The following is a 45535-nucleotide window of genomic DNA, read 5'->3' as shown; positions in this document are numbered from 1 at the left end:
AGGAATTCCAATCAATCCAGAATTAGACCCTGATGAAACTGAAGAAATAAGAATAGTAACCCTAATCGAACACAAGGTATTGTCTGGAATCCACAATGGAAGTTTAGATAATATTCAAGAAAGCTATAATACTATGGCAGAGTACTCCATTGAAAACAAATATGACATTATAGGTTCTCCTAAAGAAATTTACTTAAAAAACAAGTACGAAGTGGATAATGAAGAGGACTTGGTAACTGAAATTCAATTGCCAGTCATTAAAATGGGATAAATTTCCCATAACTTTAAATCCCAAATTCTATTAAATCTACTGGAGGAAATGATAAAATGGCTAAAGAGAAAACTAAAAAAATGACTAAAAAGGAAGAGGAAAAACTTAATGAAAAAGTAGATAAAATAATAGAAAAAAACTTTGCAGACTTTTCATCTCAAGACGAGCTTGAAAACTTTCTCCAAGATGCCTTTGACACCAAAACCTCTAAATTCAATAAGAACCTAAAGAAAAAGGAAAAGGAAATAAATAAAAAAGTGTCAAAAGTATATAAAACAGACACAAAAAGAATTGATAGAAAAATGAAGGAATTAGATAAGAAAATCAATGCAAGATTTAAAAATTTATAAAAATAAAACGTTCAAAAAAAAAAAGATATTAGAAATATTATCTAATAAAAAATTCATTAAAAAAAAAATATTTTTTGGTGGGATTAGTTACCCACCACTCTTACATCATGTAAAAGCAATTTAGGAACAATGAAAGATCCTCTTTGCTTTGTCTCTTCACCTACAGCTACCGCATCACCTAATAAATCATAGATATTGCCAGAAATCATAGCTTTTTTAATAGGTTTTTTGACACCTTTATCGATTAAAAATGAATTGCTTGCTTCTACTGAAAAGTCACCAGTGATAGGGTTTGCTGTATGTGCACCTAAAACATCTGTGACCAAGAATGCATCATTTATTTCATCTTCCATTACATGATCTTTAAAGTCAAAAATAATATTTGAACCGCTTACAGAAGGAGTTCCAGCATATGAACCTCTAAATCCGTTGGAGGTACTTTTAACTCCATCCTTATTAGCTGTATAAATATCATATAAATATCCTTTAAGTACACCTTCTTCAACTAAAGCAGTTCTTCTTGAAGCAGTTCCTTCATCATCACTTACTCCAGAGTTCAAACCACCATCAACAGTGCCGTCATCATAAATTGAAAGGCCTTCAGTGACTATTTTCTCACCGATTTTGCCAGCGAGTCTTGACCTTCCTCTTTGAATGTTATCTGCGCTGAAACCACTCATGAATGTAGAGAGCAGACCAGTTACTGCATGATAATCCAATATGACATCCTTGTCTGAAGTTTCAATATGCTCCCCATCCAATGATGACTTTGCCAAATCACATAAGTCTTCAGCCAATTTGATTCCATCCAAATCATAAAGACATGAGGAAACAGAGTCATAAGCAGTTGCTAAATCATCATCTTTAATAGCATTTATAGAAACGCCTAATGCAAAGCCAGTTGACTTATCATAAGCTTCAACACCATTGGAATTTACAATCAAGACCTCCCCTTCTGCTGCTGAAAATCCACCAGAAGTGGTTTGACAGCCATTATCTTCAATGCAGTTTAACACAGCCTTGAGGGAACTTGTAAGTTCATCCAAATCAATTTCCTGGAACTTCTTATCAAAAGTGCCATTGATTTTCGGCAATTTTTCCACTTGAGCAAAAGAGAAGTTTTCATCCTTTGAATTAAGTTTAGAGTTCAAATAAGCATTTTCGCAAGTCTTTGCAATTTCACCCATATCTGATGTGAAAGCAAAACCTACAGAACCGTCTTTAATAACTCTTATACCAATGCCTAAACTAATTTCCTCTTTTGCAAAATTCAAATCAGTCTTTTGGGAATCCAATTGAAGCAATTCAGTATTTTCCAAATAGATTTCATAATTGTCTGAATACTTTGAAATTTCCCTTTTTGCCTCTTCAGCCAATTCATATAACATATTATCACACATTTAAAAAGAATATGATTAAATTATTTCTCATTAAAAACAAATTTATCAATAGCTTCTGCCACTCCATCACCATACTTATTCTCACAAACGTAATCAGCTATCTCCTTTAGCTCATCACATGCATTAGCAACTGCAACCTTAAATCCTGCAGCATGTAAAAAGTCAATGTCATTTTCACTATCTCCAATGCACATAATGTTTTCAATATTATAATCCAAGAGCTTAGCCAGTTCGGAGAGTCCAATACCCTTATTAACATTAGGATCTGTTAAGTGAAGTGCAAAACCACTATCATAAACTATCACATCAAAGTCTTGGAGTAACTCTTTAAGTGGCTCTGAATCCATATTCTTATAGAAACAGATTTCAGAGACTCTTGCATCGGAATCCTCTACAATCTTAAATGGGATATCGTCACCAAACTTTTCAAGTAAAAAATCATAAGCATTTTGAGCTTTGGAAATGTCTCCTAAAACAATTACCCTATTGTCGTTATATCCATCTTGGTAAATTACTCCACCATTTTCACAAACCAATCCTCCAGTAGTTCCAACAAGTGTAGCCACTGCATAGGCAAAGTGTGAAATGTTTCCAGTAGCAATGATTACTGGAATTCCTGCATCTTCAGCCTTACGAAGAGCATCCAATGCACTATGACAAACTCTTCTTCTTCCATCTGTAATTGTTCCATCAACATCTACAGCTATCGCTTCTATTTTTACCATGTTTTCAAACCCTTAAAAAGTGATTGTATAAAAAACTATTAAAATAAAATGTTTATTATCTGCTATATCTGTGAGCAATATTACAGGTTCCTTCCTTACTTACCATGCATGCACCGATTGGATGCATTGGATTACATGCCTTTCTAAACAATTTACAGTCAGTTGGCTTTGCCATACCTCTTAAGATAGGTCCGCAAATACATCCTTTAGGAGCTTCAGTAACATCTTTCACTTCAATGTCATATTTCTTTCTTGCATCCCACTCAGCAAACTCATCATTAACTTCCAAGACGGAGTTAGGAATTTTTGGGAAACCTCTCCATTCTCTGCTTTCCACGTGGAAAACCTCATCCATCATTTCTTTTCCAATGACATTTCCTTCAGTTCTTACAGCACGCTTATATTCATTGTCGATTCTTGGAGTTCCATTGTCAATTTGTCTTAAGATCATGTAAACAGACATTAATATATCCAATGGATTAAAACCTGCCACTGCTTGAGGAATGCCATATTCGGTTGAGAACTTTTCAAATGGTTCAGTTCCTAAAATTGTACATACATGTCCAGGTTCGATTAAAGCGTTTAAATTGGTTTCACCTGAATTGATCAAGAAGTCAATCGCTGGTGGAATCAATCTATGACATGAAACGATTGAGAAGTTTTCAGGAGGCTTTTTCAATAATTCAGATGCGGTTGCAGGAGCGGTTGTTTCAAAACCTGCAGACATGAACACAACATCATTGTCTATTTTCTCTGCAATTTCCACAGCATTTGGAATACCATAAACAACCCTTACGTCTGCACCATCCGCTTTTGCCTCAGCAAGAGAACCATTGGAACCTGGCACTCTCAACATGTCTCCAAAAGTGGTTACAGTAACCCCTTTTTCTATCAATTGTAAACATTCATCAATTTCTCTTGAAGGAACAACACATACAGGACATCCTGGCCCTGCAACAATCTCAACTTCAGGAGGAAGCAAAGATCTTATACCATGTTCCATAATGGTATGTTCATGAGAACCACAAACATGCATAATTTTAACAGGAGTAGCTAAATCATTTATTCTTTTAATTAAAGTATCAGCCATCTCTTTCATACTTGCCATTATAACACCTTAAATTTTTTTAAATATTTTTTATAATAAATTATCAGATTAAATCTTTAAATTTCTATTAAATCTATTTTAAAATTGTTTATATAACTATTTTATATAAACTATTTATAATTAACAAAATTTAATATTAATTAATAATATACTATTATTAGTTTGTCTTAATTAATAATATTTTTTAAAATTCAAACAAAATTTGAAATTTTTTAATTTTCAAATTATGAATGAAAATATATGAAAATATATGAAAATACATGAGAATATAACTGAAAAATCAAATAGCTAAAGGTTTTAAGATGTATAAAGATAATAAGATTTTAGTTGTGATCCCTGCCAGAGGAGGTTCCAAAGGCATTCCAAGAAAAAACATTAGATTGCTTGGAGGAAAACCACTTATCGCACATACAATAGAAATGGGAAAGGCATCAGAATATGTTGATGATGTTCTTGTAACAACCGATGATAATGAAATAAAATTCATTGCAGAGAAATTCGGTGCAGAAACTGTCAAAAGAGATGGAAAACTTGCAGAAGACTCAATTCCGCTTGACCCTGTAATCCATGATGCTACAATTCAAAAAGAGAAAAAAGAAAACAAAAAATATGATGTTGTAATAACAGTGCAGCCTACTTCCCCACTTCTTAAAACAAAAACCTTAGATTTAGCTATTGAAACATTATTAAATCCAAATGATGATAAGGAATTATATGATACAATAATCAGTGTTGTCGATGATAGACACTTAAGTTGGGGATACGATGAGGAAAACAAGAAGTATTTCCCATTATACAAGGAAAGGGTGAATAGGCAATACTTGCCAAAAGCATATAAAGAGACCGGAAGCATATTTGCAACAAAACGGGAATTTGTAAAGGAAAACAGCCGTCTTGGAAATAATATAGGGCTTGTTGAAATATCCAAGCAAGAAAGCATTGACATTGACAATTATGAAGACTGGTGGGTGGCGGAAAGAATCCTAAAGAAAAAGAAAATATTGATTAAAGCAGACGCTTCCCATGAAATCGGGACTGGACATATCTACAGAGCTTTATCAATAGCTTCAAAATTAGTGAATCATGAAGTTGTGTTCTTGCTTGATGAGGCACAGCCATTAGGAATTGAAATCGTCAACAATAACAACTATCCTTACATTACTCATAACAGCAATAAAGGCAAAGGAAAAGAAGCAGATGATGAAGCAAAAGAGGAATTGATTGAAAAGATAGTTGAATATGACCCTGATATCATAATAAACGACATCCTAAATACAAATTCAAAGTATACAAAATCCCTTAGGGACAAAGGATTCTTCGTAGTTAATTTTGAAGATGTCGGTGGGGGAGTGAAATATGCACATATGGTATTTGATGCATTATATGAGCATAAAATACCTCTTAAGAACCTTTATTCAGGACATAAATATTACATACTAAAAGATGAGTTTTATTATCAATCATTTAAGGAAATCAAAGAGGATGTCGATAAGGTTCTTCTTACCTTTGGAGGGACAGACCCAAATAACTTAACTGAAAAAGTCCTTGAAACAATTTTGGAAAGCGATTACAAAAACAAGATTGAAATTATTTTAGGACTTGGTTATGGAAACAAGAAGGAAATACAAGACAAATACAAGGATAATGAAAGAATAGAAATCTATGAAAACGTTAAAAACATGAGCGAACACATGCATGATGCTGACTTGATATTTACCTCAGCAGGCAGAACCATGTATGAAATAGCTTCACTTGGAGTTCCTTGCATATGCCTTTGCCAAAATGAAAGGGAATTAAGCCACATCTTTGGAAATGTTGAGAATGGATTCATTAATTTAGGTTTAGGTAGTGAAGTCTCTAAGGAAGAAATAAAGGAAACATTTGAAAGCACAATAAATGACTATCAATTAAGACAGGAAATGAACAAAAGAATGAGTGAAGTTGATTTAAAGCATGGATTTGATAACATCAAAAGGCTAATCAAGCAATCGTACAAAGAATGGAAAGAAGAAATGAAAAAAATGGAAAAATAGATGAAGATAAAAATAAGGTGAAAATATGAGCATATTTAATGAAGAACCATTTTTAATAGCTGAAATTGGTGTAAATTACTATGACATTGCAAAAAAGGAAAATATAAGCAATATGGATGCAGCTAAATTGATGGTGAAAGAGGCAAAGGATGCTGGCTGCAATGCAGTCAAATTCCAATCATATAAAGCAAATACAATAGCTTCCAAGAACTCTCCAGCATATTGGGATACAAATGAGGAACCTACAACTTCCCAATACGAATTGTTTAAGAAATTTGATTCCTTTGGAGAGGCAGAGTACAGGGAAATCGCAGATTACTGCAATGAAATTGGAATAATGTTCTTATCAACACCTTTTGATTTTGATTCTATTGATTACTTGGATGAATTCATGGATGTCTATAAGATATCCTCATCAGACCTTACAAACATTCCGTTCATTAGAAAAATAGCTGAAAAGGGAAAAGACATAATCATTTCCACTGGGGCTTCCAACCTTGATGAGATAAAATTGGCAATAGACACAATAGAAAATGCAAATGAAAAATACACAAATGGGGAAGCAGGAATAGGAATTATGCATTGTGTTCTTTCATACCCTACAGACAACAGCGATGCAAACCTTTTGATGATTAAAAACCTTAAGGATTTGTACCCTAACTATGAAATCGGTTACTCAGACCATACAAAGCCTGATGAAAACATGCTTATTTTAACAACCGCTTATCTATATGGAGCAACAATCCTTGAAAAGCATTATACATTAGATAAAACATTGCAAGGTAATGACCATTATCATGGAATGGACCCTAAGGACATTAGAAAATTCAATGAAAACATAAAACTTATCAAAACAATCAATGGACAATATGATAAGGTCCCTCTCCCTTGTGAAAGCGAATCAAGAAAGCAAGCAAGGCGTTCCATCATTGCAAAAGAGGAAATTAAAGAGGGAACAGTGATTTCAGAGGATATGCTTACATACAAAAGGCCAGGAACTGGAATTTCACCAAGCGAAATAGAGAAAGTTATTGGCCAAAAGGCAAAGATTGACATTGCTGAAGATGAATTGATTAAATATGAATATTTAGAATAAATGAATCAATATTGAAATTATTATTTAGAAATTTTATTGAAGAATTTTATTGAAAATAAAACTTTAAAGGAAAAAATATGACTTTTACTGTAAAAGAGATCTGTCAAAAGATTTGGAATCTTGAAGAGAAGTATGAATTGAATCATAAGGAAATTCAAGATTGCTATCCTTGGCAATTGATTAGAATGTATTTATATTATGAAATAACAAGAAAGACAAATGTTTTTGAATCTGCTCAACAGTCTAGTCTTTCATTATTTGATAAAATAAACTCATTCTTGCCTTTTATCAAAAACAGCATCACATCAAATCCTTTAAGTGGAAGTGAGCATGTTGATGTTTTGATATTCGATCATCCAAGAAAAGTCGTATTTGAAGATGAATATCAGGATATCTACAGCTATTTTTTAAAAGACACACTTAATCAATGCGGAAAAAGTTTTGAAACCATAGAATCCCCTTATTTAAATCAGCATTTTAGAAACAAAAGCAACATTAAGGAAAATAATGTCAAATTCAATGACCGAATCCTTTTAGGTTCATTTATTCATAAAACAAGAAATAGAGGTAAATTGCCTTTTACAGAAAATGAAAAGCAATTTATCAATGCCGTGAAAGAAGAGCTTGAAACCGCTTTTAAAATTGACATTGACTTGTTTAGCATCATGGAAGATCATATCCTGAATTTTCAATACGATTATAAAAAGTATATTGAACTTCTTCAAAGGAAAAAACCTAAAGTGGTATTTCTTGTAGTGGCTTATGAAAATAAGGCATTGATTGCAGCATGCAAAAAAATGAACATAGACATTATCGAATTGCAGCATGGGACCATTAGCCCATACCATTTAGGATACAGCTATCCTGAAAATACAATGAAATTTAACGGAGCAATCAAGGAAATCGAATACTTCCCAGACAAGATCCTAAGTTTTGGAGACTATTGGAAAAATGCTTGTCCATTCCCTATAGATAGTGAAAACATCATTTCAATGGGATTCCCATACTTTGAGGAAAACTCAAAAACATATATGAAAATAGCTGAAGATAAAAATTCTGAAGATGGAAATAATCAAAAAAATGAAGATAAGCAAATATTATTTATTTCACAAGGGGTAATTGGAAAATACTTATCTAAATTAGCCTATGAAACCGCTTCAAAGATTAATGATAATAAGGATAATAATGAGAACAATAATACTCAAGACTATAATTTTATCTATAAATTACATCCTGGAGAATATGGAACCTGGAAAGAAAACTATGATTATTTAACAAAAGCAAGCAGTGAATTTGATAATTTCACTGTAATCGATCAAAGTGAACCCCCATTATATGAACTCTTTGCTGAAAGCCACTACCAAATAGGTGCCTTTTCAACTGCAATCTATGAAGGGCTTGCATTCAATTGCAAAACTTTCATAATAGATGTTCCAGGAGTGGAATATTTAGATGACCTAATCGAAAAGGATATTGTAAAAAAAGTTAAAAGCAGTGAAGAACTAATTAATTACATAAACAATGAAAATATATCCATTCAAGAATATGATAAGGATTATTTCTTTAAGAACTTTGATGAAACTATTTTTAAAAATATTTTAAAATGATCATACTCATTTTATAATTGAAAAAAATAGAAAAATGAAAAATAAAAAAATAAAAGTGTGATTAAATGAGTGAATATGTGCGATTTATACAAAGAATAGGTTTGGTGGGACTCACAAACATCCTAATCTCTCTCAGTAGCCTAATCTTTATCCCAATCATTACAAAGTCATTTACCACCGCAGAATATGGTATGTGGGCACAGGTAAACACTACAATCGCACTTGTTCCGAATATTGCAAATCTTGGTCTTCCATACACAATGGTAAGGTTCCTGTCTGCTGAAAAGGATAAGGAAAAGATTAAGGATTCATTCTATCCTATGATTAGTCTAACATTCATTTCAACAATTATAATATGTTTATTGTTCCTGACCTTTGGAAACACAATTGCAAATGCATTATTCAATGGAAGCATGCAAGTATTGTACATTACAACTGCAATCTCATTCTTTGCATGCATGAATCTTATGCTCATAAGCTTCTTTAGAACATTCCAGCAAATGAAAAGATACTCATTATTCTTAGTTCTTCAAAGTTACATTGGTGTGTTTGTAAGCATTTATCTCACTTATGCAGGATACAATATTGAAACTGTGGTGCTTGGTCTTTTGACAGGTTATGTTGCAGTATTCATCATGATGGCATTCCTAATTGTAAAATATCTTGGAATTGGAATTGGAAAATGGTCTAATCTAAAGGAACAGCTTGCATTTGCTTTACCTACCATTCCAAGCAATGTGTCCAGTTGGGTTGTTGATTCAAGTGACAAGTATGTCATTGGAATCCTTATTGGATCAGTTGCAGTTGGATGCTACTCACCAGGATATGCATTGGGAAGCATACTATTGATGTTCCTTTCCCCATTTGCAGTTCTCTTACCTGCAGTTTTACCTGAACATTATGAAAAGGGAGACATAAGGGAAGTGGACAAGTATCTTAGCTATTCAATGAAATACTATCTCTTGCTAACAGTTCCTGCAGCAGTTGGAATGAGTGTGCTCTCAAAGCCATTATTATACATAATCACAACCCCTGAAATTGCACTTGGAGGTTATATGGTAACTCCTTTCGTTTGCCTTGGAGCAATATTCATGGGAATGTATGGAATTACAAATAACATTCTAATCCTGGAAAAAAACACAATGATTCTCGGAAAGTTATGGATTGTTGTTGCTATCTCAAATATAGTCTTGAACTTATTGCTCGTTCCTTACCTAAACATTTTAGGGGCAGCAATTGCAACACTTATCTGCTACATATTGGCATTTGCTGTAACAGCAATCGCAAGCAAGAAAACAATGAGATTGCCATTCAACATGAAAGAGCTTTTAAAAATAGTCGTTGCGGCATCCATTATGGGAATTGCCGTATATTTAATGCACCCAATTGGAATTATTAATGTCTTGATATCCATTATCGCGGGAGTAATCATATACTTTGCAATCATCTTCATTTTAAAGGCAGTGACAATTAAAGAAATTGCAATCTTTAAAGATTTGCTTCATTAAATTGAAGCTAGAATTAATTAAAATGAATGAAATTTTTTTGTGAAAAATAGTTATTGTGCAAAAATGAAAAAATATGTAAAAATAGCAATATACAAAAATAAATCATGAAAAAAATTAAAGATGATAATTTATTTAATGGAACTTTCCTTCTTTTTTTAACTTTTCATAATGATCATTATCTCTTGAAGAAAAGACTTTTGCAGGATGACCACCAGCAATTGCATATTTAGGAATATCCTTAACTACAACACTTCCTGCTTGAATGATGGCACCTTCACCAATAGTTACTCCAGGAAGAACAATGACACGATTTCCTAACCATACATTGTCTTCGATAACAACATCCTTAGAGATCACAGTGTCATCATAAGGAATGGCATCCCCTTCATAATTATGACTATCAGTGATTATCATGCATTCTATTCCAGAGTGAAAATTATCTCCAATAACAATATTGGCCGTTCCTTGAATCTTCATGCCATTGAAATTCACATTGTTTCCAAGACTTGTTTTAGGAGTGACATAGGAATAAGCATTAACGGTTAAATCATTTCCACATGATTCAGATACCCTTTTCACTCTAAATGTATAATATTTTCTTTTAATGGCCTTAAGAACATTTAAAACTTTAGAAATCATCTTCATCACAGCTTGAATCTATAGAAAAAATGTGAAAATAAATAAAAAAAGAAAAAATTAGCATTATACTACAGAACAATCTGCAGAATAATATGATAATAATCTTGCTATTTTAGCAACAGTTAACTCATCAATTCTTCTTTGACCACGAATCATTCTATTGAACAATTCATCTATAAAGAGATCCTCATTGGTAAGGATTACATTTAAAATAGCCAAGTCATCGTTTACAAAACCGATTAAAGGTTCAATGTAAATTCCGCTAAATCCTTTATTATCCAAGAAAATAGCTAAGTCTTCATTTAACTCTAAAGCTTTACGCTTGATTTGACTATTGTTTACAAAATGAATCTCTTCATTTCCAAATTCAAATCTGGTTTGATTATCCTTATAATCAGTTTGAAGCTCTAATGTATTCTTCTTATCCATGTAATTTTGGATAGAAGCAGAATCATTCACCATAGTGTCAGTTTCATTGTCAGATTTGACCTTATTCTTGTAGTCTTTAGAGTCATATCTTTTGGATAAAATGGTATATACACCAGTAGGTCCAACAACCACGTGGTTAATTATATCTCTTGATTGTGGAGGTTGAACTGCATAAAAGACATAAAAATCATTTGGAAGTGCAAGCAATCTTTCACGAATGATTCTTCCACGAGCAATGTAATTATTGAAAGCGTATCTTTTATAAATACCGTAACTTAGAATAAGAACACCTATTGCAACAGCAATCAACACATACCATATTTGGTTAATGAAGTAATAATATGCAGCTGAAACAACTAAAATGAATGCTCCGATTAACATATATAAATCAGCATTGGTTTTCTTAGGTTCATAAGCCCTATTTTGAGATTTCATTAGTTCAACTGTTTCTGGAGTGACCAATGCATCCTCTTCACTTGCGGTTATGTTTCCACGTTTAACACTTTCTTCACCTTTTTTGATTAAGCGTTTGACTGAACTTCCCTTGTAGAATTCCTTATCCATGCTTCTTATATATTCATCTTTAAGAATATCAGACAATGCAGTGTAATACTTATAACGAGCAAGCTTGAATGCTTCATACTCTTCAGGACTATCAAAGACCATTTCATTTTGAACTCTGGCAAAAAGCTTTTGGTCCTCTTCAGACAATTCCTGTCTGGCTAAAGACACTGGAGATTCAGGCATTTCATCTTCTGGAATATCAGTGACTTCAACAAGCCCATATTCTTGGCTTTCATGGGCTTCTTCATATTCATCCTTATAAGCAAAACCAGAAGCTATGTCTCTTGAAGTTTCCATATATCTCTTTTCTGCATGAATAGGAATAATCTCATCAACATCTCCAAGTGTAGAGTCATAAATTGAACCATAAGAAATAACTTCTTCATCCCCATATGACTCTAATGTATCAGGCAAAATCTCTTCAGTTTCATAATAATAATCTTCATCAGAGTATCCTTCATTTTGAGCATTTAACTCTGCATGAATAGGAATAATCTCATCAACATCAGAATCAGCATAGAGAAAATCATCTACAAAATTAGCCTCTGCATGAATAGGAATAATCTCATCGATTTCATCATCAGCGAGTGGGGTTTCTGTGAGTGGGTTTTGTGTAAAATTAGTTGAGTCAGTGGTTTCAGTTGATGCAGAGGCCATATTGGAAACGTAATCTAAGGAGCCTCCACAGCTATTACATTCAAATTCGTTTATATTGTCACTTTCATTTAATTGATATTTTAATCCGCAACTTGTACAATAAACAAGTACTAAACCAGAATTATTCTGCGAATCATAATCAGAGGAAACTTTCTCTTCATCATTAGAGAAACCATCCAATTCCTCCAGATTTCCAGAACAAACAGAACATTCAAATGCATTAATATCATCTTCATCATCAAGCTGATATTTTTCACCACAGTTCTGACAAACTACCACTTTCATCTTATCCCTACTCAATTTGATTATAATCAAAAATTTTATCAAAATATTATCTAAAAAGTGATTAAATTTATTAGAAATCTAATTAAATTTATTAAAAATCTATAAAACACTCAAATAGATTAATATTAATATAATATATATAATTTATTAGATTTAAACATTATGTATTATTTAATTAAAAATAGGAGAAATTCAAAAAAATAGTTATTTGATTAAAAAAATCAGTGTTTTTTAATTATTATTTAATCAAAAAAGAAATTTAAAAAAAATTTAAAAAAATTAGAGATATCTATTGTAAATTTCTAAAATTTGATCATTGATTATGTCCCAATTATATTTTTCTTTGATAAGTTTCTGACCATTTCGAGCGAAAATGAGAGACAAATCTTCATCGAATAATACCTTTTCAATTGCTTCCCTTAAGGAGTCCTTATTGTCATCACAAGCAAGGCCAACATTTCCATCCACCCAATCATGAATATGATTGTTTTTAGTTAACACCAATGGCTTGGAACATGCCATTGCCTCGAGACCGCTTGTTGTAAATGATTCATATTTAGAAGGCATGACAAATAAGTCACAATCCACTAAAGCTTCCTGCTTTTCCTCTTTATATAATGGGCCAGTGATAATGACATTATCTTCAAGAGAATATTCCTTAATCTTATCTTCCAATTTTACTAAATAACCATCATCTGGACCTACAATAGCTAATTTAATGCTTGAACTACTGATATCCTCTAAACTATGATTTTCATTATGCTGATTGATCAAATCATTAAATGAATCAATCAATAAGCCAAGCCCTTTTATTTCATGGATTCTTCCAACGAAAAGAATCAGTTTATCATTTTCACCAATGTTAAATTTAGAGCGGAATTTGCCATAATCTGGAAGGTTCTCATACTCATCTAAATTAATCCCAAGAGGAACAATTTCAATTTTATCCTCATCAACACCCATCTTCAAATATTGTTCCTTTTCCACTTCAGTAAGTGCAAATACACATGATGCATTGTGAAGGATCTTGAATCCAAACACCTTATCAAAAATATTCTTTAGCCCCTCCTTTTGGAAGAAAGGAAGAACTGAACCATGAGCCTGCACGACGTATGGAATATTGTTTTTCCTTGCAAAATAGCTTGCAAAAATAGCTAAGGTTTGTCTATGCTCATGAATATGGATGATATCATAGCCTTTAATATCATTTCTAATCTTGAATGGAGCTGCTAATGGTGTGTCTAACATGGTTTTAAGCTTAAATCCATTAGAGAGATTTCTGAAATAATCCACTTTAATTCCATCAACATCAACATCATAGCGACCATTTGGGAATCTTAATCTTTCCTTACATGAATCTGAACTAATGACTTTTACATCATTATCCTCGCTTTGTTTGGAAGCTATTTGATAACTTGCATTTACCACCCCTCCTGCTGACAAGCAAGGATAAAAGAAATGTGCAACATGTAAAATTTTCATAAAATTCACCATCTTAAAACTAATAGGTAATTCATTGATTGTTTAATTAATCCTTTCGTATAGATATAATCCTTCTTTTTGATAAATCATTGTATAATTTGATAAGTTAAAAGTGCCATCCGAGATGTAATAAGTGATATTGCTTGACTCTAAATAATCCAATTGATCATCAGTGACCGGGATTGTATACATCCTTAAGAACCAATTGTAAGGCCTTTGTTTAAATACAGCAACATCCTTTGACATATAATCAGAATCATATTCTGTTAAGTAATCTGCAATTACCTTATTCTTATTGAAATCCTCATTATAATGAACTGTAGATGTGAATGTGAATGCAGAAAATATGCAAAATACAATAAGGAGTATTGGAATAATCTTTAAAAGATTCTGCTTTTTAAACTCAAAGAACTCAAATTTCCCAGACAAATCCAAAATCTCGTTTAGAGCATATATCACAAAATAAATGAAAGCTGGGAAAACAGTTATTATGTATCTATTCACCTTAATATTCAAGAATGTGAAGAAAATAAAGTAAACTAATAACCATGCCAACATGAAAATATCTGTTGAATATATCTCCCTATCAATACCGATTTTCCTGAAATATGAAAACAGAATAACCAAATCAATCAGTATAAGTGTTATTGTGATAAGGGAATTGATTTTAAAGCTTAAGATTGAAATGACCAACAGCACAACAAATAAGATCCATACAAGATACTTGTATTTAGACTCCCCTTTTCTCTCAGCATTGATCAACTTATATCCAGATAACAAAATTCCGGCAGCAAATAGTCCAATTAAGAAAAATGACATTGGATTTGAGCCGTTTAATACTGGAATAACATTATCAAAACTCACATAGTCAGAGTATAGGAAATTTGGGAAATCATGAAGATAAAAGAATGTGTCAGTTGTATATGCATTATCAATCACTTCTCCTTTAGAACCTGAAGCAAATGTAGAGCTTTGTGTTAAAAATGATAAATTAGATCCATATGCTAAAATTGTAGCTGAAAAGAGCACGACTAACATAAAAGCTATTGCAAATGATTTTAGAATATTCCTAAATTCCTCGCTTTTTATGTAAGATTTGAGTTTTCTTGAAAACTCTTGCCTATCCACAATCAATAAATCCAGGTTTGTGAAAAAATCATGCTTGGAAAGATAATACAAGAGTATCAAAGGGAGCAAGAATAATGCAGTATAACGTGTGAAAACAGCTAAAACAAATAAAGGAATAGCTATCATATAATATTTTGAATCATTATCAACTGCAAGAAGAATGAAAATGACAGTCCATATGGATAAAGCGACTGCAGGCACATCCAAAGTCCCATTTGCCCACCAAAGCAAAGTAAGGGAAAAGCTACCAAAAAGAAATGCCCCACAAAGGCTTAATAGGGAACTGAACTTATTCTTTAGAAGCACATAAATGCCAATATTTGCTAATATGCAAAAGATTCCAGTAACCAAGTAAAGAGAAGCTTCAGATAAAAATCCTAATTTGAAAAGAATAGCTGTTAAAATGCAAATAACAGGTGACAAGTACAGATAAAGGATACTTGATTCATAACCTGCAAAAACAAGGGAATTTGATAAATAAATAAAGACATCAGAACAGTAAATTCCTAATGCCTGATTAAAATTTATGAGAGTATAAGTAATGAGAATGCTAAAGACTGTTAAAATAAGCAAATAGAAAAAATCATTCTTAGAGATATTCAAATCATCTAAAATATTTTTAAACATCATAATTTTCACTAATCCCAATAATTTCATTAATTTTAACAATCAATTTCTACAATTAAATCCACATTATATTCAACAATTAATTTAACAATTTTTCAATTGAATTCACAATAATTTTTAAAACTATACAAAGCTAAAAACATTAAAAGATCCTACTACAAATGCTACAAAACTGATTAACATCGCTATTTTTAGATTTTTAGAAACCTTAGCGCATGTCTCTTCAGGTGGATTCAATTTTAAACTATAAGCGCTATACAAGAATATGATTATAGGTATAATCATTATCACCATATACCCAATATTAAATATTTTGAAGATGTAAAGAATAGGACACATTAAAGTTGTTACAACAATCAGGATTATTGAAATTATTGAAGGGATCTTCTTGCCATATAAAATAGGAAAAGTTCTTGCACCTTCCTGTTTATCACCCTCAATATCTTCCATATCCTTTACTATTTCACGTGCCAATGTCATGAACATCGCAAATAATCCTAAATAAATTGAGATAAATAAAATCTTTAATGAACTTGTAGCACAAGCTATCACAACACCGGCAATTACAAAACAGAAACCTGTTAAAGTAGCTACAGTAAGATTTCCAACCAGTGGCATTGCCTTTAAGTTTCTAGCATAAAGATACATTATGAATGCAGCAGGAATGACAATTATAGATGGCCAAATTGAATTTACTAAATAGCTGTCAACAAGACTTAAAAGAATTCCTATTCCAAAGAGGACATAAGAATAATTTCTTGCATTTTCAAGACTGATTCTTCCTGACGGAATAGGTCGATTAGGCTTGTTTATTTCATCTATCTTTACATCAAAAACGTCGTTGATAGTATTTCCTGCACCAGTGCAGACAAAAACAATTATTGCACAGATGATTATAGGCAAATCATAATAATGTCCCACAAACATCATCAATATTACAGCAATAGCTGCCATAAGTGCATTTCCTGGACGGATAATTTCTAAATAAGCATTCATTTTATTTCCTCAATTTTAATTCTAAATATTTATCTCCTAAATAAATTTATAATTTTATAAGTATAAATCTTTTATTTTTTAATATTAAAGTTGCAAATTTATTAAAATTGCAAATTTATAATTCATTCAGTAAATCAGCGAATTTTTTAGCCATGTTTTCCATGGAATAATCTTCAATATTGATGTCTGAATTCAATTCAACAGTTCCATTTTCAATGAATTCATTATAAATGTCCAATAAGGCGTCTTTAGTTGATTCCAAGCTTGAAACATGATATCCGACTTTAGTTTCCTCAATCAGATCCTTTAGGGAACCTTCCTTGTATCCAATTGATAAAACAGGTTTCTTCAATGCGAAATATTCATAAATCTTTCCTGGAATAAACATCTTTTCCTTTTCATTATCCCAAGATATAAGAAGAAGAACATCACTATTCAATTGCTTTTTCAACACTTCCTCATGAGCTATTTTACCGCCAATATGAACGATATCCAAAAGACCATAACGCTTAGCTATTTCTTCCAAACTAGTGCTGTCACCGTAAAATTCGATTGAAATTTTAGATGAATCCAATTTATTCTCATCCTCCAATTGGCGAATAGCTTCAAATAAATAACTTGGGTCTCTTTTACCGCCATACAAAGATCCTGCATAAATAAATTTCAATTTTTCTGAAGAGTCACTGGAAAAATCATCCTTCTTAGAAACTAATTCCCCTAAAAACTTAAAGTCATCCTTGTCATAACCTGATAAAATCGGGACTATCTTATTCTTCGGATGTAAAGTGGCTAATGTCTTAGCAGCCAAATCTGTAGTAGTTGTTAAAGCATCTACATTTTCAAATGTCTTCAATTCCAATCTTTTTTCAAAATAATTTCTTATGAAAGTATGTGAAACATATGGGTTCAAATTCCAAAGATCCCTTAAGTCTGCTATCCAAGGGAGATTATACTTTTCATTTAAATCCTTTGCAATTGTATGACATGTTATAGGCCATGAAGAGCTTATGATAGCATCAATTTCTTCCTCTTCAATTACTTTAGAAGCTTCCTCAAATGCAGATTCATGCCAGTATTTCATTCCATCAGGAAATGCAAATACTTCACCCGCCATTGAAATGGCCTTTGAAGCAATTGGATTGGAATAAGAAGTGGAATCCTTTAACTTTTCATCATTAAATTCTATAGAATCTTTAGAATCATTGTAATCAGTGAAATCAGTTGATTTAGATTTCTTGAATTTATTGGTAAAATGACTGAACATATCCTCATATTCAGTGAAAATGATTCTGCAATTCAAATCATCGTTTTCCTTTGGAATGAAACCTAAATCCGGGACAATCACTATAGGCTCCCATCCAAATTGAGGCAAATATTTTGCGAGTGCCCTTAAACGCTTTGAAGCAATTTCATTCACTTGATTAAAGTAAAATGCTATTAAAATCACTTTTTTCATTTAACCACCAAATTAAAACCTAAAATCCAATCAAACAATAAAAATATAATATTAATTTTATAAGATTAATGTGTGAAAATTCACCATAATTTAAAAAGATTTATATAAACAAATGTAAATATATTAAAGTAATATGATTTATGTTTATTTTTATTCAATAATATTTATATAAATTTTTAAAAATATCAAAAAATATTTAATTTACCATTAACGAAATTAAAAAAAAATCAAAAATTAGAATTATTATATTACTGGTGAAAATATGAGCAAGATTAAAATAGCTGTAGTAGGAATTGGAAACTGCGCAAGTTCTCTTATACAAGGAATCTATTACTATAAAGATAAGAATCCTGAAGATGCAATTGGTCTCATGCACTGGAAAATTGGTGACTGGGACCCAACTGACATTGAAGTAGTGGCTGCTTTTGATATTGATGCAAGAAAAGTTGGAAAAACTGTTGATGAAGCAATCTTTGCAAAACCAAATTGTACCACTGTTTTCCAAGCAGAAATACCAAAAAGTGATGTAGTTGTCCAAATGGGACCTGTACTTGATGGTGTCAGTGAACATATGGCAGAATTTGAAGATGATTATACCTTTGTAGTAGCTGATGAAGAACCAGTAGACGTTGTTGAAGTCTTAAAAGAAAGTGGAGCAGAAATATTACTCAGTTATTTACCAGTAGGTTCTGAAGAAGCTGCAAGATTCTATGCACAATGTGCATTAGATGCAGAAATTGCTTATATTAATTGTATGCCAGTGTTTATTGTAAGTGACCCGGAATGGGATGCAAAATTCAGAGAAAAAGGCCTCCCTGCTGTTGGTGACGACATTAAAGCACAAATTGGTGCAACCATTACACACAGAACTTTAAGTAACTTGTTTAAAGAAAGAGGTGTCAAATTGATTCACACCTACCAAATCAACACTGGTGGAAACACTGACTTCTTAAACATGCTAAACAGAAAACGTTTAGACTCTAAAAAAGAATCTAAAACTGAAGCTGTTCAATCAGTACTTGCAGAAAGAATGGACCCTCATGACATTCACATTGGTCCAAGTGATTATGTACCATGGCAAAAAGACAACAAGATCTGTTTCTTAAGAATGGAAGGTAAAACCTTTGGTGACGTGCCAATGGACATAGAACTTAGATTAAGTGTAGAAGATTCTCCAAACTCTGCAGGATGTGTAATTGACGCTATTCGTTGCTGTAAATTAGGACTTGAAAGAGGAATTGGTGGACAATTAACTTCAATTTCATCTTATGTTATGAAACACCCTCCAATCCAATTTACTGATGATGAAGCAGCAGCTAATGTTGAAGCATTCATTAATGGAGAAATTGAACGTTAAGAATTTATTCTTAACTTTTACTTTTTTTATTTTTTTAATAACTTTCTTTTTTTTTTACGAATTGTCCTTATTTTACTTTTTTATAAACTTTTTTGATCCAATACTTTAATAAATTTACTCTATTTTTAAATCACAATTAAATTTAACTAAAAATAGATAACTTTTATTAGTAGTTATAACAATAAATAATAATATAATGTAATATAATCGTATGTGATTTAGAAATAATAAATAGAAATTTATTTAAAATCAAAAACGTGATTTTGAATTAAATTTATCATGATATGTAAAAATTTTAGTGAGGTGTAAAGATGAAAGTGAAAATAACAGAAACCGCATTCAGAGATGCTCACCAATCCCTTTTAGCAACCAGAATGAGAACAAGAGACATGGTTCCTATTATTGAAGAAATGGATAAAGTGGGATATCATGCAATAGAAGCATGGGGTGGAGCTACCTTTGATACTTGTATAAGATTTTTAAACGAAGACCCATGGGAAAGATTAAGAATATTGAAGGAAAACTTTACTGAAACTCCATTGCAAATGCTCCTTAGAGGTCAAAACTTACTCGGATACAAACATTATGCTGATGACATTGTAACTAAATTTGTAGAAAAATCCTATGAAAACGGTATTGACATCTTTAGGATTTTCGATGCAATGAACGATATAAGGAATATGCAACAATCCATTAAAGTAGCTAAAGAACAAGGGGCTCATGTTCAAGGAACTATCAGCTACACCATTAGCCCAGTTCATACCATTGACAAATTCGTAGAGTTTGCAAAAGAACTTGAAGCATTAGAGTGTGATTCAATAGCTATTAAGGATATGGCTGGTTTAATCACCCCATCCGTTGTATTCGAATTGGTTACAAGATTAAAAGAAGAAACTGATCTATTAGTTAATTTACACTCACATTGTACCAGTGGTATGACTCCTATCAGTTACTATGCTGCATGTCAAGCAGGTGTTGACATTTTAGACACCGCTATTTCACCTATCGCTTGGGGTACTTCACAACCTCCAACAGAAAGTATTGTAGCATCCTTACAAGGTACTGAATTCGACACTGGTCTTGATTTAAAAGCATTAAACCAAATTAAAAAGTATTTCGAAACCCTTAGGGAAAAATACGAAGGATACATAGATCCTATTAGTGAAAGAATCGACACTGATGTATTGATGTACCAAATCCCTGGTGGAATGCTTTCAAACTTAATTTCACAATTAAAACAGCAAAATGCATTAGATAGATACCAAGATGTATTGGAAGAAATGCCTCGTGTAAGAAAGGATATGGGATACCCTCCACTTGTAACCCCTACTAGCCAAATCGTTGGTATTCAAGCTGTAATGAACGTTATAAACGGTGAAAGATACAAAATCGTTTCTAATGAAGTTAAAGATTACATGAAAGGTTTCTATGGGCGTGCTCCAGCACCAATCAATCAGGAAATCGCTAAAAAGATTATTGGTGATGAAGAACCTATTACCTGCAGACCTGCAGATTTAATAGAACCTGAATACGAAAACTTCAAAAAAGAAGGTGAAGAGTTAGGAATCATCAAGAAAGAGGAAGATGTTCTCACTCTTGCAATGTTACCTCCAGTTGCTAAACAATTCCTTAAAGGAGAACTCGAAGAAGAAGCATTCCCAGAAGTTCATATTGGAAGTGCTGGTGATGATGACTTAAGTGCTATTCCAACCGAATACTCTGTAGAAGTTGATGGAGACATCTTCGATGTAAAGATCATGCCTACCGGATACATGCAAATCGGAGAGCAAGGCTCAGGAAACATGGGCCCTATTCCGGGTGCATTAACTGCATCCATGCAAGGTATGGTACTTAAAATCAAAGTAAACACTGGAGATAAAGTCCAAAAAGGTACTGTAGTGGCAGTTCTTGAAGCTATGAAAATGGAAAACGATATCTATGCTGAAGAGGAAGGTATTGTAGAACAAATATTCGTAGAAGAAGGTGACACTGTCAACGCAGGCGACAACTTAATGTTGATTAAACCTTTAGACGAATAATGGTAATTATTTACCATTATCTTTTTATTTTTTTTTAGATTGATTTAATGTTCATTAGATTTAATCTCTTTACACCCTATTTAAAATTAAATGCTCCTTCTAAAATTAAAATCTCCTATTTAAAATTAAACAAACTATTTTTAAGAATTTATTTTCAAAACATCTGGTAAAAAGAAACTCATATAATGCCCAATTAATTCGTAAAATATGAAACTATTATATGGATGATAAAAAAATAAATGGACAATGATAGCATTATCCATTTCCAATTCCTAAAAAGAAATAATTATAAGTATTTTCTAAAGTGTCTGGAGCCATCCAAGGATATGTTTTAGCCAAGTATTCCTTTATCTCATCTGACCTGGTAATGACATCCGCCTTATTTGCAAATTTCTGAGACCTGAAATAATCATTCAAATCATCGCTGATTTCACGGGATTCCTCATACAAATGCTCTAAATGTGCAGGGGGAATATGAGGCAATATCTCCCTAAGAATATCAATAGGAATCAAATCAAAATGGTTTGCAATTGCAAAATTAAAAATAACATTCAATATAAGATCTTTGGTATTGAGAACAACCCTTCTTGGAATGGATTCCGCTTGTTCCTTAGAAATGACACCATCTTTTAAAGCCCTGTCTACATCTGTTTCAACGACAATCTGAAAAGACCTATTGTACTTTCCTTGTCTTAAACGAATGGCAAATAAAACCATACAAAGAACAGACAAGACTGCAAATATCAATGAAATGAATGAAACCAAACCAGATTGGAGCTTAAATTCATTATAAATCAATATTACAAGAGCCAATAATATAAATAATCTTGATAAAAATGCTAAATCTATTCTTGGAATTCTCATATTTTCACATATAATAATTACTGTTAGTCCATATTTAAGAATTTCTTTTTAAACTAACAATTTTTGCATAAATATATTTTCTACTCTCTTTCTTTACTCTATATTCTTTAACTCTCTATTCTTTACTCTCTGTTGTTTTCCAAATAATCACGAATCATTGTGTTTGCAACATCCCTAATTTCAATTAAAGGAATGTCCTGCTCTACAGAGATTCTGCGTAAATCCTCATATTCCGGCCTATGAGAAATAATTTCATCTCCGATCAAGCCTATCTTAAAGTTGATTGTGTAAATATGATTGCCAACATTAATATCCAAAGGAACAAATTGCCTTTCAGCCACTCCTCTATGAGTGTTTTCAGAGACTCTAATACCTAAAGTACCTGTTTCCTTAAAGAGAATATTAACCAAATGGTCAACCAAATCAGGTTTAGAAATAATCTTAATTAAATGTCCTGGCCTATTTTTCTTCATTGTAATAGGCACCATCGAAACATCAGATGCTCCTTCAATCAACAGCAAGTCAAACAGGAATCCTAATTCTTCACCGGACATATGGTCAATATTTGTTTCAATTACAGAGATCTTATGTTTTCCATTGGCATTCTTGGATTTGATGATTCTTAAAACATTAGGGAAATCGAATTCCTTTGAGCCGCAACCGTATGCAATCTCTTCAGGAGACATCATAGGAGCAAATTCCAAAAATTCATCACAGAACTCCATATACAAAGCACAACCAGTAGGTGTTGCAAGTTCAGAATTTACCGGCCCTCCAATGCATTTAGCTTCTCCCTTTGAGAAATCATTGAAATTGCCATCATTTAATCCTTTGAGAATATCCAAGCTTGCAGGAGCTGGGACAGGAATTCTTCCATGGGCAGTTTCAACTACTCCCCCACCAACAGCAATAGGAAGACCAACTACCTTATCATTATCCATTCCCAAATCAAAGTAAGCACAAATGGAACCTAAAACATCTGCAACAGCATCTGCAGCACCAACTTCATGGAAATGAACTTCTTCAAGGCTTTTGCCATGGACGCTGGACTCTGAAATAGCTATTCTTTTAAATACCTTTTTAGCCATTTCAACCATTTCATCAGTTAAATTTTCAATATCTGCATATTTCAAGAGATCAATTTTTTCCATAAAATCTGGAAAATGAACATGATGATTGTTTTCATTATCTTCGTCTATGGTCTTTACATTGCAGAATGTAGCATCAATTCCTGACTTATTTACCTTGTTTAAGGACACTTCAACCTCACCAAAGTCAACAGCCACATCTTCCATAAGACATTTAACCTTTTCGCCGTCAGCCCCCAAATCCACAAGAGCCCCAATAATCATATTCCCAGAAATTCCTGCATTCTGAGGGTCAATAATATAAACCATAAAATTACTTCCTTAAGCTTAAATTCCAATATTTAAATTAATCTCCATATGAAATTCTCTAAAATAATATATATAATTACAATTAAATAATATTTGTTATAAAAATATATTCATTAATAGGTAATCAATAACAATAATTAATCAATTATTAATCAATTATTAATCAAGAACACTCAATTATTATCAATTATTAATCAATAATAATTACAACCAAAAATTAGAAAAATGAATAAAATGATTAAAGATTCAAAGCAATTGAAAAGAGGAATTTAATTGTCTAAAAAAAGCAAAAGCAATAAGAATAACAAAAAAATCCAAAGCATCAAAAACAAGCTTGTGAATGGCGAATTGATTAAAAACGAAGATGCTTTATACATCAATAATCCAGATTATTTTTTAACATTCAGTGATTTGGAAATAAGTGATGGGATTGACATTATAGAAAATATCATGGTCTTGTCCGATAATTACATAAGTTTCAATAGAGAAAATGAGGATGAACCATTAAATGATGTTGAATTAATGGAAATCACTGAAGAATATAAGGAAAATAATGATATTGATGGAGGGTATATCGCTCAAAGCTTTGATAAAATAGATTTTATAAGCAATACCTATGAAGATATAACTGTCATTACTGTAATTTCCAATGACCTTGAAGTTCAGGATTTTTACAATGACCTGAAAGTGCTTAACAGCTGGAAAGGATTTGAGAATGCTAAAGTTGACTTTGGACAAATAATTCTATTGAATCATGCATTTAGTCCTAAATTGCTCATACAACTTTATAAGGTAGCAACTAAACAAAAAGCAAAATTCTTTGAATCCCTTCACTTGCCAGCCCATATTAATCATATCCTAAACAACAATGATTTCTTGGTTATTGCATCCAATCTTCCAGAAGAAACTTTAGATCAAGATTACATAATGGAAATTGGTTTAGACATTACAAATATGGAATATGAGGATGATGACATAGATTTGGATGAATTTATAGAAAGAATTGAAGATGCAGTGGTCATTAGTTGTGAGGATGCATTGGAAAAGATTAATTTAAACATTGGAATACTTGATTATCTTGTCAGCAAAGGAATCCAAATTGGAGATATGATTGAAGTTGGAATGAGTCTTTTGGAAAACATTGAAGAAAGTGAGGAGTTGAAAGAAAGATTTGAAAAGCAATTGCTTAAGTCAATAAGCGATAATAACATCAATGCACTATTGATTTCAGCAATTGGACTTGAGGAAGACCTTCAAAAAGGAAGAGTCCGTGAAATAAACCTAAATGAAAAATTAGTTCATTTCTATCCTGATGAGCTTATCGGCGCAACAATTGCAAACCAAATCGCTGGAACAAAAGCTTTACTGAATTTCAGAAGATACTCAAAAGAAAAGCCAGGCATCTTATACGGCTTAGGACCAATTTTATCAAACACATTTGCGGGTTTGATTGCAGGATGCATGACAAAAATTCTTGAAGAATAAATTTTAACGATTATTAATAGATTTTAGAAATCAACAGATTATTAAAGAAATTAGTGGATATAAGAATTGATGGATTTGAAAATATGAAAGATCAAAATAATGATGACTACTTTGAAAAACAAAGCCCTTCAACATTACGTTCAATTGGAGGATTATTGACTTTTTCAACAATACTTCCTTTAAACGTTTACACAACTATAGATGAAATGGCAAAATTGACCTGGTTTTGGCCAGTTTTAAATGGGCTTATTGGATTAATTGCCACAATTATCGCATTCATATTAACAAGATTCCTCCATTTTGAACCGTTATTGGTTGCTACAATAATCTATGGATTTTTATTAATTATTAATGGATATAATCATTTTGATGGATTGATGGACTTTGGAGATGGGGTGATGGTCCACGGCCCCCCAGAGAAAAAGTTAAGCATTATGAAAGATCCCATGACTGGTGTCGGCGGAATAGCTACAGGATTTATTGTAGGAACAATCACAATTGCGGCATTTAGTTCCTTAATTAACTATGCATATGCAGTTAGCTTTAATATTCTTTTATTAATTATAGTGGCAGAAATCTCTGCAAAAATAGGCTTAACAACTTGTTGCATAAGCTCCCAAGCATCAGAAGATGGAATCGGCAAATATTTCATCAAGTACATGAACTTGAAGAATTATGTTATTGGATTAATTATTTGCTTTATAATTTCTGTAGCATTAAGTTTAGGCCCTGGAATCCACATAGGACTTTTAGGCATCATTGGAGGAGCATTCGGTGGAGCATTAACAGCATTGCTTGCTAAGAAACATCTTAAAATTGCAAATGGAGATGTTCTTGGAACTTCTAATGAATTAGGCCGACTTTTCTCATTACTCGCTATGTTAGTATTTATTTCAATGAATTTCAGTACTTTAATTTAAATTATAAATTTAATAAAAAAACTTAAGAATTATAAATAATTAAACATTGAAAAATAAAAAATTAAAATTATCAAATTATCTTATTGTAAAAGAGTGAAACAATGAATATAAATGTATTAAGATTAGACCACAGAATAGGAAGAGACACACGTATTACAACCCATGTATGTTTAACTGCAAGAGCTTTTGGTGCAAGTAAAGTATGGTTAGCAGGAGAAGAAGACCACAGCATGATGAAAAGCGTAAGAGATATTGCAGACAGATGGGGAGGAGACTTTGAAATTGAATATAACAATTCATATATGGAAGTTATAATGAACTGGAGAGAAAATGGAGGAAAAATAGTTCATTTGACCATGTATGGCTCACAAGCTCATGAAATTGTAGATGAAGTGCGTGAAACCAGTGATGATATACTAATCATCGTTGGTGGAGCAAAAGTTCCTACAAAAGTTTATAAAAATGCTGATTGGAATGTGTCTGTAACAACACAACCTCATTCTGAAGTTGCAGCACTAGCAATTTTCCAACATCTTTTGATGGAAGGAAAGGAATTTGATTTGGAATTTGAAAATCCTGTATTTGAAGTCATTCCAACAGCTCATGGAAAAACTGTAAACATCCATGATGAAAATAGAAAAATCAACAAAGAATAATTAGTGAAAATAACCAATAAAAAAAAAAAAAATAACCTATAAAGAAGAATAAATTATTTCACAATAATTTATTTATCTTTACCACCATAACACCTAAGAAATAAAATCATCCAAACGTTTTAAAGCTTTCATTTTATCATATTTATCTAATTTTGCTTGATAAAGAGCATCCTTTACAGTTGCTATGGAATGGTCGTAAACATCCCTGTCTACAGGATATGGAAAACCGTCTTTTCCACCATGACTAAATGAATATTTTACAGGATCTTTCCAACTTGCAGGCTCACCAAAGACTAAATCTGAAATTAAAGCAAGGACCCTTATTTTTTTAGGACCAATGCCTTGAAGCAAAATCAAGTCTTCATACTTTTCAGGTTGTATTTCCCAAGCATTCTTTAAAACTTCAAATTCCTTATCTGATAAATCCATATCCAATACCTGATGATGCTCCGGCAGTGTCAATGAGTTTGCTTCATTGATGCTAAAGTCTGTCAAAAGGAGTTGATTAGAATCTTTTCTTTTGAAATAACTCCTTAAATGGTCAGGGTTATCATTAATCAAATCAACACTGATTTTTTGTGCTTCAACACTATCCTTTGAAGCCATATTCAAGGCTTCAGTCTCTTTCTTATCACAGGATATTCCATTATGAGGGTCCTCTAAGAAACTTGCAACATTTTCACCCATCCAATGGTAACGCCTTGCATATTTTGTTGCAGTGTTCATTCCTTGCTGTACAACTGCCCAATCCCCTTTTTCAGTGATAAAGAAGTTATGGACATATAAATTATAGCCATCCTGTAAGCATGAGTTATCCACCTTTGCAGACAATTTGCTTGAATGAATCATATCTTCAACATTAGAGCTTTTAAGATTGAATATTTCTCCTGCCCTTTCAATTCCTTGAGGAGTTTTTCTAGAAGCGGTTCCTTTACCTCCAGAGATATATATTCCATGCTTTTCCGGATCAATTGAGGATTTTAATGCACCAAGGGTGGTTGTAGTTGTTCCAGAGGAATGCCAATCAAAACCAATTACACATGAAAATGCTTGGAACCAATAAGGGTCAGATATTCGATTTAGGAATTCATTAGTCCCATATTCTTCTATTACCACTTCAGAAATTGCACCGGATAATTTAGTCATCCTATCAAATAACCATCTTGGCGTATGCCCTCCATGCAGTGGCAGATTAGTTGTTCCTCTTCGTTGCATTAAAATACCCCTAAAAAAAGTTCTAATTAATATTATCTAAAAAATAGTATATAAAATTAAAAAGAGCATTTGAAAAATAATACTAGAAATAATAAAAAAAAATAATGAAAAAATATAAGAAAAAATGAGAGAAGGTGTGAAAAAATATTCTTTTAAACAATCCAATAGGAGAAATAAAAAAATTATAAAGATTCGCCATGCGCAATAGCTACAATACCGGGAATGTCTTTAACTTCTAATTCAAAGAAAGCCTCCATTCCTTCCTCTTCATAAGCTACACATTTTTTGGAAATGACATTATTGGTAAGTAGTGCAGCTACAGGAGGAGTGACAATAAAAACAGAATTATATTTATCTAAACTATCCTTTGTTTCATCAGATAAAGATCCTTTTCCTATATGAAACTTCACCCCCCCTTGGGATAATGTCGGAATTGATGATTCTATTTCTGCTTTATTGCTTGTGGTTGGAGCAATTCCTGCAACACTAAATGCAGTATGCATAATAGCCATGCCCTCAAAATCAAAAGGATACTTATCAGTATCATCGTTTTCAATAGATTTGGCTAATTTTGGTAAAACCGCATCCCTACCGCAATACATTAAGCCAGATAGAGATACCTTATCCCCAACTTTCAAATCATTTATGACATCATCACTAATGGGAGTTTGTATTTTTTTCATATAATTAGATATTTTTTTAGAATTTATAAAATTTTCCAAAAGAACAAAAATTATCCTAAAGAGTGAAAAATAGTAATTGTGTGAAAGTGAAAATCTGCTAAAAAATTAAATATATTTTAATTGAAATAACGATTAATTAAACTATATGTATTGATAAAAAATGATTAAATAATTTAGTATATATTTAATATAATCAAAGTATACTCAATTGAATTATATAAAGATATTAACCATGTACATCAAGGAAGTAAAAAATAAAAAAATATGGAAAAAATAGTGAAAACAAGAAAAAAATTATAAAAATGAAAAAAAGAAAAAATTTTGTGAAAACTTTTTTAAATTTTAGAATTATTCTAAATTTCCATCAACAACGCCAAGTTTCTCTTGGTCTTCATCATATGATGATCCTATAAGTTCACCACTAGCATTATCAAATTGACGGAACCCTCCATCCTTGTAAGTGACTTCACGATACCAGCCATCACCCGCTTGGTAATTGAACTTTACCACTTCACTTACAATGTCACTTCCACCATCTGAACTGGAACTATCAGATGAAGTAACTTGATCTATCTTATCAGCTACCTTATGAAAAGTACCTGAATTGCCACCGTCTGCAATGTCAGCAATATCATCCATAAAGACAAATGCAAATGCACCACCTGCAATAAGTATTACTGCAAGAACTGCTAAAATTAAAACAGAGCTTTTCATATTATCACCTCTTTTAATCTTTCATTTATTTTATTGAATATGCTTATTAAAATACTTTTCTATTTTAAAAAAAAGAATTTAACGCTTAAAAATCGATTAAAAGAGAAAAAGAGACATTTCATGAAAATAAATTTAAAAAAAATATTTAAAAAATAGGTAAAATAATTAGAGAGATTTATTTATCTCATCCAAATCACTTATAAGTTCAACTAAATGTTCTTTTTTAATGTGATTCATTAAGATAACTCTAATGGCTTTAGGATAAGAGGAACATGATATTTTCCAGTTTCTTTCCTCAAGCAATTGAGCCAATTCAAAAGTTTCCAAGTATGGGTGATTGAAAGCAACTATATTCAATTTAGGCTCAACAATCAATTCATAACCTAATCTTTTAAGGTTGTCTGCTAAAAAGTGAGTTTTTTCCAATGCCTCAATAGCATTGTTTGCATAACCTTCTTTTCCTAAATAGCTCATTACTGCATAGGTTGCAGCTGCTGAAGCCCCTAAACGAGTTCCTACAATGGTTGATTGATTCTTAATGGTCAAGTAAGGTGAATCAACAGACATTGCATCCAAATAGGATTGGTCCCTAAATAAAATTCCTCCAGAAGGAATTGGGGAAAGTCCCATTTTATGAGGATCTACGGTTATGGATTTGACACCTTCAAGTGAAAAGTCAAAGTTTGGTAAATCATATCCTTTATCTTTTAGGAAAGGAATTGAAAAACCACCGAATGCCGCATCTACATGTAGATGAACATCATTTTGAATAGCTATTTTTGATAAATCCTCTATTGGATCAATCATTCCAAGTTCAGTTGTACCTGCAATACCAACAATAGCTACAGTGTTTTCATTAATGTTTTCCTCCACACATTTAGGATTGATACGATAATTCTCATCCAAATCAACACGAATCAATTTCAAATCAAGCATATCAGCTGCTTTTTTAAAAGAAAAATGAGCGGATTTAGGAACTATTAATTCTCCTTTTTTAATTCCTTTATTATCTCTTGCAAGATTTCTTGCAGACCTGATTGCCATAATATTGGCTTCAGTACCTCCAGTTACCATATGGCCAACAGGATCTTCAATGGATAAAAAGGAGCCAATCATATGCAAAACCTTATCTTCCAATAATTTGGTTCCCTTAAAAAGGCCAGGATCTCCCAAATTAGAATCAATAAATTTAAAAAAAGCCTCTTTTGCAATAGGATGTGCTTCTGTACACATGGACCCTAAGATTCTTCCATCTGAATATTTGCAATCCATTGCCTGAAATTTATCCAATTGATTGAAAATTTCATCATGAGATATTGGTTTTTCATTCATAAAAATTACCTGAACTTAAAAATAAAATGAAATGAATAAAATTAAAAATTATATTTTTATAATATTTGAAAATAAAAAAAATAAAGAATAAATTAACTCTTTAAAATAAATAAAAAAATAAAGATTTAAAAGATTTAACTTTTAAATCAAAGTCAATTTAGAATTATAATTGTTTTCTTGCTGCATCGAGCATGATTTTCTTTTCAGCTCTTGCAACAGTTTTTCTTACTTCCTCTACTGCATCAGTATTGGAAGATACACTTGTAATTCCAAATTTAACAAGTTTTTCAACAATATGAGGTACACTACCTGCTTGACCACAGATACTGCATGTTACACCTGCTGCTGCACAATGTTTAATGGTTCTTTCAATTAAAGCCATTACTGCAGGGTGTTCTTCTCTGTAGTGTTTTGCAACAAACTCATTGTTTCTGTCTACTGCAAGAGTGTATTGGGTCAAGTCATTGGTACCAAGACTTACAAAGTCAATTCCTTCTGCAATGTACTCATCAATTAAGATTGCTGCTGCAGGAATTTCAACCATCATACCGAATTCAACATCCACTTGAGGTTCCATACCCACTTCTCTACATAATTCCTTAGCTCTTCTAAGCTCGGAAGGATGTTGTGATAATGGAATCATGATTCCAATGTTTTTGTAACCTTTATCGTGAAGCTTTTTAATTGCTTTGAATTCTGCTTTTAAGATTTCAGGTTCATCCAATTCTCTTCTGATACCTCTCCAACCTAACATTGGGTTGTGTTCTCTAGGTTCATTTTCCCCACCTTCAAGGGTGATGAACTCATCAGTAGGAGCATCAAGAGTTCTGTACCATACAGGTTTTGGATAGAATTCATCTGCTACTTTTAAAACACCTTCAGCAATTGTATCAACCAATTTGTCCTCTTCACCATCAAGGATGAATTTTCTTGGGTGAACACCAGTGGATAACATCATGTGTTCAGTTCTGAGTAATCCTACACCATCTGCACCAGTTGCTGCTGCTTTTGGAGCTGCTTCAGCCATACTTACATTAGCTTTAACTTCGGTTACAGTGATTAAAGGAGTTGCAGACACTTGAACTGCACCAGCGCTTGCTTCTTCACTTTCAGCACCTTTAATGATACCTTTGTATACTAAACCTTTTTTACCGTCAGCAGTGACTTCATCATTTTCTTTTAAGGTGGTTGTTGCATCTCCAGTACCTACTACACAAGGGATTCCTAATTCTCTTGAGATAATAGCTGCGTGACAGGTTACTCCACCTTCATCAGTTACGATACCGGTAGCTCTTTTCATAGCTGGCACCATATCAGGAGTGGTCATAGTGGTTACCATTACGTCTCCTTCTTGAACTTTATCAAGTTCATCAAGACTTAAAATAACTTTAACAGTACCTGATGCTAAACCAGGGCTTGCACCAAGACCTCTGATTAAAACTTCTAAATCCACTTCTTCCTCTTCAGATTCTTCTTTTTTAGAATCGCCTAAGGTAGTGATTGGTCTGGATTGTAATAAGAATAAGTTTCCATCATGGAATGCCCATTCAGTATCTTGAGGTTTGCCGTAATGACCTTCTACTCTTTTAGCCATTGCAACAAGCTCTAATAATTCCTCATCAGATAAGACTCTTTCTTTTCTTAAATCTTCAGGAACGTCAACTTGAATGGAGGTTCCACCTTCTTCATTAGTGAACATGGTTTTCTTGTCACTAATGGTAACATTTAAGATTTCATTTGTTTCTTTATCTACAGCATAGTTATCTGGGGTTACAGATCCGCTTACTACAGATTCACCAAGTCCCCAAGAACCTTCGATTAAAGCAATGTTTTCACCAGTTGATGGGTTTACAGTAAACATTACCCCTGCTTTATCGGAATCAACCATTTGTTGAACAACTACTGCAATGTAAACTTGAGAGTGTTCGAAGTTGTTTTCTTCCCTGTAGAAAATAGCTCTTGCTTCAAATAAGGAAGCCCAACATTTTCTTACATATTCAATTACATTATCTAATCCTTGAACGTGCAAGAAAGTATCTTGTTGACCTGCAAATGAAGCTTCAGGCAAGTCTTCAGCAGTTGCGGAAGAACGAATAGCTACATCAGCACCATCTTCTTCTCCAACTCTTTCAGATAATTGATTGTAAGCTTCAGTAATGTAAGTAGAAATTCCATCAGGGATAGGAGTTTCAATGATAATTGCTTTAATTTTTTCTGCTGCTTCTTGAAGCTCTTTAGTATTATTAATATCTACTTGGTCTAAAATATCCATAACCTTACTAAAAATTCCAGTATCTCTCATAAAATTATCATAAGTTTTAGAGGTTACAACAAATCCTGGAGGAACTGGAATACCTGCTTGGGTTAATTCACCTAAATTAGCACCTTTACCACCAGCAATACCTAAATCATCTTTACTTAAATCTTCAAATTTTTTAACGTACATTGTTCTGCTCCTTTTTAAACAATAGTCCTTAATCAATTTTCAATAATTGAATGATAATGACGTTTGGATATTAAAATAAAGTCCAAATAAATATATTTTAAGATTGTTTCTTAATTTTGAATGAAATTAAAAATAAGAATATTAAATGAAAAATTAGAGATTAATTAAAAGTCAAACGACTTATTTAACTAAATCTGCACCTTTTTCAATGACAATTCTGCAAGATACAGGCATTTTCATACCTGCTCTTTTTAAAGCGGTTTTAGCGTCTTGGAAGTTTTTAGGGTTTACATCAATAGACATAATCTTTTGATTGGTTTTTACTAAAGCTTCTACACTGATTGCTTTACCGAAAGCATTTCTCATACCGCTTTGTACCCTGTCCGCACCTGCACCAGTTGCCATAGGGTTTTCTCTTACAATGTTGTGAGGGTATACTCTTAATTTTAAGTGGTATCCTAATCTACCAGCAGATCTTTGCATGTATCTGTTAGAAGCAATACGAGCTGCTTCTAAAGCATTGTGTCTAATTTGAGCTGGTTTTTTAACTGCTAAGGATACTCTTACTGGGAAATCTTCTGATAAGTTACCCATATCATATTGAACAATTCTGTTATTTGGTATTTTTCTAATATATTCTCTTCTTGAATAAGCACGAACCATTACTAGTCCTCCATATAATCATAATTAAGAATTTATTGTGACCAAAATGACCAAAGCCACATATACAAAACTATTTCTAAATAGTGTACATTTTTGAATGCTTGATTTAATTTCTAATCTAAATATCACAAAAATTCTTTAAATTTTTTAAATCGACTGAAAAGTCGAAAAGTGATTGTTCTATCAGAACAAAGAATAATAGCTATTTTGTAAAGTATAATCCCATATTAAGAAAATATAAGCTATAATTATATTCTTATTATCATACTTTCCTATCTTAGCCATATAAAATTGAGAAAATTAATAATTGATTTAATAATTTAATATTATATATTATTAATTTATAAAGTTAGATAGAATATTACTATATATTTTTCTAAACATTAATAAATGTTACCCTATATTATATAAATTTAATAATATTATATAAAATAAAAATCAAGTCCTACAAGAATTCAGATTAAAAAATTTGATTAAAAAATTTATAATTGAAAATATAAATTAAATATATTGCAAAATACAATTATGCAAAATACAATTATATTATAATTACAAATTTAAAAATTAATTAAAAAAATTAATCAGGTAAAAAGATGAACATTAAATCAAATATTAAAATGGAATATAAAGATTCTCAATACGCTGAAATTGTCTATAAATCTCTTGAAGTTGATAACGAAGGTTTTGTTGAAGGTGTCTTGGATGAAAATTCGATAAATTTTAAAATTGAAAGTGACAAGTTAGGCAGTTTTTTAGCTACAGCCGATGATCTAATAGCATCTGAAATATTAGCTGAAGAAATAATTAAGAAAACCAACCCAAAAGATATTTTGAAATAAAAATATTAAATTAAAATATTAAAAAAAGATTTTAAAAAACTAAAAAAATATTATTGTAAATATTCTTTTAAAATTCTTTTAATAAGATAAATTTAATAATAATTAAAATCATAAATATATTACAATATATTGATATAACAACGAGTTATATTTTTTATCATAATATAAAAAAGGACAAAAATGAAGTGTTAATATGGAATGTCATAATCACCCAGATAGAGAAGCCGTGGCAAATTGTGCATTTTGCGGAAAAGCAGTTTGTCCAGAGTGTAGTATGGAAATTGGTGGAAAAATTTATTGTAAAGATTGCATAAATGAGATCATTACAAAAAGTTTTGGAGAAAAAGAAACATTAGCTAAAAAACCTGCAGCTGAAATAGAAGAGCCTGCAGACAATTTTGAACCAATAGAACCAATTACTCCAATACAATCAGAAGAACGTGAAGCTGAGGAAGAAGCTTTAAAAACAGTGGAAAAAGCTCCTGAAAACTTTGAAACTGATTATGAATATGAAACAGAATATGTTGAAACATATGAAGAAGATGGTGCTGAGGATAGCTATTACGAAAATCCTGACCCTATTCCTGAACCTGAACCAGAATATAGGGAAAGGGAAAGAAAACTCAAAGCAAAAGCTAAATCAAGCCAACCTCCTATTGAACCAATCCATACTGGAGACATAGATGAGGATTATTATTATGAACCACGTCCTAGTGAAACTCCAAGTAATGAACTTGAAGCAAAATATGAAAGATATTTAGATGATTTATATTATGATGAAGAAGAGGACATAGTTCCTCAAGAACTAATTGATGAAGTTGAAGAAGAACCTCCTAGGTCTAGAGCTCCTAAAGGAAAAAGAAGAAGGAAGAAACAAGCTAAAAAAGAACGTGCAGCATATGATGAAGCACCTAGAAGACAAAGACCTAGAAATTATCCAAGTGATGATGGGGAATATTACATTAACCCTAGAGATGAATACGAGGAAGACTTTATAGTTCCATCACATAACAGAAGAAGAGCTCCTCAAAGAGATGCTGAAAGTTATGAAGAGCTTAAAAGAAGAATTGAAAGAAACTATGAAATGGAACAGCAAAGCAAGAAAAGAGGTCGCTTCAGAAGATCTAAAAAATCAAAATACGATTATGATGACTATGATGAACTAGAGAATATCCAAGAGATGCACAGATATCCTGTAGAGGAAGAAAGTGAAAAACTTTCAATAGTTGAAATCCTCCTTGCAATCATCTTAATCATTTTAATAATATTACTTGTCTTATATGTAATTTACTTATTTAGATTAAGTGGAGATTACTCTGGTTTCATAGAAGCACTTAGGGGATTAGTTCAAAATCCTGGCGAATTCATTACTAATGTATTGAATTAATTAAAATAATAGAGAAAATTATTTCTCTATCTTTTCTTTTTTTAACACTTCAATTATTTTTTTTATTTAAATCATATTTTTATTTAATTATTTTTTAATTTAATTTTCTTTTTTTAGTTATTTTACTAATTAAAACAAAACTTATTTTTTACTTAAAATTAGTTCTACCAAAATTATTTCACTTAAACTAATTAATACTGATCTTTTTAAAAAGTTTTATTAAATATAGGAAAAATTAGATTGGAATTTAAGTAATAAAAAAATAATAAAAGTAAAAAATCTATCGTAAAACTATAAAAAAAGGATAAAAAGCTATAAAAAGTGTTAAAAAAAGTGATTAAAAATAGAAAAAAGTAAGTGAAATATAAAAAAGAAAATAAAAAAAGTAAAAAGTAAAAAGAAATAATTAAAATAATTATTCTTCTGCTTCTTCTTCAGCAGGTTCTTCTACTTTTTTCTCGAATTCATCTACGAATTCAACTTTTTCATAATCCATATTGTCCCAAATGTCTTTGGAAATTCTGAATCTAGCAAAAGTTACATCCATGTATGATTTTTGATCGAATCTGGTGATTTCATCTAATTTGATACTTACTTTGTCACCATCGATTTTGATTTCAGTTTTGTCTAAGTCCATGTTAGGGTAGGAGTAGTGTAACTCAATCATACTTTTGATTTTTTCTTCATCATCTTCAATAACTTCAACTACAGAAACATCATATTCTAAGTTTTTACCAGCTAATTCATGGTTGAAGTCCACTTTAACTCTTCCACCGTTTACAGAAATGATTTTACCAGTACCTGCATCTGCAGTGATTTTCATACCTCTAACAGGAGTCATACCTTGTTTTTTGAATTCTTTCATTGGTATTAATTGAATGAAATTAGGGTTTCTTTGACCAAAACCATTTTCAGGAGTTACAGATACATGAACAGCATCTCCAGCTTCAGTTCCAATAATAGCATCATCAATAGCTTTTAATAAATGATTTCCTCCAACAATAATTGGGATTGGACCGTAAACTTTATTTTCTACTAAAATACCTGCTTCTTCAGCGATATCTTCGGAAGTAGTATCAAATACTTCATCAGTTTCCTTAATTTTTCCAGTGAAATTTAATCTTACAAAATCTCCTTCTTTAATTGCCATAAATAATTCTCCTATAATCTTTATTGAGAAAACAAATTACATTATTAAATATTAGGAATATGTCTTTACTTTCACAGCATACTCAAGTTCAATAATTAAATGTAATTAATAATAAAATTGAATAGTAAATTTAATAATTTAATATCAATATAAAATATCCAGCTAATTAAAATAAATTTTTTAATTAATCAAATATTCATTATATATTTTTATTAAGTGATATTATATAATGTTTACTAATTTAATAATAAAAATTAGAAAAAATAGATAAAAATTTATTTGAAATATTTTATAAAAAATTAAAAAAATAATTAAAAAAAAATAATTAAAAAAAAATAATTAAAAAAATAGATACTTAAGAATTAGAAAAGATTAAAAATTAGATAATTAATCAGACACTATATTCTTTACAAATTTATTGCCATTTTCAAATACTTTTTCTTTAAATTCTTCCAAAACGGCTTCATTTTTATAATTTAAGACACGTACAGTGCTAGGATAATCATTAATATATTCTGAAATCATATCTGCATTGATTCTTGTTTCCAAAATGCTTAACACCCGATTTTTAAAATGGCTGCTGAAACCATAGAATATGGAATCTTCAATTTCAGCAATTGATTCAAACGGTTTTTCCTCACGCTTCTCAACTAACTCATTAGCCAATTTTTCGTTAAAGAAATTCAATTTAAGCAAATCTTCAAATGATAAATTGTTTGCAGAATCAATAATGGACTCTTCAACTCTTAAATCATGCAATGGAGCCCTATCCTCATTGATTTCCCTTTCTAAAATCCTTAGTGTTTCACTTGGCAACATTGATTTTACTGAGTCTAAATTATTCTCTGAACAAGCCTTACGAATCAAAGTTCCACTTACGCCTTCAATACGTGGAACAAAAATGAATTTGTCCTTAAAATCAAATCCTATCTTTTTCAATGATTTGGAAAATGAAACTATAACATAATTGTCCTCTTCCAACTTTCCATTATAGATCACTTCTTTTGTATCCATATCAACGATTTTATAAGGTTTTGGAGCTACTCCGTGACCCAAAGAAATTCTCTCCAATATCTTTTCATAACCATCAAAAGGCCTGTAACCCCTTGGAATAAAATCAGTGTTTAATGCTTGAAACATTTTTGTTAAGCATAACGAGTATTGGCCAGATCCCATAATTCCCATAGGTGGTCCTTCAACAACAATATCTGCACCTACAGCAACAGCAATTTCAGCCCTTGTTTTCCTATGTAAAATGTAAGGCAATCCCCTACCGCTTCTCTCAAACAAACCTGGAACAACAGCTACAAATAAACCATCAGGAATTTTTTCCTTTGCTGTTTTCATACAATGAAAATGACCATTATGAAGAGGAGAATACTCAGTAAAATCTGAAATTAAAGGTCTTGAATTAGAGGATTTATTTGAAGCTTCCTCATCAGAAACTAATTGGGAATATTTCTTTGAGTTTTCAAAATCCTTGAAAAAGGTTTTTCTATCATTCTCTTGAATCTCTTTTATAAAATCTATTGAAGGCATAATATATTATATAATGATTTAAATTTATAAAACTATTCAAAATCCTCATCCATATTTTTATCAATCCATAAATTAACTGCTTCTTCCATAGCCTTACTGTACCATTTAGGCTCAAATCTAAACTTCTGAGAGGCCATTTTTCTAAACTTGTAATCTAAATTTTTATCAATAACAATAGTAACTCTTTTTTCGTCACTTTTAGATGCCATATAATCACAACTGATGAATTTTTTACTTATTTTTAAACTCATTTTTTTAACTCATTTTTTAACTCATGAATCTGTTTACTATATGTAACTATTTATAAAAAAACATTCTTAAATCGATGTTTTTTGCAATTACTATAATATATAGTTTTTATTAATAAAAAGATTTTCTATAAAGCTTTTAAATTAGAAAATAAGAATTGTGACTAATAATTGACTCAAAATTGTAGCAATTTAACAAATTTGAATCAATGTTAAAATTAACAAAAAACAGCAAATTTGAAATTAAAAAAATAAAATAAAAAAGTAAAATAAAAAATAGGAAATTAAAAAAAAGTTATAAAAAAGTGAATTAAAATCAAAAAAGAGTTAAAAAAATAAAATAGAAAATGAAATAATCAAATTAGAATAATTAAATTAAAACATCATTTTCCATAACCACTTCCCCATTGACTATTGTCATAGTTGCTTTACCTTTATAGGAAAGCCCATCAAATGGAGAATATTCTGCTTTTGTATAGAAATTATCTATGTCAAAGATTCCTTCTTTATTCAAGTCAATGACTACCAAATCTGCATCATATCCTTCTTTAATAAAACCTTTATTTTCAAGATTGAACCTTTTAGCAGCATTTTCTGAAAAAATCTTTGGAATTAAACTTAAATCTATATTTGATTTATTGACTTCAGTCAACAATAAGGACAAAACAGTTTCTAAAGAAGGGATTCCTGGACTTGAATCCCAAACCCCCTTGGTTTTCTCTTCCAAACTGTGAGGGGCATGATCTGTACCTATCATTGAATGTTCATTTAGATCATTGATTGTGACGTTTTTGCCTTTCTCCCTTAAAGGTGGATTGGTTTTTATAAGTGTTCCAAATTCATTGAATGCTGTATTATCATACAATAAATGATGGGGAGTGAATTCATAACTGACATTATTGGAAATAGCCAAGTTCATTGCATTTTTAGTGCTTAAATGACAAATGTGTAAATCCACACCATATTTTTTAGAAAGTTCAATAGCTTGAGCTACTGATGCATCTTCAGATTCGGCAGGTCTGCCGTAACTATATGCAATAGCTTCACTCTCTTCAGCTAGCTTTTTAGTGGATTCCAATACAATATCTCTCTTTTCAGCATGAACTGTTACAATTGGCTTTTTAATTGCATTTTCTCCTAATTTAGAAATATCTTCAAATATTTTATCTAAATCTTCATCAGTTTCCAAATCCATAAAGACTTTAAAGGACATTGGATTCAATTCAAGAATTTTTTCCATTTCATCAAGTGAAGAATATCCCGCATGAAGCCCAAAATTAATTATAGACTTAGATTCTGCAATCTTCTGCTTTTCCTTAAAAGCTTTATAGGTATTGGTTTTTGGAACAGTGTTCGGCATATCCATGACAAATGTAAACCCACCATGAGCAGCAGCCATGGATCCTGTTTTGAAATCTTCCTTATATGTCAATCCAGGGTCCCTAAAATGGACATGAGGGTCAATAAGCCCCGGTAATACTAACTGTCCATTAAGGTCGATTTCCTTATCGCCTTCAATTGAAGATTTTGATATCTTAGCTATTTTACCATCCTCAATAGCTAAATACATACAATCAGAATAATCCAATAATTTAAGATTTTTTAAAACTAAATCAAACATAAAATCACGAGTATTTTTTAAACAATTTTAATTTAAAACAATTTTCTGTAATGATAAAAATTTTTAATTAACCAATTATAATGTTATAACTAATTTTTAATAAATTTTCTAATTAATTATTTTAATAAATTTTCTAATTAATTTTTTAATTAATTTCTAATTAATTTAATATTTAATTTAATATTTAATAAATTTGATTAAAATTAGCAAAAAGAATTTTAGTTAGAAAATGAGACTGAAATAAGAACTAGTAAAAAAAGTAAATAAAAAAAAGGCACTTAACCCAATTGTTAAGTGCCTTTATACCTAAATATTTAGGTTTAATTTTGTTTTGTGTTTAGAGCCTACCTATTTTAAGGTTAAGGATTCAGGAGTACACTTTTCGAGACATTGTTCACAGAGAGTACAGAATCCAGCAATAGGTAAGTTAACTTTGTATGCTTTGTGTAACATATCATATGGACATGCGTCAATACATTCTCCACATTCGTCACATTTAGATGGGTTGAAGATAATTCTATCTCTAGATACTACTTCACCATCAATTTCTTTGTCTACATAGTCTAAGATTAATGCGTCGTTAGGACATACGTTAGCACATGCACCACATCTTACACACATGGTGAAAGATTGTTCGCCCATATCTTTCTGACGGGAAGGTACTTCCATTCCTCTTTTGGTAACTACTTTTATAGCTTCAGTAGGACATTTTAAAGCACAACCACCATCAAAGAGACATTTTTCTTCGTCCCAACAGATACCTTCGCTAGCACTGAATTTGGATGCACCATATTCAACATCTAAGTCAATTGCATCTACAGGACATACATTTACACAAAGACCACATGCAGCACATGCTTCTGGAAGATCTACAGTCAAGTCAGATTTAGGAGTGATGAAACTTCCAGGACAAATGTCAACACAGGAATTACAACCGATACATGCTTCAGCGTCTAAAGTGAATGATTTCATGTTTTTAGTACGTTTAGCAGGGTTTGCATTTTCTGCGATGAAAATTGCGTTCCATGGACAGGATTGTGAACATACACCACATTGGATACATTTTTCTTCATCTACTTCGATAGGTTCTCCGTAAGCAGATAAGGTGATTGCATCAACAGGACATTCAGCTACACATACGCCACATCCTTTACAATCATCGATGTATACAGGTCCTTCTGGTTCAATTACTCTGCTTGCAGGTTCTTTTACTCCAGGAACTCCGATAACGTCTACAGGACAAATGTCAACACATTTTTGACACATTACACAGAATCCTTTGAGGAGTTGAGAATCTTCTGCATCTAATTTAAGAGTTTTGGAAGGACATGCGTCTACACAATCTCCACATTCATCACATTTGGTTTTGTTAAAGATTAATCTAACTTGAGTGTTTCCTTCTTCATCAATAGCTATGTCTTCTACTTGTAAAGCACCGTTAGGACAGACTTCTGCACATTTAGGTTCTTCGTTACAAGTATCACAGTAAACGATGTGATCGCCTACTTCAATAGCTGCTGTAGGACAAACGCCTTCACATGCTCCACATTTAATACAGCTATTTTCATTGAATACTATCATTTTAACACTCCAAAGTTAGATTTTTTTAATCATATTTCCTTCACTGTCATATACTTCTACAGTAGCTAATCTCATTTGGCTATCCATAGTGTGGGTAGCACAAGATAAACATGGGTCGTGAGCTCTGATAACCATTTCCATTAAGTTGAAAATTTTGTCATCTACTTCTACACCAGGTTTGATGTAATCTTTAGCTACTTGTTGAATACCCATTTCCATTGCAGGGTTGTTTTGGATAGTTGCTACAATGATGTTTGCTTGGGTGATTAAACCTTCATCATCAGTTGTGTAGTGGTGGATTAAAGTACCACGAGCAGCTTCTACAATACCTGCACCTTCACCAGCAGTTCTTTCTAATGCTTCTGGGAATTTGTCACCAGATAAGTCACCTTCTAATGCATCTACAGCCATTTCAGCAGAAGCTAATAATTCGATTAATCTTGCCCAGTGGAATAATAATGGGTATTGTGCGTAACCGAATTTGTCTCTGAAGTCTTCTAAAGCACCTTGTGCTAAAGGAGCTGCATCAGGCATTTTGTCACAAACGTTAATACGGGATAATGGTGCTACTCTGTAAATACCTTCTGGGTATCCTAATTCTTTAATGTAAGGGAATTTTAACCAGGAGTAAGGTTTTACGTGTTCAGCAACAATATCTTTGTATTCAAGGTTTCTGTATTCAGTGTAGATAGAACCATCTTTGTCTTTTATTCTTACTTTACCGTTGTATACGTCCCAGTCACCATCTTCAGTTACGAGACCGCAGTGACGGGTGTCACCGAAGTAACCTAAGGTTTTGACTAAGTCAATTTTTTCTTCTAAGATAGGTACAGCTAATTCAATGGTTGCTTGTGCTAATTCTACGTTTTCTTTAGCTTTTGCTAATAAGTCAGCTTGAGTTTCTTCATCTAATTCAGTGGAAATACCACCAGGGGTAGAGGAAGTTGGGTGAATTGGACGACCACCAGTTGCAGATACGATATCTAAACCGTTTCTTCTGATTTTAATAGCTTGTAAAGCTACTTCAGGCATATCTTGGATAATTTGGAAAACGTTTCTAGTTTTTCTGGTTCCGTCAGGAACTACTAAATCCGGTGCTGCTAAGAAGTAGAAGTGGAGAGCGTGAGAGTGCATGTAAGATCCCCAGTTCATTAATTCTCTCATTTTGTAAGCAGCAGGTAAGATTTCGTCATCTTTAAATCCATAGATTTGGTCAACAGCTTTAGCAGCTGCTAAGTGGTGTTGTACATCACAAATACCACAGATTCTAGGTACGATACGAGGTACTTCCTCAGCTGGACGTCCTTGTAAGAATTTTTCGAATCCTCTAAATTCCATAACATGTAATCTAGTGTCTTCTACATTTCCTGCTTCGTCAAGGTGTACAGTAATTTTTGCGTGACCTTCAATACGAGTTACAGGTTCCATAGTAAGTTTTACCATATTATTTTCCTCCTTTTTGCATTTTAGCAGGGACTAAAGCAGCTGGTAAAGTGTAAGTGTAGAAAGTACCTACAATATCATCTAATTGGTCAGCTACTTGTTCAGGGTCTACGGTTTTATCTTCGTTAATACCGTAGTCAGATGCAATCGCAGAAATCATTTTTGCACCTGCATCGTTTACTTTAGCGGTAGGTCCGTAACAACCTCTACATGGGATAGCAATACTTGGGCATTGTGCACCACATAAGGATACGGTTGCAGGTCCCATACATACTAAACCTTGAGCAATTAAACATAAATCATCTTCTGGTTTACCAACTTCAAATTGTCTTTTAATGAAGTCCATAGCGAGTCCAGCAGGTGGTTTTTCTCTAGGACATACTTCACAAAGGTTAGTGGTTGGTAATTCGATAGTTCCTCCGTTTAATAAGGTAAGAATAGCTTCAGCTACTACGTCAGATTTTGGAGGGCAACCAGGAATCATTAAGTCAACTTGAATTGCTTCGCCTAATGGTCTTACTCTGCTTTCTAAGGTTGGTACATCTTCGTTAGGAATGATTCCTTCTGGGTTTACAGTACTGCAAGAGTTAATGTAACCTTCAGTAGTTAATTCTTCAACAGTGTGTAAGTTACCGAGACCAGGGATACCACCGTAAGCAGCACAAGTACCGTATGCAATAACGAGGCCAGCTTTTTCTCTTAACATTTCTGCTAATTCTCTGTTTTCTTCGTTTCTAATTCCACCTTCTACAATGAGTACGTCTAATTCAGGTACTTCATCATATTTAGTATCACATAATACTGGTGAGAATTCGAATTGTGCTAATTCTAAAACATCTAATAAAGATTCGTGAAAGTCCGCAATGGATAAGTGACAACCGGAACAACCTCCGAGCCACATAGTTCCTACTTTAGCTTTATCTGCCATAAATAATCCTCCATTTAAATTTATCCTTCAGCATCTAATTGTGCTTTTAATGGGGAAGGTCCTAAATCTTTAATTCTGTTTACCATCATTTTTACAGAACTAGCGAATTTTTCTCCTTCAGAAGCAGAAATCCAGTCGTGGTGGACTCTTTCTCTTCCGATTCCCATATCTTCGACTAATTTATAAACTAATCTCATTCTTCTGTCAAGTTTATAGTTACCTGCATCGTAGTGGCAGTCACCCATGTGGCATCCTGCTACGAATACACCATCAGCACCGTCTCTAAATGCTTTTAAAATAAACTGAGGGTCAATTCTTCCAGAACACATTACTCTAATAACACGAATGTTAGGTGGGTATTGCATTCTTGCAGTACCTGCAGTATCTGCTCCACCATAGGAACACCAGTTACAACAAAACATTACAATTTTTACATCTTCAGACATAGAGTTTATCCTCCTCTATTAAAATTTTAGTTTATAGTCCTAAAAAAAATTTAATTTTATCTAAGACTCATCCAACTATTTCAATCCAATAAACATTGAACCATATTATCAAATCAAAACTAATACAATTCAACTCATTTAATACCGATTGAAAATATTAAACTTTATTAAAATTGAAATAATTGAGATATTCAACCTAAATAGTTTTCACTATTTTTAAT

General features: G+C 31.9%; 38 protein-coding genes. 13 read left to right on the top strand and 25 right to left on the bottom strand.

Annotated elements, in window-relative coordinates; all coding sequences use genetic code 11:
* Positions 1 to 271, top strand: a 271-nt coding sequence (locus tag ACJMLB_RS01795; RefSeq protein ID WP_405323113.1) for a GyrI-like domain-containing protein, incomplete at its 5' end; no start/stop codon positions are given.
* Positions 272 to 327: 56 nt separating this feature from the next.
* Entirely contained in the window at positions 328 to 621 is a 294-nt protein-coding gene (locus tag ACJMLB_RS01790) for a hypothetical protein (RefSeq protein ID WP_405323111.1), read from the top strand.
* An 83-nt stretch (positions 622 to 704) separates the two neighbouring features.
* Here ACJMLB_RS01790 and ACJMLB_RS01785 read toward each other — a convergent pair whose 3' ends face one another.
* The 3 genes from ACJMLB_RS01785 to hypD are packed head-to-tail and all read right to left on the bottom strand — an operon-like array spanning position 705 to position 3845.
* Complete coding sequence (locus tag ACJMLB_RS01785; RefSeq protein WP_405323110.1) at positions 705 to 2009, bottom strand: TldD/PmbA family protein; 1305 nt, start codon at positions 2007 to 2009, stop codon at positions 705 to 707.
* A 32-nt stretch (positions 2010 to 2041) separates the two neighbouring features.
* Positions 2042 to 2746, bottom strand: a complete 705-nt coding sequence (locus ACJMLB_RS01780; protein ID WP_295605412.1) for a phosphoglycolate phosphatase — start codon at positions 2744 to 2746, stop codon at positions 2042 to 2044.
* 55 nt (positions 2747 to 2801) lie between these two features.
* Positions 2802 to 3845: a hydrogenase formation protein HypD gene (gene hypD / locus ACJMLB_RS01775; RefSeq protein ID WP_405323119.1), complete on the bottom strand. Its 1044-nt coding sequence runs from the start codon at positions 3843 to 3845 to the stop codon at positions 2802 to 2804.
* A 311-nt stretch (positions 3846 to 4156) separates the two neighbouring features.
* Here hypD and pseG point away from each other — a divergent pair, with 311 nt between their 5' ends.
* The 4 genes from pseG to ACJMLB_RS01755 all read left to right on the top strand — a co-directional run bounded on the left by pseG (position 4157) and on the right by ACJMLB_RS01755 (position 10098).
* Positions 4157 to 5887 (top strand): UDP-2,4-diacetamido-2,4,6-trideoxy-beta-L-altropyranose hydrolase, encoded by a 1731-nt coding sequence (gene pseG / locus ACJMLB_RS01770; RefSeq protein ID WP_405323107.1) that lies wholly within the window; start codon positions 4157 to 4159, stop codon positions 5885 to 5887.
* Positions 5888 to 5912: 25 nt separating this feature from the next.
* Entirely contained in the window at positions 5913 to 6983 is a 1071-nt protein-coding gene (locus ACJMLB_RS01765; RefSeq protein WP_405323105.1) for an N-acetylneuraminate synthase family protein, read from the top strand.
* Between the two features lie 77 nt (positions 6984 to 7060).
* Positions 7061 to 8590 carry a sialyltransferase gene (locus ACJMLB_RS01760; RefSeq protein WP_405323103.1) on the top strand — a complete coding sequence of 510 codons (1530 nt, stop codon included), beginning with the start codon at positions 7061 to 7063 and terminating at the stop codon, positions 8588 to 8590.
* A 65-nt stretch (positions 8591 to 8655) separates the two neighbouring features.
* A complete protein-coding gene (locus ACJMLB_RS01755; protein WP_405323101.1) occupies positions 8656 to 10098 on the top strand; it encodes a flippase in 1443 nt (480 codons plus the stop codon).
* 132 nt (positions 10099 to 10230) lie between these two features.
* Here the strand turns inward: ACJMLB_RS01755 and ACJMLB_RS01750 are convergent, their stop codons facing one another.
* From ACJMLB_RS01750 to ACJMLB_RS01725, 6 genes are all read right to left on the bottom strand, one after another.
* Entirely contained in the window at positions 10231 to 10737 is a 507-nt protein-coding gene (locus ACJMLB_RS01750; RefSeq protein WP_405323099.1) for an acyltransferase, read from the bottom strand.
* Positions 10738 to 10800: 63 nt separating this feature from the next.
* Entirely contained in the window at positions 10801 to 12672 is a 1872-nt protein-coding gene (locus ACJMLB_RS01745) for a hypothetical protein (RefSeq protein WP_405323097.1), read from the bottom strand.
* Positions 12673 to 12951: 279 nt separating this feature from the next.
* On the bottom strand, positions 12952 to 14154 hold the full coding sequence (locus ACJMLB_RS01740; protein ID WP_405323095.1) for a glycosyltransferase: 1203 nt from the start codon (positions 14152 to 14154) through the stop codon (positions 12952 to 12954).
* Positions 14155 to 14196: 42 nt separating this feature from the next.
* The gene (locus ACJMLB_RS01735; protein ID WP_405323093.1) at positions 14197 to 15912 is read right to left on the bottom strand and encodes a glycosyltransferase family 39 protein; all 1716 of its coding nucleotides are present in this window, start codon (positions 15910 to 15912) and stop codon (positions 14197 to 14199) included.
* 120 nt (positions 15913 to 16032) lie between these two features.
* On the bottom strand, positions 16033 to 16905 hold the full coding sequence (locus tag ACJMLB_RS01730) for a UbiA family prenyltransferase (RefSeq protein ID WP_295605429.1): 873 nt from the start codon (positions 16903 to 16905) through the stop codon (positions 16033 to 16035).
* 115 nt (positions 16906 to 17020) lie between these two features.
* Entirely contained in the window at positions 17021 to 18361 is a 1341-nt protein-coding gene (locus ACJMLB_RS01725; protein ID WP_405323091.1) for a glycosyltransferase, read from the bottom strand.
* Positions 18362 to 18623: 262 nt separating this feature from the next.
* Between ACJMLB_RS01725 and ACJMLB_RS01720 the strand changes: the two genes are divergently transcribed.
* Both ACJMLB_RS01720 and oadA read left to right on the top strand, forming a co-directional pair.
* Positions 18624 to 19718, top strand: a complete 1095-nt coding sequence (locus ACJMLB_RS01720; RefSeq protein ID WP_405289338.1) for an inositol-3-phosphate synthase — start codon at positions 18624 to 18626, stop codon at positions 19716 to 19718.
* Between the two features lie 311 nt (positions 19719 to 20029).
* Positions 20030 to 21757, top strand: a complete 1728-nt coding sequence (oadA, locus tag ACJMLB_RS01715; RefSeq protein ID WP_405323088.1) for a sodium-extruding oxaloacetate decarboxylase subunit alpha — start codon at positions 20030 to 20032, stop codon at positions 21755 to 21757.
* Between the two features lie 255 nt (positions 21758 to 22012).
* Here oadA and ACJMLB_RS01710 read toward each other — a convergent pair whose 3' ends face one another.
* The gene (locus ACJMLB_RS01710; protein ID WP_405289406.1) at positions 22013 to 22621 is read right to left on the bottom strand and encodes a hypothetical protein; all 609 of its coding nucleotides are present in this window, start codon (positions 22619 to 22621) and stop codon (positions 22013 to 22015) included.
* A 122-nt stretch (positions 22622 to 22743) separates the two neighbouring features.
* On the bottom strand, positions 22744 to 24018 hold the full coding sequence (larC, locus tag ACJMLB_RS01705) for a nickel pincer cofactor biosynthesis protein LarC (RefSeq protein ID WP_405289407.1): 1275 nt from the start codon (positions 24016 to 24018) through the stop codon (positions 22744 to 22746).
* A 273-nt stretch (positions 24019 to 24291) separates the two neighbouring features.
* Between larC and ACJMLB_RS01700 the strand changes: the two genes are divergently transcribed.
* From ACJMLB_RS01700 to ACJMLB_RS01690, 3 genes are all read left to right on the top strand, one after another.
* Positions 24292 to 25503, top strand: a complete 1212-nt coding sequence (locus ACJMLB_RS01700; RefSeq protein WP_405289408.1) for a phosphatidylglycerophosphatase — start codon at positions 24292 to 24294, stop codon at positions 25501 to 25503.
* Between the two features lie 83 nt (positions 25504 to 25586).
* Positions 25587 to 26423, top strand: a complete 837-nt coding sequence (gene cobS / locus ACJMLB_RS01695; RefSeq protein ID WP_295605443.1) for an adenosylcobinamide-GDP ribazoletransferase — start codon at positions 25587 to 25589, stop codon at positions 26421 to 26423.
* 101 nt (positions 26424 to 26524) lie between these two features.
* Complete coding sequence (locus tag ACJMLB_RS01690; RefSeq protein ID WP_295605445.1) at positions 26525 to 27079, top strand: tRNA (cytidine(56)-2'-O)-methyltransferase; 555 nt, start codon at positions 26525 to 26527, stop codon at positions 27077 to 27079.
* Positions 27080 to 27172: 93 nt separating this feature from the next.
* Here the strand turns inward: ACJMLB_RS01690 and ACJMLB_RS01685 are convergent, their stop codons facing one another.
* The 6 genes from ACJMLB_RS01685 to rplJ form a co-directional block, all read right to left on the bottom strand.
* Positions 27173 to 28294 (bottom strand): DUF763 domain-containing protein, encoded by a 1122-nt coding sequence (locus tag ACJMLB_RS01685; protein WP_405323085.1) that lies wholly within the window; start codon positions 28292 to 28294, stop codon positions 27173 to 27175.
* A gap of 182 nt (positions 28295 to 28476) precedes the next feature.
* Positions 28477 to 28977, bottom strand: a complete 501-nt coding sequence (locus tag ACJMLB_RS01680) for a fumarate hydratase C-terminal domain-containing protein (protein WP_405289410.1) — start codon at positions 28975 to 28977, stop codon at positions 28477 to 28479.
* A 348-nt stretch (positions 28978 to 29325) separates the two neighbouring features.
* Complete coding sequence (locus ACJMLB_RS01675) at positions 29326 to 29691, bottom strand: flagellar protein, FliL (protein WP_405289411.1); 366 nt, start codon at positions 29689 to 29691, stop codon at positions 29326 to 29328.
* A gap of 165 nt (positions 29692 to 29856) precedes the next feature.
* The gene (gene mfnA / locus ACJMLB_RS01670) at positions 29857 to 31023 is read right to left on the bottom strand and encodes a tyrosine decarboxylase MfnA (protein WP_405323083.1); all 1167 of its coding nucleotides are present in this window, start codon (positions 31021 to 31023) and stop codon (positions 29857 to 29859) included.
* Between the two features lie 163 nt (positions 31024 to 31186).
* Positions 31187 to 33469, bottom strand: coding sequence for a phosphoenolpyruvate synthase (ppsA, locus tag ACJMLB_RS01665; RefSeq protein ID WP_405323081.1), 2283 nt, complete (start codon positions 33467 to 33469; stop codon positions 31187 to 31189).
* A gap of 180 nt (positions 33470 to 33649) precedes the next feature.
* Positions 33650 to 34132, bottom strand: a complete 483-nt coding sequence (gene rplJ, locus ACJMLB_RS01660) for a 50S ribosomal protein L16 (protein ID WP_295605458.1) — start codon at positions 34130 to 34132, stop codon at positions 33650 to 33652.
* A 593-nt stretch (positions 34133 to 34725) separates the two neighbouring features.
* Here rplJ and ACJMLB_RS01655 point away from each other — a divergent pair.
* On the top strand, positions 34726 to 34971 hold the full coding sequence (locus ACJMLB_RS01655; protein ID WP_405323078.1) for a KEOPS complex subunit Pcc1: 246 nt from the start codon (positions 34726 to 34728) through the stop codon (positions 34969 to 34971).
* A gap of 193 nt (positions 34972 to 35164) precedes the next feature.
* Entirely contained in the window at positions 35165 to 36358 is a 1194-nt protein-coding gene (locus ACJMLB_RS01650) for a hypothetical protein (RefSeq protein ID WP_405323076.1), read from the top strand.
* A gap of 415 nt (positions 36359 to 36773) precedes the next feature.
* Here ACJMLB_RS01650 and ACJMLB_RS01645 read toward each other — a convergent pair whose 3' ends face one another.
* The 8 genes from ACJMLB_RS01645 to ACJMLB_RS01610 all read right to left on the bottom strand — a co-directional run bounded on the left by ACJMLB_RS01645 (position 36774) and on the right by ACJMLB_RS01610 (position 45314).
* The gene (locus ACJMLB_RS01645; RefSeq protein WP_295605464.1) at positions 36774 to 37508 is read right to left on the bottom strand and encodes a peptidylprolyl isomerase; all 735 of its coding nucleotides are present in this window, start codon (positions 37506 to 37508) and stop codon (positions 36774 to 36776) included.
* Positions 37509 to 37895: 387 nt separating this feature from the next.
* Entirely contained in the window at positions 37896 to 39038 is a 1143-nt protein-coding gene (locus tag ACJMLB_RS01640; protein WP_405323117.1) for a nucleotidyltransferase family protein, read from the bottom strand.
* A gap of 41 nt (positions 39039 to 39079) precedes the next feature.
* Positions 39080 to 39256, bottom strand: coding sequence for a hypothetical protein (locus ACJMLB_RS01635; protein ID WP_405323074.1), 177 nt, complete (start codon positions 39254 to 39256; stop codon positions 39080 to 39082).
* Positions 39257 to 39665: 409 nt separating this feature from the next.
* Positions 39666 to 40916, bottom strand: a complete 1251-nt coding sequence (locus ACJMLB_RS01630) for a dihydroorotase (RefSeq protein ID WP_405323072.1) — start codon at positions 40914 to 40916, stop codon at positions 39666 to 39668.
* A gap of 348 nt (positions 40917 to 41264) precedes the next feature.
* Positions 41265 to 42497, bottom strand: coding sequence for a 4Fe-4S binding protein (locus ACJMLB_RS01625; RefSeq protein WP_405323070.1), 1233 nt, complete (start codon positions 42495 to 42497; stop codon positions 41265 to 41267).
* A 15-nt stretch (positions 42498 to 42512) separates the two neighbouring features.
* Positions 42513 to 43940 carry a Ni/Fe hydrogenase subunit alpha gene (locus tag ACJMLB_RS01620; RefSeq protein WP_405323068.1) on the bottom strand — a complete coding sequence of 476 codons (1428 nt, stop codon included), beginning with the start codon at positions 43938 to 43940 and terminating at the stop codon, positions 42513 to 42515.
* A gap of 1 nt (position 43941) precedes the next feature.
* Complete coding sequence (locus ACJMLB_RS01615; protein WP_295605476.1) at positions 43942 to 44868, bottom strand: F420-nonreducing hydrogenase; 927 nt, start codon at positions 44866 to 44868, stop codon at positions 43942 to 43944.
* A 20-nt stretch (positions 44869 to 44888) separates the two neighbouring features.
* Positions 44889 to 45314, bottom strand: a complete 426-nt coding sequence (locus ACJMLB_RS01610) for a hydrogenase iron-sulfur subunit (protein ID WP_295605478.1) — start codon at positions 45312 to 45314, stop codon at positions 44889 to 44891.
* Positions 45315 to 45535: the final 221 nt, after the last annotated feature.

The organism is Methanobrevibacter sp. (assembly GCF_045114555.1).
Lineage (GTDB): Archaea > Methanobacteriota > Methanobacteria > Methanobacteriales > Methanobacteriaceae > Methanobrevibacter.
The sequence above is the reverse complement of the archived record's forward strand: the minus strand, read 5'-3'. Positions and strand labels throughout refer to the sequence as shown.

Bases quoted from the DNA above. Each gene is read 5' to 3' on its own strand.
- mfnA (WP_405323083.1), bottom strand. From the start codon at position 31,023: ATGAATGAAAAACCAATATCTCATGATGAAATTTTCAATCAATTGGAT.
- rplJ (WP_295605458.1), bottom strand. From the start codon at position 34,132: ATGGTTCGTGCTTATTCAAGAAGAGAATATATTAGAAAAATACCAAAT.
- ACJMLB_RS01760 (WP_405323103.1), top strand. From the start codon at position 7,061: ATGACTTTTACTGTAAAAGAGATCTGTCAAAAGATTTGGAATCTTGAA.
- pseG (WP_405323107.1), top strand. From the start codon at position 4,157: ATGTATAAAGATAATAAGATTTTAGTTGTGATCCCTGCCAGAGGAGGT.
- ACJMLB_RS01790 (WP_405323111.1), top strand. From the start codon at position 328: ATGGCTAAAGAGAAAACTAAAAAAATGACTAAAAAGGAAGAGGAAAAA.
- ACJMLB_RS01725 (WP_405323091.1), bottom strand. From the start codon at position 18,361: ATGAAAAAAGTGATTTTAATAGCATTTTACTTTAATCAAGTGAATGAA.
- ACJMLB_RS01730 (WP_295605429.1), bottom strand. From the start codon at position 16,905: ATGAATGCTTATTTAGAAATTATCCGTCCAGGAAATGCACTTATGGCA.
- larC (WP_405289407.1), bottom strand. From the start codon at position 24,018: ATGGTTTATATTATTGACCCTCAGAATGCAGGAATTTCTGGGAATATG.
- ACJMLB_RS01735 (WP_405323093.1), bottom strand. From the start codon at position 15,912: ATGATGTTTAAAAATATTTTAGATGATTTGAATATCTCTAAGAATGAT.
- ACJMLB_RS01720 (WP_405289338.1), top strand. From the start codon at position 18,624: ATGAGCAAGATTAAAATAGCTGTAGTAGGAATTGGAAACTGCGCAAGT.
- ACJMLB_RS01755 (WP_405323101.1), top strand. From the start codon at position 8,656: ATGAGTGAATATGTGCGATTTATACAAAGAATAGGTTTGGTGGGACTC.
- cobS (WP_295605443.1), top strand. From the start codon at position 25,587: ATGAAAGATCAAAATAATGATGACTACTTTGAAAAACAAAGCCCTTCA.
- ACJMLB_RS01785 (WP_405323110.1), bottom strand. From the start codon at position 2,009: ATGTTATATGAATTGGCTGAAGAGGCAAAAAGGGAAATTTCAAAGTAT.
- ACJMLB_RS01615 (WP_295605476.1), bottom strand. From the start codon at position 44,868: ATGGCAGATAAAGCTAAAGTAGGAACTATGTGGCTCGGAGGTTGTTCC.
- ACJMLB_RS01675 (WP_405289411.1), bottom strand. From the start codon at position 29,691: ATGAAAAGCTCTGTTTTAATTTTAGCAGTTCTTGCAGTAATACTTATT.
- ACJMLB_RS01680 (WP_405289410.1), bottom strand. From the start codon at position 28,977: ATGAAAAAAATACAAACTCCCATTAGTGATGATGTCATAAATGATTTG.
- ACJMLB_RS01780 (WP_295605412.1), bottom strand. From the start codon at position 2,746: ATGGTAAAAATAGAAGCGATAGCTGTAGATGTTGATGGAACAATTACA.
- ACJMLB_RS01685 (WP_405323085.1), bottom strand. From the start codon at position 28,294: ATGCAACGAAGAGGAACAACTAATCTGCCACTGCATGGAGGGCATACG.
- ACJMLB_RS01740 (WP_405323095.1), bottom strand. From the start codon at position 14,154: ATGAAAATTTTACATGTTGCACATTTCTTTTATCCTTGCTTGTCAGCA.
- ACJMLB_RS01625 (WP_405323070.1), bottom strand. From the start codon at position 42,497: ATGATAGTATTCAATGAAAATAGCTGTATTAAATGTGGAGCATGTGAA.
- ACJMLB_RS01630 (WP_405323072.1), bottom strand. From the start codon at position 40,916: ATGTTTGATTTAGTTTTAAAAAATCTTAAATTATTGGATTATTCTGAT.
- oadA (WP_405323088.1), top strand. From the start codon at position 20,030: ATGAAAGTGAAAATAACAGAAACCGCATTCAGAGATGCTCACCAATCC.
- ACJMLB_RS01620 (WP_405323068.1), bottom strand. From the start codon at position 43,940: ATGGTAAAACTTACTATGGAACCTGTAACTCGTATTGAAGGTCACGCA.
- ACJMLB_RS01655 (WP_405323078.1), top strand. From the start codon at position 34,726: ATGAACATTAAATCAAATATTAAAATGGAATATAAAGATTCTCAATAC.
- ppsA (WP_405323081.1), bottom strand. From the start codon at position 33,469: ATGTACGTTAAAAAATTTGAAGATTTAAGTAAAGATGATTTAGGTATT.
- ACJMLB_RS01690 (WP_295605445.1), top strand. From the start codon at position 26,525: ATGAATATAAATGTATTAAGATTAGACCACAGAATAGGAAGAGACACA.
- ACJMLB_RS01635 (WP_405323074.1), bottom strand. From the start codon at position 39,256: ATGGCATCTAAAAGTGACGAAAAAAGAGTTACTATTGTTATTGATAAA.
- ACJMLB_RS01650 (WP_405323076.1), top strand. From the start codon at position 35,165: ATGGAATGTCATAATCACCCAGATAGAGAAGCCGTGGCAAATTGTGCA.
- ACJMLB_RS01710 (WP_405289406.1), bottom strand. From the start codon at position 22,621: ATGAGAATTCCAAGAATAGATTTAGCATTTTTATCAAGATTATTTATA.
- ACJMLB_RS01745 (WP_405323097.1), bottom strand. From the start codon at position 12,672: ATGAAAGTGGTAGTTTGTCAGAACTGTGGTGAAAAATATCAGCTTGAT.
- ACJMLB_RS01765 (WP_405323105.1), top strand. From the start codon at position 5,913: ATGAGCATATTTAATGAAGAACCATTTTTAATAGCTGAAATTGGTGTA.
- hypD (WP_405323119.1), bottom strand. From the start codon at position 3,845: ATGAAAGAGATGGCTGATACTTTAATTAAAAGAATAAATGATTTAGCT.
- ACJMLB_RS01610 (WP_295605478.1), bottom strand. From the start codon at position 45,314: ATGTCTGAAGATGTAAAAATTGTAATGTTTTGTTGTAACTGGTGTTCC.
- ACJMLB_RS01750 (WP_405323099.1), bottom strand. From the start codon at position 10,737: ATGATTTCTAAAGTTTTAAATGTTCTTAAGGCCATTAAAAGAAAATAT.
- ACJMLB_RS01645 (WP_295605464.1), bottom strand. From the start codon at position 37,508: ATGGCAATTAAAGAAGGAGATTTTGTAAGATTAAATTTCACTGGAAAA.